This is a genomic window from Formivibrio citricus (assembly GCF_900115065.1).
Lineage (GTDB): Bacteria > Pseudomonadota > Gammaproteobacteria > Burkholderiales > Chitinibacteraceae > Formivibrio > Formivibrio citricus.
In genome coordinates, this window is record NZ_FOVE01000006.1 from 115,344 (window position 1) to 165,945 (window position 50,602).

Consider the following 50,602-nt stretch of genomic DNA (forward strand, 5'->3'; position numbering starts at 1 on the left):
CAAATCAATTTCAGCAAGACTGGCAGAAAAAATTGTCGGTATTTTTGGATTGTCAGTCAATGCCAGAAAGATTGACTTCGGCGATTTGCAACATGCCACACAAATAAGGGACCGCGCCTACCGGATGGCGGAGCAGCAAATTATAAAGCTCGATTGTGCCGAATGGACTGAGCTTGTCGGAGACAGGCTGGGAATCGACTTTTCTTTGTTGTTTCGCAAATACATTTTTGACTGGCTGTATGTAAAATTCGAATTTTATGAAATCATTTTGCAATATGCAAATGAAAATCCGAATGTTCACTGCGCGATCCGTCTGCATAAAGAATTTGCCGCAGGCTACATTTCTTCCTTGAAGCAGGTTTGCTCTGTCACGGAAAAAAAGGAAGGAAAAATTATTGGCTTCCTTTCCATTCTTCTCCTGCCGACTTTCCTTTATCGCTACTGGAAGCAGTGTGGTTCAAGTGAAGTCGACTTCTGCGTCGGCCAGCTGGTTTGTGAAGTGGAAGATTACAAAACTGCTGAAATGTTCTCGGCCATTTTTCACGGATTTCCGAACGTATGCTACGTGGTGGATTACTCCAAGTCAGCAGGGCTGCCACATGATGTGCGCGAGCGCATGAATGTCAGGGATTTGAAGTTAGACAGGCCGGGCTATGAGTATTTGCGAAGGGCTGCATGGCATTATATTGCAATCTGCCTTGCAAATATCGTTCAGGTATGGCCGCACGGCGCCAGGCTTTTCAGAGTGTTTTACATGCTGATGCGAGCCCGTGCCGAGGCAGTGGCTGGCAATGGAAATGTATTCTGCGTATATGAACACCAGACCACGGAAAAGGCGGCTCGCAATGAATTCATCAGGCAGCAGGGAGGCCGTTCAGTATTTGTTCCACTGAATGCCCATGTCACACCACAATTCTTTCATTCGGAGATTTTTATCAATTACGATGTGATGTGCGCGGCGGGTCCGCACACCGCCGAGCTTTACACTGGTAAACGAGCCCTGACAAAACACTTCCCCGGCACAGGTTCGTTTGACGCGCACAGGATCCTGGCGGATTCACCCGAACGTGCGCAGCGCATAGCACGCCTGAAACAGTTCAAGGGTGATGCCATGCTGATCACGGTTATTTCGCCAGGCATATGCGACCCCACGTACAGTCATGAAATACGTCTGATGCAACTGGCCTGCAAATTGTCTTGTCAGCCGGGAGTGAAAGTTGCCGTTCGCCTGAAACCTGTTCCGCCAGAGAGGAAATACAGCGACTTTTACGCAGACATCACCAAGGGTTACGACCAGCTGCTGCTGACTGGCAGTGAGCACGATCTGTTTGATTTTCTGGATATGACGGACCTCTTTGTAACCTCGATATCCAATGCGGCCTGTGATGTCTTGCTGCGCGGTGCCCAGGTCATGTTTATCGACTACCTCAAAGATCCCGATTTTTTCCTGTGGTGGCGCATGGCCGGCGAATCCTTGCTGACAGAGGAATGTGCTTTTGACAGGATCATGGCTTGGGTGAATGATGGTGGGGATGGGCCGGTACGAGCGCAGTTGCGCCAAGATATGAAGAAGGTTTCAAGTTTCATCGGTTGGAAATATCCCGATTTTGAAGCTTACCGGGCCAATTTGCTCAACCAACTGGCGCAATTGCTACCTCTTGCAGCGCCGGGAAATGTTGAATCCAGAATGAGTGGAGCAGCTTTTGAATAACCCGGTTTTTCAGGGGTGGCACAAAACGTTGCTGCCCGATTCGGCTACCGTCGAGGATGCCATTGTCAGCCTCAATCAGACTTCTGCGCAGATCGTGATAGTGGTCGATGGTGCGGGGCGGCTTGTCGGTACCGTCACGGACGGGGATGTCCGGCGGGGCTTGCTGCGTGGGCTGGGCGTGTCCAGCCCGCTTGAGTCCATCGTTTTTCGCTCCCCTCTCGTGGTTCCGCCCGAAATGCGGCAGGATTCGGTGGTTCAGCTGATGAAGACCAACAAAGTGCACCAAATCCCGGTTGTCGATGACGCTGGATGTGTTGTCGGCCTGCATTTGTGGGATGAGATTGTATCGCCCTCGAATCGAAGCAATGTTATGGTTATCATGGCAGGGGGATTGGGAACTCGCTTGCATCCCCATACTGAACGCTGTCCCAAGCCATTACTGCCCGTGGCGGGCAGGCCCATGCTGGAGCTCATCATTGAGCGCGCCAGAGACAACGGGTTTGTACACTTTATCCTGGCCATACATTACCTCGGTGAAATGATCGAGGCATATTTCGGCAATGGCGAGCGCTGGAATGTGCAAATAGAATATTTGCGTGAGAACTCCCCGCTGGGCACCGCCGGCGCGCTGGGGCTGCTGTCGCCGATACCGGAACTGCCCATGGTGGTAACCAATGGCGACGTCCTTACGGATATCCACTATGGCGAACTGCTGGATTTTCACTTGCGAAACCGGGCGGCGGCGACCATGGCCGTTCGTCTGCATGAATGGCAGCATCCATTTGGCGTTGTCCAGACAAATGGTGTCGAGATCGTTGGTTTCGAGGAAAAACCCGTGTACCGCTCGCATGTCAATGCGGGGGTTTACGTCCTTGATCCGTTCGTTTTGCAATATCTGGACAAGGATGTTCGCTGTGACATGCCAGCCCTGTTTGAAAGTGTCCGTGCGGCAGGCGAACGTGCCATTGTCTATCCCATGCATGAGCCTTGGCTCGATGTTGGCCGGCCGGGAGACTATGATAAGGCCAATCAAGTTTACAAATAATGACGAAGAGAGAAATCATGAGCGGACCCCAGCCTTTGTTGCGGCGCTGCAAGAAATGCGGCCTGCCAGAAACCTATGAAACCATCGAATATGATGCCGAGGGAGTTTGCAATATTTGCCGGGGATCTGAGCACAAGCAGCAGGCGATAGACTGGGTTGAGCGGAAAATACTGCTCGACAAATTGATTGAAAAGTATCGCGGCAAGGCCGATTACGATTGTATCGTGCCCTTTTCCGGGGGCAAGGACAGTACATTCCAGTTGTACTACCTGATGAAGGAATACAACCTGAAACCACTGGTCGTGCGCTTCAATCATGGCTTCATGCGCCAGGTGGTGGAAGAAAACAACCAACGCACTTTCAAGAAATTGGGCGTGGATGTGCTCGAGTTCACGCCCAACTGGAGAGTGGTCAAGAAACTGATGCTGGAATCATTCGTTCGCAAAACGGATTTTTGCTGGCATTGCCATACGGGGATTTACTCATATCCACTGCGGGTCGCGCTCATGTACAAAGTGCCTCTTGTATTCTGGGGCGAACCCCAATCGGAAATTACCGCCTACTACGATTACCTCAATGATGAAATCGAATACGAGGACGACAAGAAATTCAACATGCTGAGAACACTGGGCATCACCGCGGAAGACATGCACGGCATGATCGACCGGCCGGACGATCCGGTCGACAGGCGCGACCTGATTCCCTATACCTTCCCGGATGTGAAGGAACTCAAAGCATTGCGTTACTGCTCCGTGCCCCTCGGCAGTTTCATTCCGTGGGATTACACCAAAAACACGGAATTGATCAAACGGGAGCTGGGGTGGCAGGCGGACGAACTGGAAGGCGTACCGCGCGGCATCAACGAGCATGGAGAAAAAATCGAATGCTTCATGCAAGGCGTGCGTGACTACATCAAGTATCTGAAACGCGGTTACAGCCGGGTTGCGCAGATCGACGCCTTCCATGTGCGCGCTGGACGCATGTCCCCGGCAGAAGCGGTAAAAATGAACGCCGAGTTTGATGGCCGCAAGCCACACTCGCTTGAAGTATTCCTGGAATACGTCGGGCTGACAGAGGAAGAATTCAACAAGATCGTAGCGCAGATGGTAATCCCGCCGCACCAGCCCGACTTCGCCAACATCCCGATGGCAAACAAAGCTTGGGATTTCGATCAATGGTACCGGGAAGACAACCGCAAAAAATCATGATCGGCATAGTGGATTACGGAGTAGGGAATCTTGCATCGGTGCGAAATGCATTTGACCGGGCAGGGTATGAGGCCGAGCTTTGCTCCCGGCAGGAGGAACTGGGCCAATACGAACGCTTGGTCCTGCCCGGCGTAGGCTCGTTTCGTTCCGCCATGGAACTGCTGGAGCAAGGCGGTTGGGTGCATGCACTGAAGACATATGCTGCAACAAAAAAACCGATGCTGGGAATTTGCCTTGGCATGCAACTTATGTTCGATTACGGCGAAGAGCATGGGGGTGCCGCCGGCTTGGGCCTGATTCCCGGAACCGTCGTTCACCTTGAGCCCGCAGCCCCCAACAAAGTGCCACATGTCGGCTGGAACAGCCTCAACCATGCCATGCGGCATTCGCTACTGGAAGGCGTCAAGCCCGTGGTCGACTTTTACTTCGTCCACTCATACCACTGTGTGCCCAAAAACCCGGAGCATATTCTGGCAACATGTGATTTTGGCGGTGAATTTGTTGCAGCCGTAGTGGCAGGAAACGTAGCCGGTATGCAATTTCACCCGGAAAAAAGCCAGCCGGCCGGAATACGAATTCTGGAAAACTTTGCCGAGTGGGAGCCGCAATGCTGAAGAAGCGTGTGATTCCGGTCCTGCTGCTGCGCGATGGCCGGATGGCCAAAGGAGTCCAGTTTGGCAATTACCGGGATACTGGCAACCCCAAGACTGCGGTGCGGATTTACAGCGCTCAGGACGCCGACGAACTGGTCTTTCTCGACATTCAGGCCAGTCTGCAATCGAGAACGGCGCTACTCGAAATAATCAGGGAGGCGGCAACGGAGTGTTTCATGCCGCTGGCGGCCGGGGGCGGGATTGAATCGATCGACGATGTGCGGGAACTGTTGCTGGCCGGTGCCGATAAGGTGGTAGTCACCACAGCGGCAGTGACCAATCCGGGGCTGATCACTGCAATTTCCGAACGTTTCGGCAACCAGTGCGTAGTGGCTGGTATCGATTACCGGTGCGATGCAGATGGCGCAAAGGTCTGGATTCGTTGCGGCACGGAAGCCACGCAGCTTGATCCTGTCGAGCATGCACGTAATCTGGCTGCTCTGGGCGCGGGCGAAATTTTCCTGAACTCGATTGATCATGACGGGTTGATGGACGGATACGATCTGGACATGGCTGAAAAAATAGCCTCGGCGGTATCCGTGCCCGTGATCGTATGCGGCGGCGCCGGAAATTTCATGCATCTGGCCGAACTGCTGAAAGATACTTCGGCCTCTGCGGCGGCCTGCGCCAGTCTGTTTCATTTCGGGGATAACAATCCGATTCGCGCCAGATCCTATTTGCGGAATCTCGGCATCCCGATGAGAGTACTCAAATGATGGATACCAGCCTGCCGCGCGACGGAATTGCGTCGTATATCCAAAGGCTTGTTTCCATGCATCTCCCGGATGGTTACGAGGGGTCTGAATTGCTTCGAATCGGTCTCGACAAAACGCTGGACCGGCTGGAGTACTGCTTTTCAAGAATTGAGCGCAAGTATTACAAACAAGGCGGAAAGCTCAAATTCGACCATATGAATGCCGATCACATGGCGGCTTTCCTCTATTTTCTCGGCAACACCATCTGGCAAGAAACCGGCGATACGGAATTGCCTACTCGGCTTTCCTACCTGAACAAGATCATGCATGGCATGGATCTTTTTTACTCGGTGCGTATGCCGGAAATCTTTATGCTGGTTCACCCGGTAGGCACAGTGCTGGGGAATGCCGACTATGGCAATTATCTGGTGGTCTATCAGAATTGTACCGTTGGCGCTGTTACCAACGCCTACCCCAGATTCGGTACAGGAACAATTTTGTATTCCCGAAGCAGCGTGCTCGGCAACTGCAACATTGGGGATAATGTCGTTTTTGCAGCTAACGCCATGATTGTTGATACCGATATCCCCGCAGATACGCTGGTACTCGGACAGCACCCGTCATGCCGCTGTGTACCCAACAAAAAGACCGTGTCGCAGCGCTGTTTCAATTAAATTGGCCGGAGTGAAAATTGATTAATGACCTGAAGGTATTGGGCTTGGTTACTGCCCGGGGCGGATCAAAAGGTTTGCCAGGCAAAAATATCCGGGATCTGTGCGGCAAACCCCTGATCGCCTGGACAATCGATGCCGCACTTGCGGCAAAGTGTCTTGATGCCGTCGTGGTCAGCACCGATGATACTGCCATCGCCGAAGCTGCCAGTAATCACGGCGCCGAAGTGCCTTTCCTGCGCCCGGCTGAGCTTGCCGGCGATTCTGCATCGTCGATCGATGTGGTGATCCACGCTCTGGATTTTCTGGCGGCCGAGGGGAGGCACTTTGATCTGGTAGTGCTGCTGGAGCCAACATCACCGCTACGCGAGGTATCGGATATTGTCGCGGGGCTTTCGCTCATGCAAGAACACCGAGCAAGCGCGGTGGTGAGCGTTTGCCGGGCGGAATGCACGCATCCCGCTTTCATGTACCGACAAAAAACGGATGGCCGGCTTGAACCCTTCCTGAAACGCCAGCCTACCGGATTGCGTCGGCAGGATATTGAGCCGCTGTATTTCCTGGAAGGAACTCTCTATGCCTCCAGAGTCGATGTACTAAGAGCGCGCCGTTCCTTCTATCACGATGACACGGTTGCCTATGAAGTGCCTAAATGGAAGTCGATCGAAATTGACGATATTGACGACTTCACCATGGTTGAGGCGCTGATCAAACACAAAGGTTTGGCTAAATGAACTATCAGGCAAGATTGAACCGGGTTATTCCCGGAGGCGCGCACACCTATTCGCGCGGGTTTGACCAATTCCCCGCCAATGCGCCGCAAATTCTGGAGCGGGGGGAAGGCGCATATGTCTGGGCGCCTGATGGAAAAAAATACCTGGATTACGGCATGGCGCTGCGCGCCGTAACGCTGGGCTATGCTCATCCGTTAGTCAACGCGGCTGCCATTCGTGAAATCGAGCGAGGAAACAATCTGACCCGGGCCTCGCTGACGGAGCTGCAGGCAGCAGAATTGCTGGTGGATACCATCCCCGGCGCGGACATGGTCAAATTCGCAAAAAACGGCTCGAATGCTACTACTGCTGCGGCAAAGATTGCGAGAGCATATACCGGCCGCCGCTATGTCTGCGTTCCCCGGCAACATCCGTTTTTTTCATTCGATGACTGGTTCATCGGCACCACTGCACTACAAAGGGGTATTCCGGATGCCCATGCCGCGACCACGCTGGTATTTGATTACAATGACATCCAGTCTTTGCGGGGCCTTTTTGACCAGCATCCGGGTGAAATCGCTGCTGTGATGCTCGAGCCGGCGACAACAGTTACCCCTTGTGCGCCCGATTGCACGCATTTGCTGAGTTATGATGCCCCGTGCCGCAGCTGCGCTAATACCGGCAAAAATTTCCTGCATCAGGTTCAGGATTTGTGCCGGAAGGATGGTGCCCTCTTAATCCTTGATGAAATGATCACGGGGTTCCGTTGGCATTTGCAGGGCGCACAGACATATTTTGGCGTAGAGCCGGACATGAGCACCTTCGGGAAAGGCATGGCCAATGGTTTCTCGGTGGCCGCAGTAGCTGGCAAGCGCGAAATCATGGAAGTTGGCTCGATAGATAAGCCCGGAGAGGAAAGAACATTCCTGCTGTCGACCACGCATGGCGGTGAAATGTGCGGTTTGGGTGCATTTATCGAGACGGTGCGAATCTACAAGGAACAGGATGTTTGCCGGCATTTGTGGGCATACGGAGAAAAACTGCGCGACGGCATGACGCAGGCAGCAAGAGAATGCGGCATAGCGGATCATTTTATGATGGATGGCCCGGCAATATGCCTGAACTATCTCACCCGCGATGCCGAAGGCAAACCGTCGGCAAAATTCCGGACATTATTCAGCCAGGAAATGATTCGCCACGGAGTGCTGATGCCCTGGATCGCGGTCAGTTTTGCCCATGGCGAGAACGAGCTGGCCATGACATTGGAGGCAGCAAAGGCTGCCATGAAGATCTATGCCAATGCGTTGACCGACGGAATCGAGCAATATCTGGAAGGGCCGGAGATCAAGCCGGTTTTCCGCAGATACAACTGAGACGCTGATGGCTACGCTGAATGATCTGATGCGAATGAATGGCCGCCGCGCCCTGATTACCGGCGCAGCGGGATCGCTGGGGTGCGTGATCGCGGACACTCTGGCGGAGCTCGGCGCCGATCTGGTGCTGGTCGACCGCCCGGGGGCTGATCTGGCCGGGCTGGCCACGACGCTGGCTGACAAATGGGACATACAGGTACAGACGGAATCCTGCGATCTTGAAAGCCAGGATAATCGTGACCGCCTGATCGGAGCTGCCCTGAAAGATAATGCGCGGCTGGATGTTCTGGTCAATAACGCGGCTTTTGTCGGCACAAGCGGCTTGCAAGGCTGGGCCTTGCCATTTGAACAGCAGACAGTTGAAACTTGGCGGCGCGCGATGGAAGTGAACGTAACCGCGGCTTTTGATCTGTGCAAACAGTTCGCGGTGAGTATGCGACAATCCCCTCACGCCAGTATCATCAATATCGGCTCGATCTACGGACAATACGGGCCGAATTGGCAGTTATACGAGGGAACGGCGATGGCGAACCCGGCGGCCTATGCCGCATCGAAAGGGGCGCTGATACAATTGACCCGATGGCTGGCCACGACGTTGGCGCCGAGTGTGCGCGTAAACTGCATCTCGCCAGGCGGGATTGCAAGAGGGCAGCCGGAAAGTTTTGTTGCAAGATACGAGGCACAAACCCCATTGGCCCGAATGGCCGTCGAAGACGACTTCCGTGGAGCGGTTGCTTACCTTGCCAGCGATCTTTCGCGGTATGTGACCGGGCAAAATCTGGCCGTCGATGGGGGCTGGGGCGTGTGGTGATTGGCTCGGCCGATCTGCAAGCAGACAATTGAATTTGCAAATGCAGAGGTTCTCCCTCTGCATTTGATTTTGACCAAGGACCAGAAATGAGCAATCCCAAACCGGATAACTTGGAGGCGTACTACGGACTCCCGCACGATGTGGTTTTCTGCAAGAAATGTTGCTATTCCAACCAGCGCCCTTCTTCTACCAAGGAATTCAACCATACCAAGGACAGCAAAAAGGTTACGCTGGCTTTTGATGAAGAGGGTGTCTGCGATGCCTGCCGGTTCGCAGAAAAAAAGGAAACCATCGACTGGAAAGCGCGCGAGGAGCAACTTCTGGAGTTGCTGGCCAAACATCGCCGTACCGATGGGGGCTATGACTGTATTGTTCCGGGTAGCGGTGGCAAGGATAGCGTCTACGCAGCGCATGTTCTTAAGTACAAATACGGAATGAATCCGTTGACTGTAACCTGGCCTCCAATCTTGTATACGGATTACGGCTACCGCAATTTCCGTAATTGGATCGACATAGGCGGGTTTGACAATATCTCGTTCAACCAGAATGGGCGAGCCATGCGCACGTTGACGCGTCTGTCCATCGAAAACCTGTTTCATCCGTTCCAGACGTTCATCCTTGGACAGAAACAACTGGCCCCCAAGCTGGCGCTCAAATTTGGAATCCCGTTGATCTTCTATGGCGAACACGAAGCAGAATTTGGCAATCCGATCGCAGAGACCAATTCATCCCTGCAGGATAGTTCATATCATACCTATGACAACTTGGATGATTTGATCCTCGGAGGCATTCCCATCCGGCAGCTGCGCGAAGATTACGGCCTGTCCCTCAATGAATTGATGCCTTTCCTTCCTGCCCCGCGGGAGGAATATGAAAGGGGTAAAGTAGAAGTCCAGTATCTGGGTTATTACCTGAAGTGGTTGCCTCAGGAGTCTTATTACTATGCCGTAAAGCACGCAGGGTTTGAGGCAAGGCCTCACCGGACGGATGGCACATATAGCAAGTATTTGGGCATTGACGACAAAATTGATGATCTCAATTATTACTGTTACTTCATCAAATTTGGTTTTGGTCATTGCACGGAAGATGCTTCACAAGAAATCCGTAATGGCCACATCACTCGTGACGAAGGCAAGGCATTGGTTGCTCGCTTCGATGGAGAGTTCCCGGAGCGCTACTTCATGGATGTCATGAATCATCTAGGCATGGACCCGGATTATTTCCGCAATGAACTTACCGACAAATTCCGCTCGCCGCACCTATGGGTTAAGGATAATGGCATTTGGAAGTTGCGGCACAACATCAATGGCACAGGCTACAACGACTGATCGGGCACATGAACAAAAATATAAGATTGATCGCGCGTCTGGATATCAAAGGGCCCAATCTGATCAAGGGCATTCACCTTGAGGGGCTGCGCGTGATTGGCTCTCCTTATGAACACGCCTTGCGCTATTACCAGCAAGGCGCTGATGAACTGATTTACATGGATTGTGTAGCCAGCCTGTATGGGCGGAACCACTTGGGCGACATTATCAGGGAGGCTGCACGCGATATTTTTGTTCCGCTCACCGTAGGCGGTGGTATTCGCTCGGTCGACGATGCAACGCAAATTCTCCGCGCAGGCGCGGACAAGGTGGCAATCAATACTGCTGCGGTAGCCAACCCGGGGTTGATCAGTGAAATATCGCGCCAGTTCGGCAGCCAGTGCATGGTTTTATCGGTAGAGGCCAAGCAAGTAGGCGAAGGGAAATGGCAGGTATTCACGGACAATGGCCGTGAATGTACGGGTCTGGATGTGGTTGAGTGGGTACAGAAAGGCGTTGAGATGGGCGCGGGCGAAATCCTGCTGACGTCCATTGATCGCGAAGGCACGCGCAAAGGCTTTGACATCGCACTCTTGAAGGCGGTGACCTCGGCTATTTCGGTCCCCGTCATTGCAAGCGGCGGCATGGGCGAGGCCGGCGAAGTGGTCGACGCTGTGCGGGAAGGCGGTGTGGATGCTGTTGCAATGGCCGATATCCTGCATTACAAACGCGCCCAAATTGGTGATGTGAGAAAAATAGCGAAGTCCGCAGGTTTGAAGGTGAGGGATTATGCCTGATGTCGTGGTAATTGATTACGGTGTAGGCAACCTCTACAGTGTGCAACGCAGCTTGGAGCATTGCGGCGCGACCGTCACGGTTACATCGGATCACGATGTCATTCTTGCGGCTCCCCGCGTCGTTCTGCCTGGAGTCGGGGCCTTCGATAGCGCAATGAATGCATTGCAACAACTTGGCTTGGTGCCAGTAATCCAGGCTTTGGCCAATAAAGGCACCCCATTGCTGGGTATTTGCCTTGGAATGCAGCTATTGCTGGATGAAAGTGAAGAGTTTGGTCTGACCAAAGGCTTGGGATTGATTCCCGGCAGGGTTGTTCCGATCCCCGCCCAAACCATTGCCGGGGATATTCAAAAAATCCCGCATATCGGCTGGAATGCTCTAGAACCCGCCTGTGCAACAAACGACTGGCAGGGAACAATTTTGGACCATGTAACACCTGGCGACGCTGTCTATTTTGTCCACTCCTTTATGGCTGTTCCCTCTAGCGAAGAAAGCAGGCTGGCCAATTGTGACTATGGTGGGCACAAGATTGCTGCTGTAATCGGAAGAGCCAATGTCATTGGCTGTCAGTTCCATCCCGAAAAAAGCGGCGAAACCGGCTTGAAAATACTAAAGAAATTCTGTAACGCATAATTGTGAAAAAAAAGACGCTATTTGTATTTGTTAAAAATCCCTTTGTACAAAGGGATTTTGACCGTATGGGGATACAGCATCTAGAGCGACATTTTTATGTCCATGTCCTCGACTGCACTTCCTTGTTGCTTCCGAAAGCCAACGAAGGCCGCCTTAGCCAAAGAATGAATTATGCCAACTTGCATCTGGTTAGTTCGTTCAAGGAAATCAAGGCGATACTGTCTGGCGCAGACGGAGGCTACGCATTGGACTATGTGGGACCATTTTCTGTAAAGGCCGTCTTGCTTTTTGATCTTTTGCGCAAAAATGGATTGAAACTGATTGTGGTTGACAGTGGTGCATATCCTGTCCCGGCCACAAGCATGAATCGTCGATCACTGCTCCAAAAGATTGTGACCGCATTCAGGCACAACACGTTCCACTTGCACCTCAACGCCTTGTTGATCAAAGCGCTGACCAGGATATTGCCTGACCAAACACCGGATTTTGCCCTTGTATCGGGCCAATCATGGCAGGATGACCCAAGATTCGGATCCGCCAAAGTAAAAATACCTGCACACTCGTTTGATTACGAGAAATTCATGCATCTCAGGCATAAGCCTCCATTGCGGACGGTGCCCTACGCGGTGTATTTGGATGAAGACATTGTCGGACATGAAGATAACGCAGAAATGGGCCTGTCTGCGCCGACAAGCAAGGAACGGTTCTTTCCGCAGATAACGCGTTTTTTTGAGGAGTTCGAACGCAATTCAGGCATGCCGGTAGTTATTGCCGGCTACCCATCTAACCGGAGCATTACCGCCGCACATTTGAGCAATCACGAAATCGTGTATGGACAAACCGCCGAACTGGTACGAGACGCGACACTGGTATTTGCCCATGCTTCCACTGCCTGCTCTTTTGCTGTGCTGTGGAAAAAGCCGCTCGTATTCATTACCAATAGCGAGATTGCCGCGAGCTGGTATCAGCCTTGGATAGAGGTGATAGCTGATTTGCTCCAAGCCTCGCTGGTTGATCTGGATGCGTGCCCAACTTTTGCAATCCCCTTGTCCGACTGGATGATATTTGATAAAAATTCATATGAGAGATATGAGAAAAAATATATCAAATCATCGGAAAGTCCTGATGTTTCACTATGGGATAGAGTTTTAGATGTGACTCACCCGCCGAGGTAAATACAAATCCGCATTAGGAAGTGGCTATGAATGTGCTTTTGCTGTGTAAAAATGTGCTCAAACATTTTGTGTTTTGGCTTTCTGTGCCAATCAGAAATGCACAATTGTCCCAAAGATTTCCAACTTGCCACATCTACCCAGGATCGACAATTGATAACAAATCCCGACTGGGAAAACTTAATGTTATTTTCAGGAATGCCGCCATCATCAATTCGACCGTTGGCGACCATACTTTCGTTCAACGTGATTCAATCATCTGCAACGCAGACATAGGAAAATTCTGCTCCATCGCCATGCGGGTAGCTGTTGGGTTGGGGCAACACCCCACCACATATGCCAGCTCCCACCCCGCATTCTATGCAGCGCATCAACCGGTAGCCAAAACTTATTGCACGGAAGACCATTTTAACCCTTTCAGAAAAACGGTTATTGGGCACGATGTCTGGATTGGTCAAAACGCGCTGATCAACGATGGCATATCAGTTGGCACCGGTGCTATCGTCGCCGCGGGGGCTGTCGTAACGAAAGATGTCCCGCCGTACGCCATCGTTGGCGGGGTGCCCGCCAAGGTGATCAAATTCCGGTTTGACGAGGGCACCAGAAATGCCCTGCTTGCCACCAAGTGGTGGGACATGCCTGATGAGTGGCTAGACGAACACCACGAACTTTTCCGGGATGTCGATCACTTACTGGCGGTGTTTGCCAGTAAGTAATTGCTAACTGGTCGCAGTGACATGGCTTCTTCCAGCTATTGCCAGTAAAATAAGCAACCGGCTCATTGGCCGTAGTAGATACAATATTAGGAAAAATTGTGGGCACGACCGTACTTATTTCATTTTTGACAAATAGTATAAATACTAGAATGCTTGCTTCTTATGCCAAGCAAAACGGGCATGATGTCATATGTATTTTTTGCCCAGATTTGCCTACAAGAAAAAATACGGACGCCCTGTTGGGTTTCTTAAAAAATAAGAGGATTTCACTGGTTGGCATCAGTTTGGTAACGGACAATTATCGTGCTGCATGCATGCTCACAAAATCGATCAAGTCGGAATTGTCAATTCCCATTATTTGGGGGGGCGCACACGTAAATGTCATGCCTGGCGAGTGCTTGCGCCATGCTGATATGGTCTGTGTTGGCGAGGGAGAAGAAGCTTTTCTTGACCTCTTGAACAGCATTTCCAGAAATGGGGAACCCGATACCTCGATTAAAAACATCTGGTTCAATACGCCTGACGGCATCATTAAAAACGAAATTCGCCCTCTGGAAGAAAATCTGGATAAATACCCCTATCCAGACTTTGATTTTGAAAACCAGTTTGTCATGAATGCAACCGGTCTTGAGCCGATCGGCGAAAAACACTTCAGTGACGAATACAGCATCATCACATCCCGAGGCTGCCCTTACCGCTGTAAGTACTGCTACAACAGCTATCGATGGAAACAATACGAAGGGAAAGGTCGCTATCTGCGGACGCGGAGCATAGAAAATGTTATTGACGAGCTTGAAATTGCCAAAAAACTATTTCCGAAATTGAAGAAAATTAATTTCTGGGATGACAGTTTTGTGGCTAGAAAGACAGAAGACTTTGTAAAATTCAAGAATCTGTATCTGGAAAAAATTAATTTGCCGTTTTTTGCGCTTATCGAGCCGATGGCCTTCAAGTTCGATAAAATAAAAATATTGAAGGAGTGCGGATTGTGTTCGCTACAGGTAGGTATACAATCCGGGAGTGAGCGCGTTAATCGGGATGTCTATAACCGTGCTGTTCCGAATGTAAAAAACATTGAAGTTGCAAGGCAAATTAACAGCCTTGGAATTGATGTTACCTATGATTTGATCTTCAATAACCCATATGAATTCAAGTCTGACATAAAGGAAACCATCGATCTTTTTTTGCAGTTCCCGAGACCATTTTGGCTACAAGGATTCAATCTGATATTTTACCCGGGCACTGAACTGACAGATCGCGCGGTACAGGATGGTTACATTGCAGCCAAAAACGATGAAGAAGACTATTCCACCATTCAGGATAAGTCAAACTCACCTATTTCCATGGGCGGCGGCGGAAAGTTGAGTGAGCGCTTCTATGCAATCAAATATAACTCGGACGAAAAGGAATATCTTAATTCCGTACTTTCGTTGATTGCTTACCGACATATTCCGGCGCCAATAATCAGATACTTTGCTGCATCTGAAAATGCCTTGAAGCGCATGCAACTAAGATTATTTGTTGGTGCTTATATCGGAATCAGTAAAATTAAAAACCGTTTGCTGCACCCGCAATAATCCGCAGGCGCGATAGATTATGAATGATCTTGCAAGTATAGTTGTTACAAGTTACAACCATGCCGAATATCTTGCGCAGAGAATGGACAGCATTCTGGCACAGACATACGAAAATATGGAAATCGTCGTGGTGGACGATTGCTCAACGGACAACAGTCTTGAAATATTGAATAAATATGCAAGTCATCCCAAAGTAAAAATATTCCCCCTGCAAAAAAACGGGGGCTACGCTAACGCATGCAATTTTGGGGTCAGCCAATGCCGCGGCGAATTTGTCATGTTTGCGGAATGCGATGATTTTAATTCGCCCGAGCATGTGGCCGCATTGATGCAGGCACTTAATAGCCACCCCAGCGCCGTGGCCGCATACTGCAGAAGCCATATTGTCGATAGTTGCGGCAATACCTTGCGGGACGACTACCAATGTCGCGAACCTTCCTTCAGGAATATCTGCGCAAACAGCGCGCTTATTCCTGCCAAAATTATGCAGCGCTTCCTGCTCCGTTCTTGCGTTATACCGAACATGAGCGCGGCGATGTTTCGTCGTACTGAATTTCTGAAGATTGGCGGACTTTCTACAAAATTTACCGCCTGCGCAGACTGGGATTTTTGGTGTCGTCTGGCAGAGCGCGGGGATGTTTACTATGTTGCCACCCCTCTGAATTTTTTCCGCACACACCCTGAAAGCGTTCGCAGTACATTCAGCATGCAACGCCAAGTTTGTGAAATGATGGAGCTTCTTGACGCCTCTGCTAATAGATTGAGCCTGACTTTCACCGAGCGGATTAGTTTCAATGTCGCCCTTGGTGATATTTGGGCAGGGCAGTTTTCAGCCAATCCGACAGCTTGGGTAAAAAGTTTCTGGCCCATACTCAAAAAAAGCACTTCTTATTCTATTTTTTCTATTTTATATTTGTGCATTTCCGTGTGTAAAATATTGCGTAGAAAAATTGCATGAATATAAATTTAAAATTTCACTCGGTCGAATTAATTTGGTTAATATAAGGATTTGTAATAATGAGCCGAAACTGCATACTTAGTTTTACACTTAGTGGTCACGGGTTTAGTGGCGCCGTATGTATTAATGGCCAAATTGTTGCGGCCACAAGCCTGGAAAGAATAACGCGAGAAAAGAATGATATTTTTTTGCCTATTACCAAGCAGGATCTAAAAGATTTTGGATGGCGATCGGATCCCAGTATTTACAAAAACAGTTTAAACCTCCCATTTGATCTTGAATTGGATGCAAGTAGTATTTGTTTTGAAGAACAGCCAAAATTTAAGGCTTTTTTGGATTATTTGCTTGATGCTGGTGGATTTTCATTAAGTGATGTCGATTGCGTAGTATTCAGCTACAGATATGTTGAACAAGCGCGAGCTTTTTTTGCAAAATATTGCCCCAATGCGGATTTCCTGGTGCCAGAACATCATCTGGCACATGCTTGCCAAGCATTCCTTTCCTCTCCGCATGATGAAGCCGCCATTATGGTTGTTGATGGTCAAGGGGTGCCTATGGAACGAACAGGAGGGGATCAGCTCGCAGGTAACCTTGCCTATGGCAAGGGCGATACAATCAAAATTCTTCACGAGATCCCAGTTCGGTACAGTTTGGGCGGCATATATGCAGCGTTTACGAGCAAGGTCGGTTTTAAAACCAACGAAGAAGGTAAAACAATGGGATTGGCTCCTTATGGAAGCGATACCCTTTACAAGGAGTTAAAGAAGGAACTCCGATTTGATGTTAATGAATATAACTTCAGAAAATTTGGCGCGTTGCTGCGTCGCGGGTTTCAGCCGGAGCATGTTTTATATGCACTGCCAAATTACTCCGCATTCTTGAATAAATACAAGAGGCGAAGCAAGGGCGAACCGATAGAAGATTTTCATAAAGACCTGGCGTATGCTGTTCAGAAACTCACTGAAGATGTGATGATTTACTTGGCCAACTGGCTTCACAAAAAGACAGGGGCTAAAAATTTGTGTATCGCCGGCGGTGTCGGATTAAACTGCGTTGCAAATTATCAAGTTCTGATTAACACACCATTTGAGCATGTTTACGTACATCCAAACCCAGGAGATAACGGCCTTGCTATTGGCCAGGCATTATGGGCGTACACGATTGACGGCAAATGCAAGAGAAAATACATTGCCACCAATGATTATCTTGGAAGAAAGTACTCCGAAGCCGAGTTTCGGAGTGCAGTGGATTCTGTAAGAGGGCGTGATGATGTAATTGTTTCCGAATTTGACGACCTGCAGAATTTGTATGAACAAATGGCCAGTGACATTGCGGACGGAAAAATTACAAGCTGGTGTCAGGGGCGTAGTGAATTTGGTCCAAGAGCGCTAGGCAATCGCAGCATATTGGCCGACCCGCGTCGAGCCGATATGAAAGACATCCTCAACTCTCGCGTCAAATTTAGAGAAAGTTTCCGCCCATTTACTCCCTCAGTGCTTGCAGAGCGCTGTAATGAATTTTTTGAGCTTGAATTTGAATCGCCCTTCATGCTTCATGCTGCCTATGTGCGGTCTGGCAAAGCCGAATTGGTGCCGGCCATTACACATGAAGACAATACTGCAAGAATTCAAACGGTCACCAGCGATGTGAATGAACGTTACTATGGACTGATCAAGGCGTTCGAGAAAATAACAGGAATTCCGATGGTTCTTGATACGTCGTTTAATATAGCTGACGAACCTATTGTAGAAACGCCTGCGGATGCGATTCGCTGTTTTCTCTCTACCGATATCGATGTGCTCGGTATTGATAAATTTATCATTCGCAAGCTTAAAAAAACACATACCCCACGTCAGCAACTTGGCTCGTGAAAGTCGAGCATATTATTCATGAGTAAGCGTTTGTATTTTATTGCGCGCATGGTAGGCTATTTAAGCCTAATGGCAAAAAAAACATATTTCAATTTTTTTTTACGACCTGGGTTTAAAAAACTAGCGAATGATGCACTTATACTTTACCCATTCAGAGTAGACGGGGCGGAAAACATTGAAATTGGTTCCGGCAGTGTTATGCAACGAGGCGGATGGCTTTATTGTCATGGCGTAGATGAAATTCCTGCACGGTTAAAAATTGGGGATGGCTGTGTATTTGGTTATGACAATCATATTGCTTCTGTGCGTGATGTCGTTATAGGAAACAACGTTTTGACTGCCAACAATGTCTACATATCTGACAATTTGCATGGATATGAGGATATTGCGCAGCCCATCATGTGTCAGCCCATCAGGTTCAAACGCCCCGTGAATATTGGTGATGGTAGCTGGATTGGTGAAAATGCATGCATTATCGGTGCTCGAATTGGAAAAAATTGCGTAATTGGTGCGAATTCTGTTGTTACCATTGATGTCCCAGACTATTCGGTTGCAGTAGGCGCCCCGGCGATTGTCATCAAACAATATGATTTTGAAACAAACCGCTGGCAGACTGTACGTCGGGCATCAACGTCACTGCAAGTGCATGGTTAAATAATGCCGGGTTACAGAAAGCACTTTATCGCTGAATCGGCCAATTTCCGCCGAACCGTCCTGCGCCAGCCTTGGCGGTGGCTGCATTACGCCGTTTCGCTGGCCCTGCTGGTGTTTCGCCGGATTAGCCAAACGCTGCGTTTGCGCCTCCGAAAAGAGGCGCATCGTGGTTTGAAGCAATGGCCGGAATGGCTTGATTCGAAGCCTTTGCCCGCGGGCGAACCGCAACCACTCCGCTTCCCGTCTTACGCCGTGCGCGGTGCCGATAGTCGAACGGCTGAACTCCCGCCCGTGTTTTCTGCACCGGCAGATGATCCTGAAACCGCACTGGCACACCACCGTTTTGGCTATTGCCTTGCTGCTGTGTTACAGGATAAGGCTGCGGCACAGCGGGCAGCACGGCAAGTCGCTGCCTGGATTGGCAATGCACCCGCCAAATCTGAACCGGCATGGGAAACCTATTCCTGTTGCGAACGGGTTGTGAATCTGGCGGCGCTGCTGGCTATCCATCCCGAAGTGCAAGGCGAGATTGACCCAGAGAAAACCCGCGCTTTTTTTGCCGATTCGCTGCAGTGGATCAATAGCCACCTTGAGTATTACGGCATGGCGCGCACCAACAACCACATTCTCAACAACGCCCGTGCGCTGGTGGTGGCCGGCAGCGTGCTGGGGGTGAGTGAGGCCGTCGAGCGCGGATTGTTGATCTTTACTCACATGAGCCGATCACTGTTCCTGCCGGATGGGTTCTTGCGCGAACGCTCGTCGCATTACCAGTGGATAGTCACCAACTGGCTGTTCGATACCCTGCATTTCGCCCGCGCCACCCCTGCGCTTGCGGCTGCCGCTGTGCAGGCATTGGACGAGTTGTCATCGCTATCCCGGCGGGTTGCCCAAGCTTCCGGTGCACTGGCCGCCAGCTTGGGTGATGCTGCCACGCATATCGGCGATATTTCACCGGACGCCCACCCGGCACTGACCCTGGAGCGGTTGCGAAGCCTCTACCCGGAGGCGCTGACCACCCCATCGGATGTACCAGGCCGTATGGATGACTGGCTGTTGTTCAGCAAGGGTGCAGATGCTCTGGTTGTTTGTGGTTTTCCCGCCAGTTACCCAATCGATTACACCACGCATGGTCACAGCGATCTGGGCAGTTTTATCTGGATGCACCAAGGGCAGCCTGTGCTGGTCGATAGCGGCAGAAGCAGCTATGCGGCCAATGCCACGCCGCGTATCCAGTGCGGGCCGCAGGGCCACAATACCATTCTGGTCAACGGCGTGGGGCCATTGGCGGAATCGGTGCTGCAAGCAGGTCGTTGGTTGCCCACGCCTTATGCCAAAGCGCATATTGAATTGGCCATGACGGCGGGCGGCTTCCGCATGCAGCATGATGGCTTTGCCAGAATGGCGGGGGTTGGCATCCACCGGCGCACTGTGCAGCTTGCGGATGACGGGCTGATCGTGGAGGACATGATTGAAGGCGTCGCCGATGCGGCCATTGAGATGTTCTGGCATTTTCCGCCCGAATTTGCGCCGGATGATAAAAATTTGACCTGCATTGCCGGAGCAGGGCTGTGCTTGACCGTAGAGAGCGGCGCAGCCGACGCACGATGGCAGGCGGCCCCGTTTGCTGCCGCTTATGGCGATGAGCAAGCAGCCCCCGCGCTTTGTCTGGCATGGCAGGTCACGTTGCCATGTACGATCAAAACCGTTTTCAGGGTATCGCCATGTGCGGAATAAGCGGAATTTTGAATTTTGGCGGCCAGCCGGTTGCGCCGCGCGATATTGGCGCGATGACCGATGCCCTGGCGCATCGCGGGCGCGATAACGCCGCCGTAGTATTGGGCGGGGCGGAACGCGGACGTCTGTCCACCTACCCCGGCGTGGCGCTGGGGCATCGCCGCCTGTCTGTCATTGATCTGGCTCCGCATTCGGCACAACCCATGGCCAGCGAGGATGAGCGCAACTGGATCGTCTACAACGGTGAGCTCTACAACTACCGTGAACTGCGCCGGGAGCTGATGGGGTTGGGCTACGCCTTCGGTACCGAATCCGACACTGAAGTAGTGCTGGTGGCATATCAAGCTTGGGGTGAGGCGTGTTTGGCCCGCTTCAATGGTATGTTCGCCTTTGCCATCTGGAGCGAGGCATCGCAAAGCCTGTTTTGCGCTCGTGACCCCATCGGTATCAAACCGTTTTATTTCACACGGGATGAGCAATCCTTCAAGTTCGCTTCCGAGGCTCGGGCTTTGGTGGCAGGCAAAACACCCGCGCTCGATTCGCAATCGGTTACCTGCTATTTCCTTTCGATGTATGTGCCGCGCGAGCTGAGTATTTTTGCGGGGGTGCGCAAATTGTTGCCGGGCCACTGCATGCGGGTCGAGCGCAGTGGCAAAACAGAAATCCGGTCATACTGGAGCCTGCCAGCGACCGGAACACGCAACATCTCTGCTGAAGATGCAGCAGTCGAGTTGCAATCCATTCTGGATAAGGCTGTTGCCGCGCAACTGCAAAGCGATGTTCCGGTCGGTGCACTGCTATCGGGCGGGTTCGACAGTGGCATGATCGTTGCGTCTGCCGCGCAGCATACCCAAAGCTTGCATACCTACAGCGTGGGTTTTGACGATGGGCGGCAATTCAACGAATTGCCCATCGCGAAAGCATTGGCGGCACGGTATGGCACGATTCATCACGAGCGCGTGATCCGTAGCGACGAAGTCATGGACATGCTCGACAAAGCCATAGCCTGCATGAGCGAGCCGATTGCCGACAGTGCCATGGTGCCCACCTATTGTTTGTCGCAGATGGCGGCAGAAGATGGCGTCAAAGTACTTTTGAGCGGTACGGGCGGCGATGAAGTGTTTGGGGGCTATTCGCGGTATGTAGGGGCATCGCGCCAGCGCCGGCTGTTTTATTGTGTGCCGCGCAGCATCCGTCACGCACTGGGTCGAACTTTGTTCCGCGATGGCCCGCTGGGCGCGCGGCTGCGCCATCCTGCACTGGATATGATGCTCTACACCGGCGGCTCACCCAAGCTGGCCGGGCAATTGTTGTCGGGCCGTGGTGGATTGAACGTTTTTTTTGAAACATTGGCGCAAGACATATTCCCGCCCCCCATCGCTGGTACGCCGGGATTGTACGAAAACATGCTGTTCGACCTGCAGGTCTATTTGCCCGATGAATTGCTGACGTTGCTCGATCAGCTCACCATGGCCCATACCGTGGAAGGCCGTGTGCCCCTGCTGGATATTGACCTGATCGCTGCCAGCTACAGCCTTCCGCCCGCGTTGCACGTTAGCCAGCACCAGGCGGAAACCCGCAAACTCATGCGCCGGATGGCACGCGGCAAGCTGGACGAACGTACCTTTAGCGCCCGCAAACAAGGCTTTTCCGGTCCGATGCGCTACTGGATAGAAAGCAATCGCTACCGCTTCCGCGAACGGATCATGACCATGGAAAACGTGGACATGCTGAACGGCATCCGGTTTGATCACCTGTGGCAAACCGGTGCAGAACAGGACCCATATTGGGCTGGTGAAGTATTCTCTCTCTATTGTTTTGCCACCTGGTATCAGGCTCATGCAGCAGGCTAATCCACCACTCGTCAGTGTGGTCATCCCCACCCGGAATCGTTGTGAGCGGTTGTCGCAAGCCATTGCTTCCGCCAAAGCCCAAACTTGGCCGAATATCGAAATCATTGTGATTGACGAAGCATCCGATGATGCTACGCCCGCCTATTTGGCATCGCTTGCGGCCGAAGATCCGCGTGTTCATCTGATCCGCAACGACCATCCTCGCGGCGGCGGCGGAGCGCGCAACCAAGGGATCGATGCGGCGAGCGGGGTGTATATTGCCTTTCTGGATGATGATGACATCTGGCTGCCGGAAAAACTGGCTGCGCAAATGACCCTGCTGCAGGCCCAGCCCGGCGCATCGGCAGTTTCGTGCGGTTTCGTGGTCGAATATCCGTTCTCGATCCTGCGCGGGGTACGCGTCGTTCCTCCTTCCGACGCCCAGCAATTGCTGCGCGCCAACCATCTTGGTGGTGCCTCCATGTGTCTGGCCACAAAAAGTGCGCTGGCAGCAATTCATGGTTTTGATCCATCACTGCGCAGCGGGCAGGATTGGGATTTGTGGCTCAAGCTTTATGACCAGGGCCCCATACTGGTGTGCGACCAGCCGTTGGTCCGCTATGTTCCGCACCGGGGCGTTCGCATTACAGGCAACCCCGGGTCGGCCTATTCTGGCCGCCGCCGGATTTTCTTTCGCTACCGTTCGCGCATGACCGCAATGACACAACGCTTTTTACTCAGCGAGCTGGTTTATTGCAGAAAAGTATTGATGGGGAAAACGGCTAGACGGATCGCCAAAGGATTCTTGCATGTGTTGCATTTGGCCTGTGGAACCAATGCGGTCCGCTATGTGTATCGATACCTGAAACACCTGTCCCGCGTCTGACCCAATGGGAATCGCCTTGAACAAAGTCTGTGTGATCATCCCCTGTTACCGTGACTCTGCCACGCTGGCCCGGGCGCTGGATTCGGTACGCGCGCAAACTCACCCCGTAGACGAGATCATCGTCGTCAATGACAACTCACCTGAAACCGAGGCTATCGAGGCGGTGCTGCAAGCCTATCCGGAAGTCACCTATGTCAAAAATCCGGAAAATGTCGGGCTCGCGGCAACCCGCAACAATGGCGTACGCGTTGCCAAAAGCGAGATTATTTCTTTTCTGGATGCGGATGACGAATTGCATCCTCAAAAAATCGAATTTCAATTAAGGAAATTGTGTGACAAGGGGGCCGTTGCCTGTCGTGTGGCGAAAACAACAATCAACACCCGCCCGCCGGTAAATCTGTATTCGGCGAAAAAAATTAGGACAGTCAAAGTAAACCATACAAAGCGCATGCGGTTCGGAAATCATCTGACTGGCGCATCCATGATGCTTGAAAAATCGTTGTTCATGAGTTTGGGTGGGTATGATGCAAATTTGCGCTCATGCGAGGATTTCGATCTTTGGTTTAGATTGCTGGATGCGGGCGTTGAAGTTGTTGATATACAGTTGCCATTGTATTTTTATTATTATAACGAGTGTGGTTTGTCAAAAAACTATGTAAATATATCGCACTGGGAGCTGGAGGTTGTCAAAAAATTTCTCCAGCGGAATGGAATTTGTCCTGGAAGTTTTTGGAGCGGTGGATTTGTTTTATTCGTATGGATGGCCCGGCATTTTATTCGAAGTAAAATGCCGGGAAACGAAATATTGCAAGATAGAATTCGAGAGAATGTTTCATATTTGGGGATGCACTGGTTCTGGCGTGTCTTGATGAATTTTGCGGATCGTGTGGGTTTTTGGAAGTTGTGGGCGAGGGTTGATCTGAAATCAAGGGCGGATTCAAATGCCGGTCGTGATTGCAATGTGATGAACTTTAGTTTTGCCAAAATATTTAATGCCGGAATTTGGGTTGGCGGATTGACTGCGCTTGGATATTTGGGTTTGATGTTTCGCGATATTCTGATGGCGCGGTGTTTTGGTGTGGGGGAGGCTGTTTCCTTATATCAGCTTGGCAGTGTACTTCCCATGTTTTTGGCAAGTGTGTTGGCTGGGCCTGTTAATGCCACTCTTGTTCCTGAAATAGTCAGGCGGCGAACGATCCTGTCAGACCGGGAAAATTCGGTCTGGTTTTCCGATGTATCAAGAACGATATTTTTGGGGATGTTACTGGTTTCGATATTTACATTTTTTTCATGTCTTGTTTATAGCCTGCATCGCGAGTTCGCTGTGAACCGGGGGGGCTATTTTGTAATGCTTCTGTTGATGTCATGCGCCATGCTGGCCATGAGCGGAAATGTTGTACTGGGCAATGCGGCGCTTAATTCGATAGGACGGGCGAGAGTGGCATCACTGGCACAAGCGGTGGTGCCTGTATGTGCCATTATCCCCCTGCTGTTGTGGTCTGATTCGCTGGGGGTGATCTCGGTGGGCATGGGTATGCTATTGGGGCAGCTGGCGAATTTTTTGATTATTAAATGGATTCTGTCCGGATGCGGATTCCCGCTGGAAATCGGAAAGCCGGTGAGATGGAAAATTGTTGATAAAATTGCAGTCAGGCAATATGTTGCCATGGTGGTCATGAGTATTTGCCTTTTTGCTACACCATTGATCGGGACCGCGCTAGCTGAATTGATAGGTCATGCAGCCGTTTCGGCGTATACATTAGGCAGCAAGGTCGCTGTTTTTTGTAATGGAATTGTGACGGTAACCTTGGGTTTTGTGGTTTTGCCGAGATTTTCAAGGGATATTTCCTCAGGGATGGATGAGAGTGCCAGAACATTGCTGAGATTGGCATTTTCATTTCTTTCAATTGTTTCATTTGTATTTGTTGTGGCTTTGTTCTTTTTGTCAAAAAATATTGTACAGCTTGTTTTTGTTGGTGGAGCATTTCTCCCCTCTGACGTAGATGTTGTGTCGCAAGTCATGTCTTATTCCAGCTTGCAATTGCCTTTTTTTGCTGCGTGCATGTTGTTGTTGAATTATGCGCTGGCGCAAAGACGTGTAGGGAAAATATTTATTACAGCTTTTTTGGGGCAAATCCTTGGTGTGGCCATGTCATTCTGGTTTAAAGATAGATATGGCGTTGGAGGGGTAACCTTGGGGCTTGCTGCCGGAATGGCATTGTCATCAATTATGCTGCTCGTGGACGCGGTTTTTTCCAAAAACATCGAACCGTTGTCGGCGGTGCGGGTTATTTGCACATGGGTGGGTTTGGCGTTGGCGTTGCTTTTGTTTGAAAATGGCCAGCCTGGATTGGCGGTTTTTGCAATGGCAATGGCTTTGCTGGGTTTTGTGTTTGAGACTGCCTGGTCAATCAGGATGGTACTTGTAAGCAAAAGGGCGTGATTTATGCGGAACGGGATATCGTTTGACGTGAAATTGAAATATTTCATTCTATTTTTTTGTTACTCCATAGCGCTTGCTGTTATTTTCCAAAAATTCATCTTGTCTTTTTTGCCGTCATTGCACGCCGTGAATGGGTTGCTTCCGGGGGATGCCCAATATTTCAACGAGGTCGCAGTCAAGTTGGCAAATCAGATCATCTCGAACGGATGGGGTGCATGGAAGTTTTATCCCGCGTATGGTGCGACAGGGAATACCAGCCTTCTTGCGGCGTTTTACGCGGCGCTGGGGTTTGATCCTGCATGGATGATACTGATTAATGCATTGCTTCATGCCGCGGGCGGTATTCTGATTGTCAGAATCAGTGCGTTGATAATTCCGGGTAATATTGGGGCGCGCGCCGGTATTATTGCAGCCACGTTTTTTGTTGTTTTTCCGTCATCGTTGAATTGGTACGGTCAGATACATAAGGATGGATTTTCAATTTTTTCGACATTGTTGTTTTTGAATGTGTGGCTGAAGTCGGATGATTTGAACAATACTGGCTGGTTGTTTGTCTTTGAGTTTTTCGCGGCTGTCTTTTTGTCGGTTATGGTGAGACCGTATCATTTGTATTTTGTTTTAATCGGTTTTGCTACCATGTTTCTTTTTGAAATATTGTGTGAGGCGGTGAAGTATGTGTGTCATGGGGGATTTGCCTGCAAGCGGATGACGTTGAAGTTATTGCTAATCGCTGGCATCGCGCTTGCTATTCAGGTCGCGCCCAAAGGGGATCAAATGGGTTATACCAGTTGGAATGGTGGTTTTTTTGCAGGGAATAATTTATCGGAAACCCCGTGGGAGTGGCAGCCGACGTCATTTATTCCGAGCAAGTTGGATAAGTTTATGGAGATTGTAGCCAAGACGCGTGCAGGTATGATTAATAATGCGTTACAGGCCAATGCATCCTCCATGATCGATGTCGATGTGCGTCCAAATAATTTTGTCGATGTCATTTTGTATTTACCCAGGGCAGCGCAAATTGCCATGTTTGCGCCTTTTCCGTCTAAGTGGTTTGAAAAAAATGGGGCGCTGCGTTATGTGGCAGTGGCGGAAACCTTGATTTGGTACCTTCTTGCGCCCGGGGTTTTTCTTTTGCTTTCGGCCGGTTTTAACAAGAAGCTTATCGGTTTGTTGATTTTTTCATTGAGTTGTATGGCTGTGCTTGGGTTTACGATTGCCAATGTTGGTTCCTTGTATCGTGTGAGATATGTTTTTTTATTTGTATTCATAATGGCTGGCGTCATCGGGTGGCAGCAGTTTTTTGATTTGCATAAAAATAAAATGGCATGTGTCAGATTGCGCGAGAGCGTGCGCTGGATCGGCGCGGCGGTACCATTTGCCTTGATGGGTCTGCTTGTGGTTGCGATGGGGTGTGCCATTTACTCTGGCAGCCTGGCTTCGATTATTGCATGTGTAGTTGGCTTTGTTTCTCTTGGGCTCGTGGTCTGGTTTGATCGCAGGGGGATGGGTGTATATGGCAATTCCGGGCAAAAATAAGCCGCGAGTTTACCTGGTCTCGTCGGCGCCAATGTCTTTGCATGCTTTTTTCAAACGGCATATTGAATCTTTGCGCCAGTCAAACCAAGTGGTTTTATTGGCGAATGGCAATGCCAAATCAATGGAAAATTTCGTTTCTGAGAACGTCCATTTTTCACCTGTACCCATTGAGCGCCAAATATCCCCTTGGCGGGACATTCGTGCCATTTTTTCACTTTGGCGAAATTTCTGGCAAGGGCATCCTGATCTGGTCCTTTCCGTTACCCCGAAAGCAGGGTTGCTCTCGATGATTGCGGCAAGATTGGCCAAAACGCCTGTCAGGGTACATATTTTTACCGGGCAAGTATGGGCTACCCGCCATGGGCTGGCGCGCTGGCTGTTCAAAATGGCAGATAGCGTGACCGCATCCTGTGCGACACATGTTCTGGCGGATAGTGAATCGCAGCGTGGTTTTCTGATTGCGGAAGGCGTGGTCCCTGCAGACAAAATCAAAGTGCTGGCCAATGGTTCCATATGCGGAGTAGACACCAATCGATTTCAACCCAGTCCCTCTGCGCGGTCGGGCGTTCGCACAGAGCTGGGAATACCTGATGATGCGGTGGTTTTTCTTTATTTGGGAAGGTTGAACCGTGACAAGGGCATCCCCGAGCTGGCGCGGGCTTTCTCCCGCTTGGCATCCCAAAGGCCGGATGTCTGGTTGGTGCTGGTAGGGCCCGACGAGGAAGGCCTGCAGGTGGAAGTAAGCAAGGTGTGCTCGGACGTGGAAGGCCGATTGCGTTTGATTGGTTTTACAGCCGAACCAGAGCGCTACATGGCCATGGCTGATGTATTTTGCCTGCCCAGCCATAGGGAAGGGTTTGGTTCTGTGATTATTGAAGCCGCTGCATGTGCGGTCCCGGCAATAGCCACCCGTATTTATGGCGTTTCCGATGCGGTTCAGGACGAGGTGACCGGGGTGTTGTTTGAGCCCGGGTCTGAAGATCAGCTACTGGCTGCAATGGCGACGATGGCAGAAAATTCCGAACTCAGGGACTGCCTGGGGCTGGCAGCGCAACAGCGAGCGCTGCGCGATTTCCCGTCCGGGTTGGTGACAAGTGCACTGATCGCATATCTTGATGCCTTGCTCAGGGAAAGGGGGAGGCATGTTTAAGCGCTCATTTGATTTCTGTATTGCGCTTACCCTCTTGATTATATTGTTGCCCGTGATTGCCGCCACCGCTGTCATGGTGCGGTGGAAGCTGGGTTCCCCTATATTCTTCAGGCAGATTCGCCCTGGTCGGCACGGGAAATTATTCGGTATTTACAAATTCAGAACCATGCTCGATTCCGTGGATGCTGATGGAAACGTGTTGCCGGACGATTTGCGACTGACAAGGTTTGGCGTTGTGTTACGCAAGCTGAGCCTGGATGAATTGCCGCAACTCATAAATGTGCTGCGTGGTGACATGAGCCTGGTGGGGCCCCGCCCGCTTTTGGAGGAGTATTTACCTCTATATTCTGAAGAGCAGGCACGACGGCACGATGTGCGTCCTGGTATCACCGGGTGGGCTCAAGTCAGCGGGCGAAATACGATTTCGTGGGAAGAGCGTTTTCGTTTGGATGTCTGGTATGTAGATCACTGCTCGTTCTGGCTGGATATGAAAATTCTCTGGTTGACGGTGGTGCGGGTATTCCAGGCAAAAGACATCAATCAGCCGGGGGTCGCCACCATGGAAAAATTTACCGGGAACAATAAATGAACGGCATATTTGTTTTTGGTGCAGGCGGGCATTCAAAGGTCATCCTTGATGTTGTTGAAAAGCAGGGGCTGCATCAAGTCGTATATCTATTGGATGATCATCCTGAATCTCCGGGGCGTATGCTTCGTGGGGTTACGGTGGTTGGGAGCAAGGAATGTTTCCCGATACACAAGGGCAAGGCCGATACGGGGTTGGTTGCCATAGGGAATAACATGGTCAGGCGTGATGTGGCGCGCTGGTTGCATGACAATGGTGCGAAATTCGCCGTGGCAATTCATCCTTCGGCGTGCATCGGCTTCAATGTGGCATTGGGCTGCGGAACGGTTTTGATGGCCGGGGCGGTGGTGAATCCCGATACGACGGTCGGTGAGCATGTAATTATCAACACCTGCGCGACAGTAGACCATGACTGCCGAATTGGAAGTTTTGTGCACATAGCTCCCGGCACCACGCTGTGTGGCGGAGTGGTCGTTGGCGATGGAACCATGATTGGCGCTGGCAGTACTGTGGTGCCGTGTGTGAAAATTGGGGCGGGGGTCACGATTGGGGCGGGGGCCACCGTGATTTGTGATATCCCGGATGGGATGACTGTGGTAGGTACGCCTGCACGCCCAAGGATAGGAAAACATGAGTGAAATGAGAAATTTGTTGGCGATTTACGGTGGTGAACCGGTGAGCAAGGCTCAATTCGCTCCGTGGCCTTTTTTTGCAGAGGATGAAGTTGCCGTCGTTGGCAAGGTGCTGCAGTCCGGCAAGGTGAACTACTGGACAGGCCATTTCTGCCGGGATTTTGAAGAAGCATTTGCGCGCTTTGTGGGTGTCAAACATGCCATTTCGCTGAGTAACGGAACGGTGGCTTTGGAATTGGCACTGCGTGCGATGGGCGTGGGTGCCGGAGATGAAGTGATCGTGCCGAGCCGCACGTTTATTGCATCGGCCAGTTGCGCCGTAGCTGTCGGCGCCAAGCCGGTTGTGGTGGATGTGGATCCAATCTCCCAAAATTTGACAGCCGAAACGATCCGGCCTGCAATTTCCCCGCGTACCAAGGCCATCGTGGCCGTGCATTTGGCAGGCTGGCCGTGCGACATGGATTCCATTATGGCGCTTGCTCAAGAACATGATCTGAAGGTGATCGAGGATTGTGCACAGGCTCATGGCGCTGAGTACAAAGGCCGGCCGGTAGGCAGTATGGGTGACTGCGGCGCTTTTTCATTTTGCCAGGACAAGATCATGACGACTGGCGGCGAAGGCGGCATGCTGGTGACAAACAATGAAGCCCTTTGGCGTAACGCATGGGAATACAAGGATCACGGAAAGAGTTGGGATGCCATATACCGGCGGGAACACCCGCAAGGCTTTCGCTGGCTGCATGACTCTTTCGGCAGCAACGGCCGGATGACCGAAATGCAAGCGGCTATTGGATTGCTCCAGTTGGAAAAGCTGCCGTTGTGGCGTTCCTCCAGGCAAAAAAATGCAGCTTTTCTGATTTCAAAATTGGAAAATGTACCGGGGGTGCGTGTGCCCCGGTTCCCTTCGGACGTGGCGCATGCATGTTACAAGTTCTATGTGTTCTTGAGGCCGGAGCTACTTGCCGATGGATGGGATCAAGGCGCTATTCTGGATGCGATCAATGCCGAAGGTGTTCCCTGTTTGGCGGGTAGTTGCAGTGAAATATACCGGGAACAGGCGTTTGCCGCGCATGGCTGGCAACCTGAATCTCGTTTGCCGGTGGCCAAAGCGTTGGGGGAAACCAGTCTGATGTTCATGATCCACCCGACGTTGACGTTTCAGGATGTGCAGAACACTGCAGATGCAATAGCCAAAGTCATGGCTGTGGCAACGACGCAAGCGCGAACCTCAGAAATCATGGCTGGGTAAGTACATTCGATGAAATTTATTAGCCGTTCTACGCTGGTATTCCTGTTCGACAATTGGGTTGCAGTTGCCGCTTGGCTAGGCGGATTCTGGTTGAGGTTCAACTTTTCCTGGGATGCTGCTTATTCGATGACCATTTTGTATGGCCTGGTTTGGTTGTGGCCGGTACATGCCATGGTTTGCCGGATTGCAGGGCTATATCGCGGGCTGTGGGGCTTCGCCAGCTTGCCGGACTTGCAGCGTGTACTGAAAGCCGTGCTTGGGTCTACCGTGGCGCTGCTGGTATTCATGTCGATCTTCCAGTCCGCACCACCAGTTCCTCGATCAATGCTGGTTCTGTATCCGTTGTTGATGGCGTTTCTGATGGGGGGCGGGCGGCTTGGCTATCGGATGTGGAAAGAGCATCGCCTGTTTGGCGGAATGCGCAGACAAGGAAAGCCGGTCATCGTCATTGGCGCGGGCCGTGCTGCCACGTTGCTGATTCGGGAGCTGGAAAGAAGCCCGGATTGGAAGCTGGTCGGGCTGCTTGATGACGATTCAGCCAAGTGGGGGCGTGATCTGGGAGGATATCGGGTTCTTGGCGGGATCGAATTATTGCCCGACATCGCGGAAGAGTTGCAGGTTCAGCATGTCATTCTGGCGATCCCTTCCGCGCCTTCCGAGGTGAAGCGAAAAGTTGCAGATCTGGGTGGATCAGTGGGCCTGCATTTACTGACGGTTCCAGGGCTTGAGGACATTATGTCCGGCAGGGTTTCTGTTCACCAGATTCGCAAGGTGGAAATTGAAGACTTGCTTGGCCGGGATTCCGTGAAGATTGATACCGACCATGTCGGCAAACTGCTGGAAGGCAAAGTTGTTCTGGTTACCGGTGCGGGTGGGTCGATCGGCTCCGAACTGTGCCGGCAACTGGCAGGGTTTGCTCCCGCCTGTATCGTGTTGTTTGAACAGACCGAATACGCTCTCTACATGATCGAGCAATGGTTTAACCAGTATCGCCCGGAAACCCGGGTGATTCCTCTAGCCGGGGATGTAAAGGATGTACGGCGTTTGGAGGATGTATTCAAGCAATACCAGCCACAGGTGGTGTTTCATGCAGCTGCCTACAAACATGTGCCCTTGATGGAGGTCGGCAATGCCTGGCAGGCTGTGCGCAACAATGTACTGGGTACGTTGAATGTGGCCCGTGTAGCGCAGCAGCATGGTGCCGAGCGGTTTGTGCTGATTTCGACGGACAAGGCCGTTAATCCGACCAACGTCATGGGAGCGACCAAGCGTTTGGCGGAGATGATGTGCCAATCGCTTCATGCCCAGCATGACGGAATGAAGATCGAAGTGGTGCGGTTCGGTAACGTACTTGGTAGTGCCGGCAGCGTGATTCCGAAGTTTCAGGAGCAGATCGCTCGGGGTGGGCCGGTGACGGTGACGCATCCGGATATCACCCGCTACTTCATGTCGATTCCGGAAGCAGCCTTGCTGGTGCTGCAGGCTTCCGCAATGGGCGAGGGCGGGGAAATTTTTGTACTGGATATGGGCGAGCCGGTACGGATTGCGGATCTGGCGCGCAACATGGTCCGATTGAGCGGATTTACCGAAGATCAGATCCGCATCGAATACACCGGTTTGCGTCCCGGTGAAAAACTGTACGAAGAATTGCTGGCCGATGCAGAGCACACTCGCGCCACACCTCATCCCAAGCTGCGCATTGCCAAGGCCCGGGAGGTTGAACCGGCAGCCGCAGCCGAGATAGAGGCATGGATTTCTTTGCCGGGTACATCCCCGGATGAAGATGTGCGCGCAGGGCTGAAGAAATGGGTGCCGGAATATCAGCCAGCGTGACCTATTCAGGTGAAGTGTTCTGCGTCATCCCATGATTTTCCGGCCTTGTCCTTTCCGGACAGGGCCGGTTCACTTTCCAGGGGCCATGGAATGTTCAGTGTCTCATCATTCCAGATCAGGCAACGTTCATGTTCCGGATACCAATAGTCGGTCGTCTTGTAGAGAAATTCCGCTACCTCGCTGGTCACCACGAAGCCATGCGCAAAGCCTTCCGGTACCCAGAGCTGGCGCTTGTTTTCAGCGGAAAGCGTGACACCCACCCATTGCCCGAAAGTCGGGGAAGACTTTCGGATGTCCACGGCCACATCGAATACCTCGCCCAGTGACACGCGCACCAACTTTCCCTGCGGATGCTGAATCTGATAGTGCAGCCCGCGCAGTACGCCTTTGACTGAGCGCGAATGGTTGTCCTGTACGAACTCGATCTTGCGGCCAATGGCCTCTTCAAAGCGCTGCTGGTTGTAGCTCTCGAAGAAGAAGCCGCGATCATCACCGAACACCTTGGGTTCGATGATCTTGACGTCGGGGATGGCGGTATCGATTACTTGCATCAAAACACCCTTTCCTTGAGAAGTCCGAGCAGATACTGCCCATAGGCATTCTTTTTCAGTGGCTGTGCCAGTTCTTCCAGTTTTGCGGAGTCAATCCAGCCTTGCCGGTAGACGATCTCCTCCGGGCAACACACCTTGAGACCCTGCCGGGCTTCAATGGTCTGGATGAACTGGCTGGCTTCGAGCATGGATTCGTGCGTGCCGGTATCGAGCCAGGCATAGCCGCGGCCCATGGTCTGGACATTGAGCTTGTCAGCCTTGAGGTAGGTCTCGTTGACCGTGGTGATTTCCAGCTCACCGCGCGCGGAGGGCTTGATGGTCTTGGCGATCTCGATCACGTCGTTGTCGTAGAAATACAGCCCGGTTACCGCGTAATTGGATTTCGGCGCCTTGGGTTTTTCCTCGATACTGATGGCGCGGCCCGTGGCATCGAATTCCACGACGCCGTAGCGCTCCGGATCGTGCACATGGTAGGCGAATACCGTGGCACCTTCTTGCTGCCGGTTGGCATCCAGCACCATCCCGGCGAAGTCATGGCCGTAGAAGATGTTGTCGCCCAGCACCAGCGCCGCCGGATCATGGCCGATGAACTGCTCGCCGATGATGAAGGCTTGCGCCAGTCCGTCCGGACTCGGTTGCACGGCGTAGCTGAGGTTGATGCCCCACTGGCTGCCGTCGCCCAGTAGTTGCTCGAAGCGCGGCGTATCCTGCGGCGTGGAAATAACCAGAATGTCGCGGATGCCCGCCAGCAACAGCGCCGAAAGCGGGTAATAGATCATCGGCTTGTCGTAGATCGGCAGCAGTTGCTTGCTGACCGCAATCGTGGCCGGATAAAGCCGGGTACCGGAGCCGCCGGCGAGGATGATGCCTTTGCGATTTTGCATGACTTGTTTCCCTTATTGATCCAGCAGGGTCAAAACCTGTTCGACTTGCGTTTGCCAGCTTGGCAGCACCAGCCCGAATGCTTTTTGCAGTTTGTCGGCAGACAACCGCGAATTGGCCGGGCGCGGCGCGGGCAGCGGATATTCGCTGGTCGGAATCGGCGCGATTTCGCCCACCTTGAATTCCTGGCCGCGACGGCGGGAGACCTCCACGATATGGCTGGCATAACCGTGCCACGTCGTTTCGCCTTGCGAGACCGCATGATAGAGGCCGAACGGGAAACTGGCCTGGTTTTCGCTGCGCAGGTATTGCGCCACGATCTGGGCCGTGATGTCCGCAAGCAAGGCGGCGGATGTGGGGGCTCCATGCTGGTCGGCGATGATCCGCAGGCTATCGCGTTCGCGCGCCAGACGCAGGATGGTCTTGAGGAAATTGCCGCCATGCGCGCCAAACACCCAGCTCGTGCGCAAGATAATGTGCCTGGGGTTGCCCGCCGCGACGGCCTGCTCGCCCGCGAGTTTGGTTTTGCCGTAGACGGATTGCGGATCAGGGGCATCGGTTTCCGTGTACCAGCCCTGTTTGCTGCCATTGAACACGTAGTCAGTCGAATAATGCACGATCAGCGCGCCCAGTTTGGCCGCTTCTTCCGCCAGCACGGCAGGTGCCGTGGCGTTGATGGCAGCGGCCAGCTCGGACTCGCTCTCGGCTTTGTCCACGGCGGTATGCGCGGCCGGGTTGACGATGATGTCGGGGCGAACTTCGCGCACCAGCGCGCGGATCGCGTCGGGATCGGCCAGATCGCATTCTTCGCGATCCATGGCGACGATCTCGCCCAGCACGGCAAGGCTGCGCTGCAATTCGAAGCCGACTTGGCCGTTCTTGCCGGTGATCAGAATGCGGGGAGAGGAGAGTAGGGAGGGGGGAGTAGTCATAGACTTTGGCTGATTTTTCTATGCAGTCCGCTTAACAGGCGGCCTACTGTGTTGATTTGCTCGAAAACAGCGTGATCGTTGGGGATGTAACGCAGCATGCTGGCGATGTCTAGCTGAGTATCCAGCTCACTGAGCGACCCTCTGGCGATATTCAAAAAATGGACATATTCCTTGCTAGTGCCGCGAGCCACGCCTTCAGCAATATTAGAGGGAATGGAAATTGCCGCACGACGCATTTGCGATGTCAAGCCAAAAACTTCTTCACGCGGGAAGTTTGCAGAAACATCGTAGACGGCTTGTACCAACAACATGGCGTGCCGCCATGTTTCAAGCCGTTTGTGCGGTTTCTCCACTCCCAACTCCCTATTCCCTACTTCCGTATTGTTTGCTGACCCACTCGCGGTAGGCTCCCGAGGTCACGTTCTGCACCCAGTCCTGATTGGCCAAGTACCACTCGACTGTCTTGCGGATACCGGTTTCAAAGGTCTCTGCCGGCTTCCAGCCGAGTTCCCGTTCCAGTTTGCTCGCATCGATGGCATAACGGCGGTCATGACCGGGACGGTCTGTCACATAGGTGATCTGCTCAACGTAGGGCTTGCCGTCAGCACGGGGCTTGAGCTCGTCGAGAATACTGCAAATGGTTTTCACCACGTCGATATTCGGCTTCTCGTTCCAACCGCCGACGTTGTAGGTTTCGCCAGGCTTGCCGGCTTCCAGTACGCGGCGGATGGCCGAGCAGTGGTCCTTCACGTACAGCCAGTCTCGGATCTGCATGCCGTCGCCGTAGATCGGCAGCGGCTTGCCGTTGAGTGCGTTCAGGATCACCAGCGGGATCAGCTTTTCCGGGAAATGGTAGGGGCCGTAGTTGTTGGAGCAATTGGTAGTCAGCACCGGCAGCCCGTAGGTGTGATGCCAGGCACGAACCAGATGGTCGCTGGCGGCTTTCGAGGCCGAGTAGGGACTGTTGGGCTCGAAGTTGTTTTCTTCGGTAAACGGATGATCGTCGGGGCCAAGCGAGCCGTAGACTTCGTCGGTCGAAACATGCAGGAAACGGAAGGCGGTGTTCCGGTCCGGCGGCAATGCATTCCAGTAGCCGCGTACCGCTTCGAGCAGGTTGAAAGTGCCCCCCACATTGGTCTGGATGAATTCGCCAGGACCGTGGATCGAACGGTCAACGTGGCTTTCGGCGGCGAAGTTGATTACCGCACGCGGCTTGTGCTCGGCGAGCAGCTTGGCGAGCAGTTCGCGGTCGCCAATGTCTCCGCGCACGAAGACATGCCGTGCATCGTCTTTAAGCGATTTGAGCGTATCCAGATTGCCGGCATAGGTGAGCTTGTCGAGATTGATAACCGGCTCGTTACTTTGCGCTAGCCAGTCCAGTATGAAGTTGCCGCCGATGAAGCCGGCACCGCCAGTAACGAGAATCATGAGATTGGTCTTGTGTGCGTGAAGAGACTGCGGGTGATTCTAGCACGCTCGCGAGCGTCGTTCTTGAGGGGGAGCGAACCGCAAACAACAACGCCCGGCATGGCCGGGCGCTGTGCGTGAGGAAATGAATCCTTTAGCCTTCCATCGTCCCCGCACCGATATTGAAGCCGCCATCGACGTACATGATCTCGCCGGTAATGCCGGAGGCAAGCGGGGAGAGCAGGAAGGCGGCGGCATTGCCGACTTCTTCGATGGTGACGTTGCGGCGTAGCGGTGTGCCCTCTGCCGCGGCAGCCAGCAGTTTGGAGAAGTTGCTGATGCCGGCGGCGGCCAGTGTCTTGATCGGGCCAGCGGAGATGCCGTTGACGCGCATGCCTTGTGCACCCATGGCCGCTGCCATGTAGCGCACGTTGGCTTCCAGGCTCGCCTTGGCCAAGCCCATGACGTTGTAGTTCGGTACGGCACGCTCTGCGCCGAGGTAGCTCAATGTCAGGAGCGAGGCACCATCGTTCAGCATCGGCCGCGCGGCCTTGGCCAGTGCGGCGAAGCTGTAGGAGCTGATGTCGTGAGCAATCTTGAAGGCGTCGCGGCTCACGGAATCCAGATAGTCGCCCTTCAATGCTTCGCGCGGGGCAAAACCGATCGAGTGCACCAGGCCGTCGAGTTTGTCCCAGTGTTTGCCGAGTTCGGTAAATACGGCGGCAATCTGTTCGTCACTGGCTACATCGCAGGGCAGGACGATGTCGGAATCGAATTCCTTGGCCAGGTCGGCCACGCGCTGGCGCAGGTCTTCATTAACATAGGTAAAAGCCAGTTCTGCGCCTTCGCGCTTGGCTGCCTGTGCGATGCCATAGGCGATCGAACGGTTGGACAGCAGGCCGGTGATCAGGATCTTCTTGTTGGCGAGAAAGCCCATGGACGCATCCTTGGTATTGGCAAAAACAAGAGGCGATTATAGACGAAACTGTTGTCGTGTGGATTGTGCCGATCACTCAATGGAGTAAGGCAGGTCCAGCATCTGCAGTTGCGGCCCCTCGAGCGAGCCCAGATGCAGGCCATGTTCAATGCTGGAGATCTGCGCGACGACCAGTGCTTCCGTGCTGCCCGGCGTAGCGGGGGCAGCAAGCAGGATCTGGCCGGAATGCTGGCCGTTCATTTCCGGGCTGAAGACTTCCTGTCCGGCGGCTACTGACTCGGCGGCGATCCGCGCGCGGAACATGCGGCGCTTGATCTTGCCCAAGTGCTGGGTGCGGGCCACGATTTCCTGTCCCGTGTAACAGCCCTTGGTGAAGCTCACGCCGCCCAGCAGATCGAGATTGGCCATCTGCGGAACGAAGGCTTCCTGCGTGGGCGCCGTAACCCAGGGGATGCCGGCGCGGATCTCGCTCAATCGCCAGATGGATTCATCTGCAGGAATGGCGCCTGCAGCGGCGAGCTTGGCCCAGGTATCGGCGGTCTGTTCCGCCGGGACAACGATCTGGTAACGGCCTTCCGGCAGGCTGATGAGGGTCAGGGCCCCTTCGTGCTGGACGGTAAGCGCTTGCGTGGGTTGTTGCGGGACGATGGTGCGCGCGATTTGCGCGGCTTGCGACCCGGCAATGCCGATCATGGCGTAATCCTGGCTGGCGTCGACGGCCTTGGTCTTGCTGCGCAGGATGTACATGGAGAGACGTTTCTGGATCGCCGGCAGGATGTCGGCCGACATTTGCAGCCAGTAATCGCCTGCGGCACGGAAGACCAGGAATGACGCGAGCATGCGCCCCTTGGCTGTGGAGTAGCTGGAATACTGGGCGTGTTGTTCGTCCAGCGCTTTGATGTCGCTGGAAAACTGGCCATGCAGGAAAGTCAGTGTGTCCTCTCCGCTGAAACGCAACAGACCGTGTGCAGTCAGCGGGCTGATGATGGCGCCGGTTTCCAGTGCGGCGATTGCAGTTGCCATGTCGGCTGGTGCGGGGATTCGGTTCATGGGGGGGGGCTCCATATTCGATGGGGATGATTATACCGTCCCGGTTGTTCCTGCCCACTCAGAACCTTGTTCACGCTCTTGCTGCGAAGCCGTGATCGGGGCTCATGCGCTGCTCTTCACCCCGCAGACGGCTTCTCGCGACAGATCATGAACGGGTTCTCATTGCGTTTCTTCGCCTGCATCGGGGGCCGGGCGCCATGTGCCACCTGATTGCAGTTCGGGCGCGGCGAGCGTGCCGCCGAAGGTGACATGACCGCCGGCCAGAATGTTGCCGCTGGCGAGCGTGAGAGTCGCACCGCCAGCCAGCTTGCCGGCGCGAATGGTCGCCTCGCCTTGGGCGCGGAACTTGCCAGCTTCGAGTTTCAGGTTGCGCAAGCTCACGTCCCGGCCTTGAACACGAATGTTGCCGCTGAACAGGCTGAAGCTGGTTTGCCCGCCTTGCCGCCGTGGACCGGCGTCTGTCGATTTGAGGGCGGAAGCCAGATCGAGGTTGTGAATCATGCCTTCATTCAGGATGAAATTCCCCTGCAGACGCGGAGCATCAAGCAGCGTCTTGATGGTGGCGGATTCATATCGGAAGATGCCGTCTCCTGCCAGTTGGCCCGAGACTCGCGTCTCCGGGCTGAACAGGCTGAGCAGTGGTTCTGCCTTGATGCCGCGCGCCGAGATTTGCCCGGTCAGTGTTGGTCGCTGATGCCAGTCCAGCCGGGCATTGCCGGTAAGTGCGCCGTCGTAGAGGCTGGCGCGGGCTTCGGTGATTCGCAGCGAATCGGCGCTCGCCAGGCCTTCGAGCCGGATGGCGTCGAACTTGATGCCAGGATTGAAAGGCGGCTTCCAGTCCTTGGCGTTGAACAGGACATCGAAGTTCCCGGTTCTGTTGGTGGGCCTGATCTGCAGAACGGCGTGACCGTCGGCTGATTCGAGCGTCAGGTTGTCGATCGTTCCGTCCGGCTTGAAATCCAGCATCGCATCCGCCGGGCCGAGCGATTCCTGTTTCCAGACCAGCGAGGCATTGGCCAGTCTGACCTTGCGAATGCGGAAGTCATTGCTGCCGGTTGTAGAGAAAATGCCGGGCAAGGCCAGCGCGAAGTGCGGGGGCAGACTGATGTTTCTGGCCTGGATTTCATCGAGGTCGCGTCCCGCGCTGAGGAGTAGACGCAGGGACGCTGGGATGGTGATTGTGCCGATGGTGGCGATTTCCCGGTTTTCGATCCGGACCTGTTTCAGCGTGAAAGCCGGGCGGGGCAGATAACTGAAGTCGATCTGGCCGATCGTGATTTTGCTGTGCAGCCGCTGGCCGAGTTGCGATTGCAGGTCGGGAATGAGTCGCTGGTAGGGCAGGGCAAGCGGCGCGCTGGCGATCAGTCCCGCCAGAGCGGCAAGTACGAGCAGGGCGCGGGAGCTTTTGTTCATTTTTCGGACTCCTCTGTTAAGGGTGCTTGACAGCCAAGGTTGGCATCTATACTATCCGCGTCTCGTCAATTCCCTGATAGCTCAGTCGGTAGAGCGACGGACTGTTAATCCGCAGGTCCCTGGTTCGAGTCCAGGTCGGGGAGCCAGATTCAAGGAAGGGCTGGTCGATGAGGCCAGCCCTTCTGATTTTAGAGCCTCTGGTGGTGGACCATATTCCAATGGCTGCTGTTTTTGGCTACAATACACGTTCAATTCCCTGATAGCTCAGTCGGTAGAGCGACGGACTGTTAATCCGCAGGTCCCTGGTTCGAGTCCAGGTCGGGGAGCCAGATTCTGCAGAAGGCCAACCTTTCCGGTTGGCCTTCTGCTTTTTATATCGCAGTCGTTCCGAATTCAAGCGCTGGCATCCAGGGGGACTTTGTTGCAAAGCCCCCGTATGGATGCGGATTATCCGGCCGGTTTTTCCTTCAGGCGATCCAGCAGCTTGGCATGGACACCACCAAAGCCTCCGTTGGACATGACCAGGATATGGTCGCCAGTCAGAGCCGCTGCCGTGATGGCTGCAACCATTTCTTCCAGATCGCCGAAGCTGCGGCTTTTTTGCCCCAATGGGGCGAGTGCCTCCGCTGTATCCCAGCCCAAACCATGCTCGTAGCAGAACACCAGATCGGCCGCTTCCAGGCTTGGGGCAAGCTGCGATTTCATCGTGCCGAGCTTCATGGTGTTGGAACGGGGTTCCAGTACGGCCAGGATGCGGGCATTGCCGACCTTCTTGCGCAAGCCGGCAAGCGTGGTGGTAATGGCCGTGGGGTGGTGGGCGAAATCGTCGTAGACGGTGATTCCGCTGGCGATACCCTTGATCTCCATGCGGCGTTTGACGTTGCGGAATTCTCCGAGCGCAGCGATGCCGACGTCGGCAGGGACTCCGGCGTGCCGGGCTGCGGCGATGGCAGCAAGCGCATTCTGCCGGTTGTGCTCGCCCAGCAAATCCCAGCGAACGGCGCCTTGTTTCTCTCCTTGCCACAGAACCTCGAAACCGTTTTCCAGAATGCTGCCGCAAGACCAGCCTTCCGGTACGCCGAATTTCTCCGTTTCGCTCCAGCAGCCGCGTCCCAGGACGCGCTCCAGGCTGGCTTCACGGCCGTTGACGATCAGGCGCCCGTTGCCGGGGACGGTGCGCACCAAGTGGTGGAACTGGGTCTCGATGGCAGCGAGATCCGGGAAAATGTCGGCGTGGTCGTATTCCAGGTTGTTGAGAATCGCGGTGCGCGGACGGTAGTGAACGAACTTGGAGCGCTTGTCGAAAAACGCAGTGTCATATTCATCCGCTTCAATCACGAAGAAGGGAGAGCTCCCCCCTTTTTCTTGTCGCGGTTCGCCGGGCTGGCGAGCGGAAATGCCGAAGTTCTCGGGGATGCCGCCGACCAGAAACCCGGGTGCCAGCCCTGCATATTCCAGAATCCAGGCCAGCATCGACGAAGTGGTGGTCTTGCCGTGCGTGCCGGCGACAGCCAGCACCCATTTGTCGCGCAGCAGGTGCTCTCCCAGCCATTGCGGGCCGGAGGTATAGGGCAGGCCGCGGTTGAGAATTTCCTCCATGAGCGGATTGCCGCGGCTGACAACGTTGCCGATGACGTAGAGGTCGGCGCCCAACGAGAGCTGGCCTGTGCCCCAGCCTTCGATCAGCTCGATGCCGAGCGCCTCAAGCTGGTTGGACATCGGGGGGTAGACATTGGCATCGCAGCCGGTCACTTCATGGCCCGCTGCGCGGGCCAGCGCGGCAATGCCGCCCATGAAAGTGCCACAGATGCCCAAAATGTGAATGTGCATGAGTTGTCCTGTCAGGAAGAGTAGCTTGGGCGCGCGCCCTTCGTTACAATTGAAAAGTTTGACAAAGATTATATTGTTTACTATCTGTTAAAGGTTGCGGCTAGCATGTCAAGTTCAGTTCCGGTGAATCCCGTCGAGGTCGCGCGCATCGCGCTCAAGCGCATCGCCGAGCGCGGCTTGCCCCCGACTCCGGAAAACTACGCGCAATTCTACAACGCTATTGTCACGATCAAGGCCCCGGAATCCAAATCTTCCAGCGAAGTGCAAGCTGCCTGGGAGGTGCTTTACAAGGTTGAAGACCTGGTCGAAGAGGCCAATGCAGCAACCGGGAAGCTGCTGGATGTCCTGGAGGGGGGCGGGCGCGACATGGCGGCCAGTCTCGGCGCCTTGAACAATGTACGGCGCAGCCATACAGAGAAGGCCAAAAGCCACGAAGAGGTACACTCCGCCATGGAAGATCTGCTCAACCAGATCATCCAGTCCACGCACAGCATGCATTCGACGGTTTCGACGTCGCACAGCGACTTGCGCATCATTCGCGAATCGATTCTGCATATCGAAGAAGACCTTTCCTTTAGTCGGCGCATGATGGAAGAGGATGCCCTGACCGGGGCATTCAACCGGCAGAGTCTGGATCATCTGCTGGTGCGCGAGGTCAAGCGCGCTTCGCGAAGCGATGGCCGCTTGGCGGCAGTGCTGTTCGAAATCGAGGATTTTGGCCAGATCAATGAACGCCTTGGGCATGTCGTGGCCGACCAGTTGCTGGTGCATGTTGCCAATCTGACGAAAGCGGTGCTGCGCGAAACGGACACGCTGGTGCGTTATGGCGTGGAAGAATTTCTGCTGTTGTTGCCTGAAACCGATTTGTCCGGTTGCAAGTATGTGGTCGATCGACTCAAACTGGTGACCGGCAATACGCCGTTCATCTACAAGAACCAACGAATCGAAATCCGTTTTGCGGCTGGCATCGCGGCCCTGAAGCAGGATGAGAACGGCCGTGCGCTGGTATTGCGCGCGGACGAGGCGCTGTACAAGGCCAAGCATAGTGGTCGAGACCGCATCGAAGTTGCTCAATAAAAACAAAGCCCCGAAATTCGGGGCTTTGTTTTTATTATTGCTTCGGCTATCAAATAGTTTTAGGCGGCAGGCCAGGGCTCCAAGTCCTGTTTGACTGCTTTTCAATCTGTTCGATGACCGACTCTATAAATAGTCAGACACACAGATTCTTCCATGTTCGGCTGCGCTCGCGCGCCGCGGCATGCAAGCAAGCCGGCGTGACGACTGCCAGGCATGCCCCTTGTTCTATTCATCACAATGGTTCTTGAATTTTTTTGGCATCTGAATGCCCAGCTGCTTGAGTTTGCGGTAGAGATGCGTGCGTTCCAGTCCGATTCGCTCGGCAACCCGGCTCATGTTGCCGCCAGCCAGATCGATCTGGCGTTCAAGGTAATAGCGCTCGAACTGGTCGCGAGCCTCCCGTAACGGCAAATCGAGGTCAAAGCTGGTCATGGGCTGACCTATTGGGGCCGAAGGCAATTCGTCCTGCATGTCTGGCGTGGCGAGTTGGGCGAGTAGCCTGTTCACATGATTGACGTCGATTTCCCCGTCGCGACCGGTCAACGCCAGGCTTTTCACTACATTGGCCAGTTGGTCGACGTTACCGGGCCAGCGCTGTTTGGCCAGAGCTTGCAAAGCTGTGTTGCTGAAACGGCGTGGCCCAAGGCGGTTACTGGCGACGGCTTGGGCAAGCAGGTTTTCCGCCAAGGCGGGAATGTCGCCGGGGTGGTCGCGCAAGGGCGGGACCGGAACGATGAGTTGTGTCGCCTGGCGCAGCAACTCGGCATCCAGTTGGCTTGAAAGTTGCAATAGCGGTCGGCTGGTGGCCGACACCAACCGCACCCTGCTCTTCTCCAGCTTGGAAAGGATGGAAAGCAGGCCAGTCTGTGCCTTGTGCTCCATGTAGGCGATATCGCGCAGGAACAGCGTTCCGCCTGCAGCTTTCTGCAACAGCTCCTGTGGAGCGAGCGCGAGTTCTTCGTGCGAGAGCGGCGCGATGAAGGGTGCGTTGGCTGCGGTGAGGTAGCGGGCGCAGGCTTCGAAGCCCACTCCGGGTTCGCCGGTCAGCAGAACCGGCAGGGTTTGGGCACGAACTTTGTCCAGATCGTTTTGCAGTTCACGAATCAGGCCGCTGCTCCCCAAGCTGGAAAGCCCCTGTTGCGGTTTGCTCGGAGTGCCTTGGTGGGAGAAGGCGCGTTTGACAGCCGCGAACAGCTTCTGCAAGCCGATGGGTTTTTCCAGAAAGTCCAGCGCGCCGATGCGCGTAGCTTCGACGGCGGTGTCGATGGTGGCGTGGCCAGACATCATGATGACGGGCATGGTCAATTGACCATTGCGCGACCATTCCTTGAGCAGGGTTACGCCGTCGGTGTCCGGCATCCAGATATCCAGCAAAACCAGGCGCGGTTCGGTCTGGTTGCGATAGTTCCGCGCCGCAGTGGCGTTTTCTGCCGTGGCGACGGCATAGCCTTCATCCTGCAGGATTTCCGACAGCAGTTCGCGAATGCCGACTTCGTCGTCGACGATCAAGATTTCATGCTTGGCCATTTTTTTTGTCCTCCCAGAGTGGCAGCTCAATGCGCACGAAAGCGCCTTGAGGTTCCCGATTGCCGATCTGGATACTGCCTTGATGTTCTTCCACTATTTTCTTCACGATGGCAAGACCGAGGCCGGTTCCTTTGGTCTTGCTGGTTACATAGGGCTCAAAAGCCCTGGGTAATACTTCCGGATTGAATCCGGGGCCGCTGTCCTCGATCGTGAGGCGAGCAAACGACCCGTTTTTTTCTATGCGCACGCAAATCTGCTTGTTGGCAGATTCCTGAATGGCATCCTGCGCGTTTTGCAGAAGATTGTGAATGACTTGCCTCAAATGGGTGATATCCCCGTTGAGGATCAACGGTTCGTGTGCCATGTCCATGCATACCACGGGCGCGGCTTCGTACAGCACCAGTACTTCGGCCAGAAGCTGCTGGAGATCAAGCAGCTTGCGTTTCCCGGAGGGCTTGCGCGCATAATCGCGGAAGGCATCCACCATCTGTTTGAGTGCGCCGACTTGTTTGACGATGGTTTGCGTGTTGCGGGACAGGAGGTCCGCCCCTGCCTGGTCGAGTTGATCTGTCAGCTTGAACTCCAGTCGTTCCGCCGCCAACTGGATCGGCGTCAACGGGTTCTTGATTTCGTGCGCCAGCCGGCGGGCAACTTCACCCCAAGCAGCATCGCGCTGGGCTGCGAGCAGTTCGGTCACATCATCGAAAACCAGTACATAGCCGCGGTGTTCCGGATCATCTTCCCGGGAAAGCAGGCGGGTACCGTGAACCAAAAGAACCCGATTGTTGCTGCTCAGTTCGACTTGGCCCTGCCAGTAATCCTTGCCGGCATTCTGGACCACCTGTTCGCAGAAAACCGATAGCGCACTACGCAGCTCCGGCCATTTTGCAAGCGGAACATCGGACAGACCGGTTAGTTCAACGCCGAGAATGGCATAGGCGCTCTGGTTGGCGGATTGCAGTTTCCAGTTTTCGTCGAACGAGATCACCCCGGCGGAAAGCGAGCCGAGAATGGCCTCGACATAAGCCTTGGCTGCCGCCTGCTCGGCTTGATTGCGCTCCAGCTTGTGGCGAGCATCGGCCAATTGACGGGTCATGCGATTGAACGAATGGGTCAGGATGCCCAGTTCGTCACGGCTGATGACGGGTTGCTGTTGCGTGAAGTCGCCCTGTGCGACGGCTCGGGTCCCCGCTGCCAGGTGCGATAGCGGTTCCGCCAGTCGGCCCGAGAGAAAAATCGCCAGCGCCAGCGCGCCCAGCATTGCCATCAGCAGCGCGACGGTCAGCGTCAGACTGTAAATCATTTTCAGGCCGCGTCTTGCCTGGGACAACGACTTGTAGTCGTTGCGCACCTGCTCGACGAGCTCCGCATCCGTCGCGAGCTGGCGGGGAACCGGCTGCAGCATCTGCAGGATGCGCTCCTTCCCGGCGATTTCCGGCGCGGGGATGCGGACGACGACCCGCATCATCAGTCCCTTGTCTGCCGGCTTTTCCAGGACCTTGTAGGTGTCGCGTGCGGCTTGGCGCAAGATTTGCCGGTCAGGCAATTGGGGAACCAGACTGGCATTCTCGTCGCCGACATGAGCCAGGACCAGGCCGCTTTCTTCGAATAACGAGATTTCCTGGGCACCCGATTGTTCTCGCAGCCGCCCCAATTGCCGCGGCAACGAGCTATTTGGGATGCCGTGCAGGTCGAGCGAGGCCATCTTGGCCTTGCGGGCGAGTTCTGAGAGCTGGTATTCGATGGCGCTGTTGCCGAGGTTCAGACCCTTGTCGAGGGCGCTGTCAACGTGATCGTCAAACCAGGTTTCGATACTGCGGTTCAGGAATTGAACCGACAGTGTATAAACGATGGCTCCGGGAAGCACGGCGACCAGTGTGAACATCAGCACCATGCGCAGCATCAGGCGCGAACCGAACACCTTGGCGCGCACATGCCGCTGCAGGGTCCAGAGGCGGGACCCGACCAAGAGAGCCAGCCCGGCCAGCAAGAGTGCATTCAGCCACAGCAGTTTGCTGAAATACTGGGAAAAGGCCGAAGCATTCCCTGCCGCCGTGGCAAGCAGGAAAATCATGATGGCACCGACGGAAGCCAGGGTTAGCAGCAGGCTGCGTTTCATTGTTGTGTGCCGTTATCGCCGCGATTGGCCGGAAAATCCAGCCATGCCGACTCAAGGCGCCATTCGGACTGCCCCAGTGCGGCCAGCTGATAGGGCTTGGGCAGTAGCGAGAGATCCAGCCGCAATCTGACGCGACCGGCAAAATCGGCGGGGTCGCGCGTGGCAGGTGCAGTTTCCAGAACGCTCCATCCACCGATGATCCCCAACGCGGCCAGCGCTTCCGGCAGGGTCGCGAAGCTGCGGCTGAACCCGCCTTGGCTGACGCGGTACTGGCGTGTCAGTGCATGATAGGAGAGTCGCTTGGTCAGCGTTGCTGTGGGCTCGAACCAATCGGAAAGCTGGCGAAACCACGCGTACACGCGCGGTCTGACCAGCTGGAATTCATAAGTGAACGGAAGCGATAGTCCGTTCTGTAGGGCTTGTTCCAGTGCCGGCGTCAGGCTTACGTTGAAACGGGCCGAGACGTTGATGCTGTTGTCGGTGATCTGCGCAGCAGCTTTATGAGGCTGGATGCCGGCTGCGGCCCCGTTTGCCATGGCGAACAGGCAGGCAGCAGCGACGGCATGCCGGAGAACTTTAATCAACCTTGCGGAAAAGCGCGTAATAAAACCCATCGTGCTCCTGTGTGGGCAGCAGTTGGCCATTTGCCGGCGCGGATTCTGGCAATCCCAGTCTCTCTGCATCGGGGTGGCGGGCCGCGAAAGCTGCTGCCTGTTCGGCGTTTTCGGCCGGAAATACAGAGCACGTAGCGTATAGCAGTTTGCCCCCTTTCGCCAGCAGTGGCCACAACGCATCCATGATTCGGGCCTGTTGGCGAGCAAAATTGGCGAAATCTGCCGGACGCCGCAGCCATTTGATGTCGGGGTGGCGGCGTACGACGCCGGACGCAGAGCAAGGTACGTCGGCCAGGATGCGGTCAAAGGGGCGGCCATCCCACCAGTCTGCGGGTTGGGCTGCATCGCCAACGATGAGGCGGGCATCGAATCCCAAGCGGTCCAGGTTCTGGCGTACCCGGCTCAGTCGTTCACTGTCAGCGTCCAGCGCCGTCAAGTCGACGTTGGCGAGTTCCAGAATGTGCCCGGTTTTGCCTCCCGGTGCGGCGCAGGCGTCGAGAACGCGCTGTCCGTCACAAAGATCGAGCAGCCGTGCCGCCAATTGGGCGCCAGGATCCTGAACGGAAGCCCAGCCGTCGAAGAAGCGGGGTAGTCGTTCAACGGCTACGGGGTGATCGAGCAAGAGGGTGTTTTCGTCGCGGGGCGTGGCGGCGATCCCTTCCTCCGAGAGCAAAGCCCGGTAATCCGTCACGCCAATCTTGCGCCGGTTGATGCGCAAGGCCATCGGCGGACGCTGGTTGTTGCAGGTCAGTATGCTTTCCCATTGTGACGGCCAGGCTTTTTGCATGGCGTCGATCCACCATTCGGGATGGGAGTAGCGGCCGTTGCGGGTTCGTTGTGCGGCCTGGATCAACTCTTCCTTGTTGCGCAAAAAATTGCGCAGGACGCCGTTGACCAATCCTTTGGCCTTGCCTGTGCCGGTGTGGAGCGAAACTTTCACAGCGTGGTCGACGATTGCATAAGGTGCTGCGCGGCTAAATTGCAGTTGGAAGAGAGCAACCTGCAACAGGGTTCGCAACTCTGGCTCATGCAACGGGGCGCGCAGGAGTTGTTCCAGTACCTGATTCAAAAGCCCCAGATGACGCAGGGTGCCATAACTGATGTCCTGGATTGCGCCGCGCTGTTGCGGGCTAAGATTGGGATTGTTGCGCCAGATGAGGTCGAGCGCGTCGTTGAGGTTTTTGCCGGCAAGAACCTGGTTGACGCCCAGGTTGGCCAGCTTTTGTGTCATGAACATGAAAATGAGTATCCGATTCAGGTGCGCCCGTTTGCGATGTCGTGCAGTCTGGCGATGCGTTCCTCTGTGCGCGGGTGGGTCCGGAAGAGATTGTCCAGCCCGCCGCCGGTCAGGGGGTTGATAATCATCATTTGTGCGGTTTCCGGGTGATTTTCCGCCGGATACATCGGTATGCCCTGAGCATAGGCTTCGATTTTGGCCAAAGCGTCGGCCAGTGCCAGCGGATCGTTGGAGATCGCAGCACCTCCCGCGTCGGCCCCGAATTCGCGTGCGCGGGAAATGGCCATCTGGATCAGGCTCGCGGCAATCGGAGCCAGAATGGCGACCATAATGGCCGCAATCGGGTTTGCCGGGCGCCCGTCTTCATCGCGTCCACCAAAAAACATGGCGAAGTTGGCTAGCGCCGAAATCGCGCCGGCCATGGTGGCCGAGATCGTCGAGATGAGGATGTCCCGGTTCTGCACATGGGCCAACTCGTGTGCCATGACCCCGCGAAGCTCGCGGTATGACAGGATTCGCATGATTCCGGTGGTTGCCGCGACGGCTGCGTGTTCGGGGTTGCGTCCTGTGGCAAAGGCGTTGGGTTGGTCTTCTTCTATTACATAGACGCGCGGCATCGGCAGGCCGGCGCGCGAGGCCAGTTCGCGAACCATGCCGTACAGCTCCGGTGCCGTGTATTCATCAACTTCCTGCGCGTTGTACATGCGCAGAACCATCTTGTCCGAGTTCCAGTAGGCAAAAACATTCATTGCGCCACCGAAAAGCAGGGCCAGCAGCATGCCGCTCTTGCCGCCGATCATGCCGCCGACAAACATGAAAAGTGCCATGATGGCAGCCATCAGGATGCTGGTTTTCAGCCAGTTGTTCATGGATTTGAACCCTATGTTGAGTTGTCGCATTTTCCAATATTGTGGGGCGCAAGAATAAATCAAGGGCGAAGCGCAGCCCAGCATTTGAATATGACAGGGTGTGAATTGCAAAAAAAATCAAAAAAGGGTTTGACAAGGGGGTGAAGCGTCGCCATAATGCGCCTCTCTTTTGGAGGGGTTCCCGAGCGGTCAAAGGGATCAGACTGTAAATCTGACGGCTCTGCCTTCGAAGGTTCGAATCCTTCCCCCTCCACCAACTGCTTCATTGCGGTGTGAAAGTGATAGTGCCTGTGTCGCCAGTTCGGGGCTAGTACGTTTGTGCGGGTGTAGCTCAATGGTAGAGCAGAAGCCTTCCAAGCTTATGACGAGGGTTCGATTCCCTTCACCCGCTCCAAAGTTATGCCGATGTAGCTCAGGGGTAGAGCACTCCCTTGGTAAGGGAGAGGCCATGGGTTCAATTCCCATCATCGGCTCCATTCTTTTTGATTATTTCTAAGTTCTCGAGAAGGAAATATCATGGCAAAAGAAAAATTCACGCGGACAAAGCCGCACGTAAACGTAGGCACGATTGGTCACGTTGACCACGGCAAGACCACGCTGACCGCAGCGATCACCACGATCCTGTCGAAGAAGTTCGGTGGCGAAGCCAAGGCGTACGACCAGATTGATGCTGCGCCGGAAGAAAAGGCCCGCGGTATTACCATCAACACCGCGCACGTCGAATACGAAACCGCCAACCGTCACTACGCCCACGTTGATTGCCCGGGCCACGCTGACTACGTGAAGAACATGATTACCGGTGCTGCCCAGATGGATGGCGCTATCCTGGTCTGTTCCGCCGCTGACGGCCCCATGCCGCAAACCCGCGAACACATCCTGCTGGCCCGCCAAGTTGGCGTTCCGTACATCATCGTGTTCCTGAACAAGTGCGACATGGTTGACGACGAAGAGCTGCTCGAACTCGTCGAAATGGAAGTTCGCGAACTGTTGTCCAAGTACGACTTCCCGGGCGACGACACCCCGATCATCAAGGGTTCTGCCAAGCTGGCCCTCGAAGGCGACCAGTCCGAACTCGGCGAACCGGCCATCTTCCGTCTGGCCGAAGCACTCGATTCCTACATCCCGGAACCGGAACGTGCGATTGACGGCGCTTTCCTGATGCCGGTGGAAGATGTCTTCTCCATCTCCGGTCGTGGTACCGTGGTGACCGGTCGCGTTGAGCGCGGCATCATCAAGGTCGGCGAAGAAATCGAAATCGTCGGTATCCGTGCGACCCAGAAGACCACCTGTACCGGCGTGGAAATGTTCCGCAAGCTGCTCGACCAGGGTCAGGCTGGCGACAACATCGGCGCCCTGCTGCGTGGCACCAAGCGTGAAGACGTCGAGCGCGGCCAGGTTCTGGCCAAGCCGGGTTCCATCACCCCGCACACCAAGTTCACGGGTTCCGTGTACGTGCTGTCCAAGGATGAAGGTGGTCGTCACACCCCGTTCTTCAACGGCTATCGTCCGCAGTTCTACTTCCGTACCACTGACGTGACCGGTTCTGTTGAACTGCCGGCCGGTACCGAAATGGTGATGCCGGGCGACAACGTTGAAGTGACCGTATCGCTGATCTGCCCGATCGCCATGGAACAAGGCCTGCGCTTCGCCATCCGCGAAGGTGGCCGTACCGTCGGCGCCGGTGTGGTTGCCAAGATCATCGAGTAA

The 50,602-nt window shown here is 54.1% G+C and carries 44 protein-coding genes and 5 tRNA genes (1 of these 49 running past the window's edge); 35 read left to right on the forward strand and 14 right to left on the reverse strand.

Annotated features, from left to right (window positions below):
• The 28 genes from BMZ36_RS05665 to BMZ36_RS05800 form a co-directional block, all read left to right on the forward strand.
• Positions 1-1,711: the 3' portion of a hypothetical protein gene (locus tag BMZ36_RS05665; protein ID WP_143085977.1), read on the forward strand. 77 nt of this gene lie to the left of the window's left edge; only the last 1,711 of its 1,788 coding nucleotides appear in the window; its start codon lies off the left edge, out of view; its stop codon occupies positions 1,709-1,711.
• A complete protein-coding gene (locus BMZ36_RS05670) occupies positions 1,704-2,756 on the forward strand; it encodes a nucleotidyltransferase family protein (protein ID WP_177187794.1) in 1,053 nt (350 codons plus the stop codon). The genes BMZ36_RS05665 and BMZ36_RS05670 overlap by 8 nt, the downstream gene beginning before the upstream one ends.
• Positions 2,757-2,773: 17 nt before the next feature.
• Positions 2,774-3,964 (forward strand): N-acetyl sugar amidotransferase, encoded by a 1,191-nt coding sequence (locus BMZ36_RS05675; protein WP_091192684.1) that lies wholly within the window; start codon positions 2,774-2,776, stop codon positions 3,962-3,964.
• Positions 3,961-4,578 carry an imidazole glycerol phosphate synthase subunit HisH gene (gene hisH, locus BMZ36_RS05680; RefSeq protein ID WP_091192570.1) on the forward strand — a complete coding sequence of 206 codons (618 nt, stop codon included), beginning with the start codon at positions 3,961-3,963 and terminating at the stop codon, positions 4,576-4,578. The genes BMZ36_RS05675 and hisH (BMZ36_RS05680) overlap by 4 nt, the downstream gene beginning before the upstream one ends.
• Positions 4,572-5,333 carry an imidazole glycerol phosphate synthase subunit HisF gene (hisF, locus tag BMZ36_RS05685; protein ID WP_091192573.1) on the forward strand — a complete coding sequence of 254 codons (762 nt, stop codon included), beginning with the start codon at positions 4,572-4,574 and terminating at the stop codon, positions 5,331-5,333. Before hisH (BMZ36_RS05680) ends, hisF (BMZ36_RS05685) begins: the two co-directional genes overlap by 7 nt.
• Positions 5,330-5,986 carry an LbetaH domain-containing protein gene (locus tag BMZ36_RS05690; protein ID WP_091192577.1) on the forward strand — a complete coding sequence of 219 codons (657 nt, stop codon included), beginning with the start codon at positions 5,330-5,332 and terminating at the stop codon, positions 5,984-5,986. Before hisF (BMZ36_RS05685) ends, BMZ36_RS05690 begins: the two co-directional genes overlap by 4 nt.
• Before the next feature lie 17 nt (positions 5,987-6,003).
• Positions 6,004-6,717 carry an acylneuraminate cytidylyltransferase family protein gene (locus BMZ36_RS05695; RefSeq protein ID WP_091192580.1) on the forward strand — a complete coding sequence of 238 codons (714 nt, stop codon included), beginning with the start codon at positions 6,004-6,006 and terminating at the stop codon, positions 6,715-6,717.
• Entirely contained in the window at positions 6,714-8,069 is a 1,356-nt protein-coding gene (locus BMZ36_RS05700) for a glutamate-1-semialdehyde 2,1-aminomutase (protein ID WP_091192584.1), read from the forward strand. Before BMZ36_RS05695 ends, BMZ36_RS05700 begins: the two co-directional genes overlap by 4 nt.
• A 7-nt stretch (positions 8,070-8,076) precedes the next feature.
• Positions 8,077-8,880: an SDR family oxidoreductase gene (locus tag BMZ36_RS05705; protein ID WP_091192589.1), complete on the forward strand. Its 804-nt coding sequence runs from the start codon at positions 8,077-8,079 to the stop codon at positions 8,878-8,880.
• Between the two features lie 86 nt (positions 8,881-8,966).
• Entirely contained in the window at positions 8,967-10,208 is a 1,242-nt protein-coding gene (locus tag BMZ36_RS05710; protein ID WP_091192592.1) for an N-acetyl sugar amidotransferase, read from the forward strand.
• Positions 10,209-10,216: 8 nt separating this feature from the next.
• Positions 10,217-10,984, forward strand: coding sequence for an imidazole glycerol phosphate synthase subunit HisF (gene hisF / locus BMZ36_RS05715; protein WP_091192594.1), 768 nt, complete (start codon positions 10,217-10,219; stop codon positions 10,982-10,984).
• Positions 10,977-11,618, forward strand: a complete 642-nt coding sequence (hisH, locus tag BMZ36_RS05720) for an imidazole glycerol phosphate synthase subunit HisH (protein WP_091192597.1) — start codon at positions 10,977-10,979, stop codon at positions 11,616-11,618. Before hisF (BMZ36_RS05715) ends, hisH (BMZ36_RS05720) begins: the two co-directional genes overlap by 8 nt.
• Before the next feature lie 2 nt (positions 11,619-11,620).
• Positions 11,621-12,793, forward strand: coding sequence for a hypothetical protein (locus tag BMZ36_RS05725; protein WP_143085978.1), 1,173 nt, complete (start codon positions 11,621-11,623; stop codon positions 12,791-12,793).
• A gap of 26 nt (positions 12,794-12,819) precedes the next feature.
• Positions 12,820-13,506 (forward strand): CatB-related O-acetyltransferase, encoded by a 687-nt coding sequence (locus BMZ36_RS14795; protein WP_091192605.1) that lies wholly within the window; start codon positions 12,820-12,822, stop codon positions 13,504-13,506.
• 98 nt (positions 13,507-13,604) lie between these two features.
• A complete protein-coding gene (locus BMZ36_RS05735) occupies positions 13,605-15,083 on the forward strand; it encodes a B12-binding domain-containing radical SAM protein (protein ID WP_143085979.1) in 1,479 nt (492 codons plus the stop codon).
• 19 nt (positions 15,084-15,102) lie between these two features.
• Positions 15,103-16,041 carry a glycosyltransferase gene (locus BMZ36_RS05740; protein WP_091192610.1) on the forward strand — a complete coding sequence of 313 codons (939 nt, stop codon included), beginning with the start codon at positions 15,103-15,105 and terminating at the stop codon, positions 16,039-16,041.
• Between the two features lie 59 nt (positions 16,042-16,100).
• The gene (locus BMZ36_RS05745; RefSeq protein ID WP_091192612.1) at positions 16,101-17,912 is read left to right on the forward strand and encodes a carbamoyltransferase family protein; all 1,812 of its coding nucleotides are present in this window, start codon (positions 16,101-16,103) and stop codon (positions 17,910-17,912) included.
• 18 nt (positions 17,913-17,930) lie between these two features.
• Positions 17,931-18,566, forward strand: coding sequence for an acyltransferase (locus BMZ36_RS05750; protein WP_218142640.1), 636 nt, complete (start codon positions 17,931-17,933; stop codon positions 18,564-18,566).
• Positions 18,567-18,569: 3 nt separating this feature from the next.
• Positions 18,570-20,303, forward strand: a complete 1,734-nt coding sequence (locus tag BMZ36_RS05755) for a heparinase II/III domain-containing protein (RefSeq protein WP_091192616.1) — start codon at positions 18,570-18,572, stop codon at positions 20,301-20,303.
• Entirely contained in the window at positions 20,258-22,156 is a 1,899-nt protein-coding gene (asnB, locus tag BMZ36_RS05760) for an asparagine synthase (glutamine-hydrolyzing) (RefSeq protein WP_177187795.1), read from the forward strand. Before BMZ36_RS05755 ends, asnB begins: the two co-directional genes overlap by 46 nt.
• Positions 22,143-23,021 (forward strand): glycosyltransferase family 2 protein, encoded by an 879-nt coding sequence (locus BMZ36_RS05765; protein WP_091192621.1) that lies wholly within the window; start codon positions 22,143-22,145, stop codon positions 23,019-23,021. Before asnB ends, BMZ36_RS05765 begins: the two co-directional genes overlap by 14 nt.
• Before the next feature lie 16 nt (positions 23,022-23,037).
• Positions 23,038-25,464 carry a lipid II flippase MurJ gene (locus BMZ36_RS05770; protein ID WP_177187796.1) on the forward strand — a complete coding sequence of 809 codons (2,427 nt, stop codon included), beginning with the start codon at positions 23,038-23,040 and terminating at the stop codon, positions 25,462-25,464.
• 27 nt (positions 25,465-25,491) lie between these two features.
• Complete coding sequence (locus tag BMZ36_RS05775) at positions 25,492-27,000, forward strand: hypothetical protein (RefSeq protein ID WP_143085980.1); 1,509 nt, start codon at positions 25,492-25,494, stop codon at positions 26,998-27,000.
• On the forward strand, positions 26,978-28,150 hold the full coding sequence (locus BMZ36_RS05780; protein WP_091192629.1) for a glycosyltransferase family 4 protein: 1,173 nt from the start codon (positions 26,978-26,980) through the stop codon (positions 28,148-28,150). Before BMZ36_RS05775 ends, BMZ36_RS05780 begins: the two co-directional genes overlap by 23 nt.
• Positions 28,143-28,739 (forward strand): sugar transferase, encoded by a 597-nt coding sequence (locus BMZ36_RS05785; protein WP_091192634.1) that lies wholly within the window; start codon positions 28,143-28,145, stop codon positions 28,737-28,739. The genes BMZ36_RS05780 and BMZ36_RS05785 overlap by 8 nt, the downstream gene beginning before the upstream one ends.
• Entirely contained in the window at positions 28,736-29,374 is a 639-nt protein-coding gene (locus BMZ36_RS05790; RefSeq protein WP_091192637.1) for an acetyltransferase, read from the forward strand. The genes BMZ36_RS05785 and BMZ36_RS05790 overlap by 4 nt, the downstream gene beginning before the upstream one ends.
• A gap of 37 nt (positions 29,375-29,411) precedes the next feature.
• Positions 29,412-30,617: a DegT/DnrJ/EryC1/StrS family aminotransferase gene (locus tag BMZ36_RS05795; protein WP_373277402.1), complete on the forward strand. Its 1,206-nt coding sequence runs from the start codon at positions 29,412-29,414 to the stop codon at positions 30,615-30,617.
• Between the two features lie 9 nt (positions 30,618-30,626).
• A complete protein-coding gene (locus BMZ36_RS05800) occupies positions 30,627-32,450 on the forward strand; it encodes a polysaccharide biosynthesis protein (protein ID WP_091192643.1) in 1,824 nt (607 codons plus the stop codon).
• Between the two features lie 5 nt (positions 32,451-32,455).
• Here BMZ36_RS05800 and rfbC read toward each other — a convergent pair whose 3' ends face one another.
• The 8 genes from rfbC to BMZ36_RS05840 all read right to left on the reverse strand — a co-directional run bounded on the left by rfbC (position 32,456) and on the right by BMZ36_RS05840 (position 39,622).
• Entirely contained in the window at positions 32,456-33,001 is a 546-nt protein-coding gene (gene rfbC / locus BMZ36_RS05805) for a dTDP-4-dehydrorhamnose 3,5-epimerase (RefSeq protein WP_091192645.1), read from the reverse strand.
• Complete coding sequence (rfbA, locus tag BMZ36_RS05810; RefSeq protein ID WP_091192647.1) at positions 33,001-33,885, reverse strand: glucose-1-phosphate thymidylyltransferase RfbA; 885 nt, start codon at positions 33,883-33,885, stop codon at positions 33,001-33,003. Before rfbA ends, rfbC begins: the two co-directional genes overlap by 1 nt.
• A 12-nt stretch (positions 33,886-33,897) precedes the next feature.
• Positions 33,898-34,815, reverse strand: coding sequence for a dTDP-4-dehydrorhamnose reductase (gene rfbD / locus BMZ36_RS05815; RefSeq protein ID WP_091192649.1), 918 nt, complete (start codon positions 34,813-34,815; stop codon positions 33,898-33,900).
• On the reverse strand, positions 34,812-35,168 hold the full coding sequence (locus BMZ36_RS05820) for a four helix bundle protein (RefSeq protein WP_245747787.1): 357 nt from the start codon (positions 35,166-35,168) through the stop codon (positions 34,812-34,814). The genes rfbD and BMZ36_RS05820 overlap by 4 nt, the downstream gene beginning before the upstream one ends.
• Before the next feature lie 10 nt (positions 35,169-35,178).
• Positions 35,179-36,243 carry a dTDP-glucose 4,6-dehydratase gene (gene rfbB, locus BMZ36_RS05825; protein ID WP_091192651.1) on the reverse strand — a complete coding sequence of 355 codons (1,065 nt, stop codon included), beginning with the start codon at positions 36,241-36,243 and terminating at the stop codon, positions 35,179-35,181.
• 133 nt (positions 36,244-36,376) lie between these two features.
• On the reverse strand, positions 36,377-37,159 hold the full coding sequence (gene fabI / locus BMZ36_RS05830; protein WP_091192652.1) for an enoyl-ACP reductase FabI: 783 nt from the start codon (positions 37,157-37,159) through the stop codon (positions 36,377-36,379).
• A gap of 72 nt (positions 37,160-37,231) precedes the next feature.
• The gene (gene ygfZ / locus BMZ36_RS05835; protein WP_177187797.1) at positions 37,232-38,209 is read right to left on the reverse strand and encodes a CAF17-like 4Fe-4S cluster assembly/insertion protein YgfZ; all 978 of its coding nucleotides are present in this window, start codon (positions 38,207-38,209) and stop codon (positions 37,232-37,234) included.
• Between the two features lie 159 nt (positions 38,210-38,368).
• Positions 38,369-39,622, reverse strand: a complete 1,254-nt coding sequence (locus BMZ36_RS05840; RefSeq protein ID WP_091192654.1) for an AsmA family protein — start codon at positions 39,620-39,622, stop codon at positions 38,369-38,371.
• Between the two features lie 70 nt (positions 39,623-39,692).
• Between BMZ36_RS05840 and BMZ36_RS05845 the strand changes: the two genes are divergently transcribed.
• Together BMZ36_RS05845 and BMZ36_RS05850 are read left to right on the forward strand one after the other, a co-directional pair.
• Positions 39,693-39,768, forward strand: a tRNA-Asn gene (locus BMZ36_RS05845).
• A 107-nt stretch (positions 39,769-39,875) separates the two neighbouring features.
• Positions 39,876-39,951: transfer RNA gene (locus BMZ36_RS05850), tRNA-Asn, on the forward strand.
• A gap of 118 nt (positions 39,952-40,069) precedes the next feature.
• Here BMZ36_RS05850 and mpl read toward each other — a convergent pair.
• Positions 40,070-41,452 carry a UDP-N-acetylmuramate:L-alanyl-gamma-D-glutamyl-meso-diaminopimelate ligase gene (gene mpl / locus BMZ36_RS05855; protein WP_091192655.1) on the reverse strand — a complete coding sequence of 461 codons (1,383 nt, stop codon included), beginning with the start codon at positions 41,450-41,452 and terminating at the stop codon, positions 40,070-40,072.
• A 105-nt stretch (positions 41,453-41,557) separates the two neighbouring features.
• Between mpl and BMZ36_RS05860 the strand changes: the two genes are divergently transcribed.
• Entirely contained in the window at positions 41,558-42,529 is a 972-nt protein-coding gene (locus BMZ36_RS05860) for a GGDEF domain-containing protein (protein WP_091192656.1), read from the forward strand.
• Positions 42,530-42,754: 225 nt separating this feature from the next.
• On the opposite strand, the gene BMZ36_RS05865 is transcribed toward BMZ36_RS05860, so the two are convergent.
• From BMZ36_RS05865 to htpX, 5 genes are read right to left on the reverse strand one after another with little or no spacing between them, the layout of a single operon-like run.
• On the reverse strand, positions 42,755-44,056 hold the full coding sequence (locus tag BMZ36_RS05865; RefSeq protein WP_091192657.1) for a sigma-54-dependent transcriptional regulator: 1,302 nt from the start codon (positions 44,054-44,056) through the stop codon (positions 42,755-42,757).
• Positions 44,043-46,175 carry a sensor histidine kinase gene (locus BMZ36_RS05870; RefSeq protein ID WP_091192658.1) on the reverse strand — a complete coding sequence of 711 codons (2,133 nt, stop codon included), beginning with the start codon at positions 46,173-46,175 and terminating at the stop codon, positions 44,043-44,045. The genes BMZ36_RS05865 and BMZ36_RS05870 overlap by 14 nt, the downstream gene beginning before the upstream one ends.
• Positions 46,172-46,789: a DUF4390 domain-containing protein gene (locus BMZ36_RS05875; RefSeq protein ID WP_177187798.1), complete on the reverse strand. Its 618-nt coding sequence runs from the start codon at positions 46,787-46,789 to the stop codon at positions 46,172-46,174. The genes BMZ36_RS05870 and BMZ36_RS05875 overlap by 4 nt, the downstream gene beginning before the upstream one ends.
• On the reverse strand, positions 46,752-48,026 hold the full coding sequence (rsmB, locus tag BMZ36_RS05880) for a 16S rRNA (cytosine(967)-C(5))-methyltransferase RsmB (RefSeq protein WP_091192660.1): 1,275 nt from the start codon (positions 48,024-48,026) through the stop codon (positions 46,752-46,754). Before rsmB ends, BMZ36_RS05875 begins: the two co-directional genes overlap by 38 nt.
• Before the next feature lie 17 nt (positions 48,027-48,043).
• The gene (gene htpX, locus BMZ36_RS05885) at positions 48,044-48,895 is read right to left on the reverse strand and encodes a zinc metalloprotease HtpX (RefSeq protein ID WP_091192685.1); all 852 of its coding nucleotides are present in this window, start codon (positions 48,893-48,895) and stop codon (positions 48,044-48,046) included.
• 171 nt (positions 48,896-49,066) lie between these two features.
• Between htpX and BMZ36_RS05890 the strand changes: the two genes are divergently transcribed.
• The 4 genes from BMZ36_RS05890 (at position 49,067) to tuf (ending at position 50,602) form a co-directional block, all read left to right on the forward strand.
• Positions 49,067-49,151, forward strand: a tRNA-Tyr gene (locus tag BMZ36_RS05890).
• Between the two features lie 64 nt (positions 49,152-49,215).
• A tRNA-Gly gene (locus tag BMZ36_RS05895) sits at positions 49,216-49,289 on the forward strand.
• 7 nt (positions 49,290-49,296) lie between these two features.
• Positions 49,297-49,371, forward strand: a tRNA-Thr gene (locus BMZ36_RS05900).
• A 40-nt stretch (positions 49,372-49,411) separates the two neighbouring features.
• A complete protein-coding gene (gene tuf, locus BMZ36_RS05905; protein ID WP_091192662.1) occupies positions 49,412-50,602 on the forward strand; it encodes an elongation factor Tu in 1,191 nt (396 codons plus the stop codon).

Excerpts from the sequence above, each read along its gene's own strand:
- BMZ36_RS05675 (WP_091192684.1), top strand. The coding sequence starts at position 2,774 with ATGAGCGGACCCCAGCCTTTGTTGCGGCGCTGCAAGAAATGCGGCCTG.
- hisH (WP_091192570.1), top strand. The coding sequence starts at position 3,961 with ATGATCGGCATAGTGGATTACGGAGTAGGGAATCTTGCATCGGTGCGA.
- hisF (WP_091192573.1), top strand. The coding sequence starts at position 4,572 with ATGCTGAAGAAGCGTGTGATTCCGGTCCTGCTGCTGCGCGATGGCCGG.
- BMZ36_RS05690 (WP_091192577.1), top strand. The coding sequence starts at position 5,330 with ATGATGGATACCAGCCTGCCGCGCGACGGAATTGCGTCGTATATCCAA.
- BMZ36_RS05700 (WP_091192584.1), top strand. The coding sequence starts at position 6,714 with ATGAACTATCAGGCAAGATTGAACCGGGTTATTCCCGGAGGCGCGCAC.
- BMZ36_RS05705 (WP_091192589.1), top strand. The coding sequence starts at position 8,077 with ATGGCTACGCTGAATGATCTGATGCGAATGAATGGCCGCCGCGCCCTG.
- BMZ36_RS05710 (WP_091192592.1), top strand. The coding sequence starts at position 8,967 with ATGAGCAATCCCAAACCGGATAACTTGGAGGCGTACTACGGACTCCCG.
- hisF (WP_091192594.1), top strand. The coding sequence starts at position 10,217 with ATGAACAAAAATATAAGATTGATCGCGCGTCTGGATATCAAAGGGCCC.
- hisH (WP_091192597.1), top strand. The coding sequence starts at position 10,977 with ATGCCTGATGTCGTGGTAATTGATTACGGTGTAGGCAACCTCTACAGT.
- BMZ36_RS14795 (WP_091192605.1), top strand. The coding sequence starts at position 12,820 with ATGAATGTGCTTTTGCTGTGTAAAAATGTGCTCAAACATTTTGTGTTT.
- BMZ36_RS05740 (WP_091192610.1), top strand. The coding sequence starts at position 15,103 with ATGAATGATCTTGCAAGTATAGTTGTTACAAGTTACAACCATGCCGAA.
- BMZ36_RS05745 (WP_091192612.1), top strand. The coding sequence starts at position 16,101 with ATGAGCCGAAACTGCATACTTAGTTTTACACTTAGTGGTCACGGGTTT.
- BMZ36_RS05750 (WP_218142640.1), top strand. The coding sequence starts at position 17,931 with ATGAGTAAGCGTTTGTATTTTATTGCGCGCATGGTAGGCTATTTAAGC.
- BMZ36_RS05755 (WP_091192616.1), top strand. The coding sequence starts at position 18,570 with ATGCCGGGTTACAGAAAGCACTTTATCGCTGAATCGGCCAATTTCCGC.
- asnB (WP_177187795.1), top strand. The coding sequence starts at position 20,258 with ATGTACGATCAAAACCGTTTTCAGGGTATCGCCATGTGCGGAATAAGC.
- BMZ36_RS05765 (WP_091192621.1), top strand. The coding sequence starts at position 22,143 with ATGCAGCAGGCTAATCCACCACTCGTCAGTGTGGTCATCCCCACCCGG.
- BMZ36_RS05780 (WP_091192629.1), top strand. The coding sequence starts at position 26,978 with ATGGCAATTCCGGGCAAAAATAAGCCGCGAGTTTACCTGGTCTCGTCG.
- BMZ36_RS05785 (WP_091192634.1), top strand. The coding sequence starts at position 28,143 with ATGTTTAAGCGCTCATTTGATTTCTGTATTGCGCTTACCCTCTTGATT.
- BMZ36_RS05790 (WP_091192637.1), top strand. The coding sequence starts at position 28,736 with ATGAACGGCATATTTGTTTTTGGTGCAGGCGGGCATTCAAAGGTCATC.
- BMZ36_RS05800 (WP_091192643.1), top strand. The coding sequence starts at position 30,627 with ATGAAATTTATTAGCCGTTCTACGCTGGTATTCCTGTTCGACAATTGG.
- rfbC (WP_091192645.1), bottom strand. The coding sequence starts at position 33,001 with ATGCAAGTAATCGATACCGCCATCCCCGACGTCAAGATCATCGAACCC.
- rfbA (WP_091192647.1), bottom strand. The coding sequence starts at position 33,885 with ATGCAAAATCGCAAAGGCATCATCCTCGCCGGCGGCTCCGGTACCCGG.
- rfbD (WP_091192649.1), bottom strand. The coding sequence starts at position 34,815 with ATGACTACTCCCCCCTCCCTACTCTCCTCTCCCCGCATTCTGATCACC.
- rfbB (WP_091192651.1), bottom strand. The coding sequence starts at position 36,243 with ATGATTCTCGTTACTGGCGGTGCCGGCTTCATCGGCGGCAACTTCATA.
- fabI (WP_091192652.1), bottom strand. The coding sequence starts at position 37,159 with ATGGGCTTTCTCGCCAACAAGAAGATCCTGATCACCGGCCTGCTGTCC.
- ygfZ (WP_177187797.1), bottom strand. The coding sequence starts at position 38,209 with ATGAACCGAATCCCCGCACCAGCCGACATGGCAACTGCAATCGCCGCA.
- BMZ36_RS05840 (WP_091192654.1), bottom strand. The coding sequence starts at position 39,622 with ATGAACAAAAGCTCCCGCGCCCTGCTCGTACTTGCCGCTCTGGCGGGA.
- mpl (WP_091192655.1), bottom strand. The coding sequence starts at position 41,452 with ATGCACATTCACATTTTGGGCATCTGTGGCACTTTCATGGGCGGCATT.
- BMZ36_RS05860 (WP_091192656.1), top strand. The coding sequence starts at position 41,558 with ATGTCAAGTTCAGTTCCGGTGAATCCCGTCGAGGTCGCGCGCATCGCG.
- BMZ36_RS05865 (WP_091192657.1), bottom strand. The coding sequence starts at position 44,056 with ATGGCCAAGCATGAAATCTTGATCGTCGACGACGAAGTCGGCATTCGC.
- BMZ36_RS05870 (WP_091192658.1), bottom strand. The coding sequence starts at position 46,175 with ATGAAACGCAGCCTGCTGCTAACCCTGGCTTCCGTCGGTGCCATCATG.
- BMZ36_RS05875 (WP_177187798.1), bottom strand. The coding sequence starts at position 46,789 with ATGGGTTTTATTACGCGCTTTTCCGCAAGGTTGATTAAAGTTCTCCGG.
- rsmB (WP_091192660.1), bottom strand. The coding sequence starts at position 48,026 with ATGTTCATGACACAAAAGCTGGCCAACCTGGGCGTCAACCAGGTTCTT.
- htpX (WP_091192685.1), bottom strand. The coding sequence starts at position 48,895 with ATGAACAACTGGCTGAAAACCAGCATCCTGATGGCTGCCATCATGGCA.
- tuf (WP_091192662.1), top strand. The coding sequence starts at position 49,412 with ATGGCAAAAGAAAAATTCACGCGGACAAAGCCGCACGTAAACGTAGGC.